The organism is Campylobacter concisus (assembly GCF_902460875.1).
In the GTDB taxonomy this organism is placed as follows: domain Bacteria; phylum Campylobacterota; class Campylobacteria; order Campylobacterales; family Campylobacteraceae; genus Campylobacter_A; species Campylobacter_A concisus_AA.
Genome location: NZ_CABPVR010000006.1, coordinates 8,364 through 58,103 on the forward strand (window position 1 = coordinate 8,364; position 49,740 = coordinate 58,103).

A 49,740-nucleotide genomic window follows, 5' to 3' on the forward strand; every position below is an offset into this window, starting at 1 on the left:
TATTATTTTTCATGGATACTCTTTTTGCTATATTTTTTGACGATATTTTCTATCTCAATTAGTCTTTTGGTAAAAAGAGACATCTCTTTCATTTTTCCATTTTGATTGTTATCTAAAAAAGCGTTAAGCTCATTTGCAAGGTTATTAAGCTTTAAATTTAATGCAGCTTCTCTTATCTCATCTACGTATTTTTTGAGCATTATCTCGTCTTTTGCGATTATGGCTGATTGGATCTGGATAAGAATTTCTCTTGCGTTGTGCAAAAATATATTTAAATAGGATGCAAAATCTTTTTTATTTAAATTTAGTATTTTAAGCGATGTTTCAAACCAGGAATCATCGATAAGTGATTGTGTCTGTGTGTCAAAAAGATACCATGCGTTTAGTTTAAAAACAGGCAGTCTTAATGTAGGTTTTACTTTTACTGCTGCTATTAGATTTTGGTTGTTTATTATGTCTTGCTTCTCTAAAAGAACGATAAAAAATTTTTCACCATTTTTTAAAATAGCATTTTGCAGTCTCGCTTCTAGTAAGATCGCACCACCATCTTTTCTTTTTAAATTTACTCTAGCACTATTATCTTTCGTATTTTGTAAAAATTCTAAGAAGCTGTAGTTTGTACTTTCTTGGCTTGTTATGACTAGCTCGCTTATATCTTTGTATTGCAACAAAAAATCATCTAAACTATCAAAACCCAATAGCTCAAGTGAATCTTGCGTTATCGCAGATATTTTTAAATTTTCATCATATATTATCACTTCAAATTTCCTTCTTTGAGTACTGCAAGCTTTTCTGCTACGCTTTTATTTGTTATTTTTGCCACTTCGTCTAAATTTGCTTTGCTGATTTTATCAAAACTTCCGTAAAAGCTTATTAATTTCGCGATACTGCCCTCAGATACACCAGCTTGCTTTAGAATTGATCTTTGCATATCGTTTTTCTGCCTTGTTTTTCTGTGAAAACTGATGACAAATCTATGGCTCTCATCACGCATTTTTTGGAAAAACTGCAGCTTTTTATCGCTCGTGCTTAGGCTAAAACTGCCATTTTTTGTATAAATTTTATCCTTTGCCTCGCCCTTTGCACGGTGAGCTTTGGCATCTATTTTTTCTTTTGAGATAGCGATGATATCGACGTTTGCGCCACTGCTTGCTAAAATTTCACAGGCTAAATTTAAAAGCACCTCGCCGCCGTCAATGACCCAAAGATCAGGTGGGCTAAGCTTGTCAAACCTAAGCGCTCTAGCTGTTAGGCTCTCTTTCATCTGATCGTAGTCGTTTTTAGAGTTTAGATGCATGTGGCGGTAGTTTTGCTTCGCCCACTCGCCGTGTTCATAGCGCACCATCGCTCCGACACTTGCCTCGCCAAAAAGGTGTGAGTTGTCATATGCTTCGACCACATAAGGCGTGTGAGCTAGATTAAAGTACTCTTTTATCTCATTTAGTAGCTCATTATCGTGCATTTTTAGATATTTTTCGATGCTAACTTCGGCGTTTTTGGTGGCGATCTCACAAATTTTACGTTTGTCGCCTATTTTTGGGCAAGTGATGCTAAATTTACGCCCAAACCTCTCGTTTAAAATCTCCTCCACCAGCTTGCTATCTTCAAAGTCCTCGTGGACGTAAATTTTGGTCGTGATTATCGGCTGACCGGCTATGAAGCTTTTTAAAATAGCCTGTTTATAAGCCTCGTTTTTCTCGTCATTTTGGGCGTTTTTAGCCTGCGTGATATCGGTTTTTACGCCTGTTATCTTGCCACTTTGCACGCTAAATCTCACCGCACAGATCATATCGTGCACGCAAGCGACCGAGTATGCCTCAAAGTCCTCAAGCTTGGCAAGATCGACCTCGACCTTTGTTTGCATATTTTTAAGCGTTTGCATCTTATCTCTAGTGGCTGCTGCTTGCTCGTAGTCTTCGGCCTTGGCGTAGTTTAGCATGAGCTCTTCAAGGCGAGCGATGAGCAAATTTGGATTTTGTAAGGCCGCGATAGCTTCGTTTACGATCTTAGCGTAGTTTTCTTTTGAAATTTTGCCTTCACACGGGGCATAGCAGCGTTTTAGCTGATAAAAAAGGCAGGCTTTTTTGCCTTTGATGCAGGATTTTTTCTGAACGAGGTTGAAATTTAGATAAAGTGCCTCAAGTAGCTCGCCGGCTCCACTAAAATATGGCCCAAAATAGCGGATATTCGAGCCTTTTACCACCTTTCTAGTGATCTCAAATCTTGGAAAATCATCATTTAAATTTATAAAAATATAAGGGTAGGTCTTGTCGTCACGAAGCAAGATGTTGTATTTTGGCTTAAGCTGCTTGATGAAAGAATTTTCAAGTATTAGAGCGTCTGCTTCGCTTGGTGTGACGATGTATTCAAGATGCACCGCCTCGCTTATCATCTTTGAAATTCTAGGGCTTAGTTTTTCAGCCGGAGCTAGGCTTGGGGTAAATTTAAAGTAGCTTTTGACCCTATTTTTTAAAATTTTGGCCTTGCCAACGTATAAGAGTCTATTTTGCGCGTCAAAATACTGGTATACGCCAGGCTCGTTTGGAAGCGTTCTTATCTCGTCTATTAGCATCTTGCCTGCTTATTTTTCTTGAGCAAAATTTCTCTTAGCTCTTCAAATTTTTGGTGTATTTGCTCGTCTTTTGCTAAATTTTTAAACTCGCCTTTACTAGCTGGCGCATAAAAGATGGCACTTTGCTCTTTTTGATTAAAAAATTTTAAAAATTTACTCACGACAAATCTTATATTTTCTTCTTTTTTGTTCTTTGTATAGTTGATTTCGTTAATAGGTTTTGGAGTAAGAATGCTGTTAAAAACGCTATTTTTATTAAAATTGCAAAAGGTTTTTAATAACCTTTTTATATCATTTATACTACTATCACGCCTAAGCTCTAAAAGCCCAGTGGGATGAGTAAGAACAAAGGTCAAAACACCTTCTCTAACGTAGCAAAAAGCTATATAAAATCGTTTTGCTTTCCCCATAAGCTCTAAAAGCTGTTGGCACTCATTTGCCATGCTTAATTTTTCTTTATACAAAGGATTTTCGTGAATAGTATCTATCAAAAATTTAGCGTTTTTCATGGGCTTATCTTATCATCTTTTATTTTAATTTTTACTCTTTTTGCATTTAGCGGTTGTGGCTATAAAGATGATCCATTTTATGGAAATGCTCCCGTAAAAGAAAAGAAAACCGACAAGATAAACAAAATCTAGTAAAATTTTCGTATTTAAATAAAAATGTAATGTAAGCTTAATAATTTTAACTAACCTAATTTTTAGGCTCATTTAAGTAATATACCAAGATTTTTTATTCTACAAGGAGAGTATAATGAGGTTTTTTGGACTTCTAGGCTTGTTTTTCGCGATGGCTTTTGGTGCTGATGGAGAAACCGCAGCTATTGACTTAACTACTACATGGGCAGGAATTTTATCGCTTATAATTTTTGTTGTTGGATATTTTTTCATAGCAGCAGAAGAAAATTTCCATATCGACAAAGCAAAACCTGCTATTTTTATCGGTACGTTTATGTTCCTACTTATCGGTGTTTACATGCTTATAAATGGCATGGATGTGCATTCGCTTGAACATGAGGTAAATCACCTGATTTTAGAGATCGCTCAGATTGTATTTTTCTTGATGGTGGCGATGACTTTTATCGAAGCACTTATCGAAAGAGATGTATTTAATGCACTTAAATATAATCTCGTATCAAAAGGCTATACTTATAGAAAACTATTTTGGCTAACTGGTGTTTTGGCATTTTTCATAAGCCCAGTGGCTGATAACCTAACTACAGCACTTATCCTATCGACTGTGCTTTTAACGATAGATAGAAATAATACAAATTTCCTAGTGGCTGGCGCGATAAATATCGTCGTTGCAGCAAATGCCGGTGGAGCATGGAGTCCATTTGGCGATATCACTACGCTTATGGCTTGGGCTGCTGGAAAAGCGCCGTTTGTCGATTTTTTCGCACTTTTCCCAGCATCTATCGTAGGTTGGTTTGTAACAGCATTTTTACTTTCTCGCGTGGTGCCAAGTACTGCACCGCATTTTGACGTAGCAAACGAGCCAAAAGTGGTTATGAAAAAAGGTGGCAAAGCGGTTATCTTTATAGGCGCATTTACTATCTTTTGTGCTGTTATGATGCACCAGCTTTTTCACTTACCAGCGATGTGGGGAATGATGTTTGGCTTCTCACTACTTAGTCTTTATACTTACTATTTCAAAAAAGCTCACAAAAATGAAGAGCCAATGCATGTATTTCACTATATGTCAAAGATCGAAAACAACACACTTTTTTTCTTCTTTGGAATTTTAGCTGCAGTTGGCGCTCTTCATTTTGCTGGATTTTTAAATTACGCTGTATCACTTTATGATAAATTTGGCTCAACTGCTGTAAATATTGGCGTTGGCTTCCTTTCAGCGATCGTTGATAACGTTCCAGTTATGTCAGCTGTTTTAAAAGCAAATCCAGCAATGGGAGCTGATGCAGGCGAGGCAATGAGTCAGTGGCTATTAGTGACACTAACTGCTGGTATTGGTGGTTCGATGATCAGCTTTGGTTCAGCAGCTGGTGTTGGAGTAATGGGTAAATTAAAAGGAATTTATACCTTTGGTGCACATATGAAATACGCTTGGATGGTGGTTCTAGGATATATCGTATCGATCATTGTTTGGTATGTGCAGTTTGAAATTTTTCATATCTATTTTTAAAAGGTTATAAATGAACAATACGATTATAGTTTTGGATTTTGGTTCTCAATACACTCAGCTAATAGCTAGAAGGCTAAGAGAAGAGGGCGTCTACACTGAAATTTTGCCATTTAATGCAAAGCTTAGTGAGATAAAGGCAAAAGAGCCAAAAGGTATCATTTTAAGTGGCGGTCCAGCTAGTGTTTATGCTAAAGATGCTTATTTTTGCGATAACGGCGTCTTTGAGTTAAATATCCCTATACTTGGTGTTTGCTACGGCATGCAGCTACTTGCTCACACACATGGGGCTGAGGTTTTAGCGGCTGATCAAAAAGAGTATGGCAAGGCCGAGCTTAACGTTATTAAAGAGCATGAGCTATTTAAAGATACACCTTCAAAACAAATCGTATGGATGAGTCATAGCGACTACGTAAAGGACTTGCCAGAGGGCTTTGAAGTGATCGCTATTAGTGAAAATTCGCCTTATTGTGCTTTTGGCGATGATAAACGTAAATTTTATGCGATCCAGTTTCACGCAGAGGTACAACACAGCGAATATGGCACGCAAATTTTAAAGAATTTTGCTAAATATATTTGTGGTTGCGAGAGCACTTGGAATATGGGAAGCTTCGCTAAAAATAAGATAGAAGAGATAAGAAAAACAGTGGGCACTCACAAGGTGCTTTGTGCAGTTAGTGGCGGCGTGGATAGCTCTGTGACTGCGGCACTTTTAGCGGCTGCTGTGCCAGAAAATTTGATCCTTGTCTTTGTCGATAACGGACTTCTTAGAACGAATGAAAGAGAGCAAGTTGAAGCTACATTTAGAACAAAGCTTGGCGTTGAGCTAGTTAGCATAGACGCGAGTGAGACCTTCCTTGGGCGCTTGGCTGGTGTGGTAGACCCTGAGAAAAAACGCAAGATAATAGGTGAAACATTTATAGAAATTTTTGAGCAAGAGGCTAAGAAGCATGGCGATGTAAAATTTCTAGCTCAAGGCACTCTTTATACTGATATCATCGAAAGCTCAGTCGTTGGCTCAAGCAAGACGATAAAAAGCCACCACAACGTTGGAGGCTTGCCTGATTGGATGACTTTTGAGCTGATAGAACCGCTAAGAGAAATTTTTAAAGACGAGGTTAGAAAGCTAGGCCTTGAGCTTGGACTAAGCCGCGATCTAGTTTTTCGTCACCCATTCCCAGGACCGGGCCTTGCGATCCGCATAATGGGCGAAGTAAATAAACCAAGTCTAGAGCTACTTCGCAAAGCTGACGTGATCTTGCGCGATGAACTAAAGAGCACTGGCTGGTATAACAAAACTTGGCAGGCGTTCTGCGTGCTTTTAAATGTAAATTCTGTCGGAGTAATGGGTGATAATCGCACCTACGAAAATGCTGTTTGCGTGCGCGTGGTTGACGCGAGTGATGGCATGACTGCAAGTTTTTCAAGGCTTCCTTATGATCTACTTGAAAACGTAAGCCGCCGCATCATAAACGAGGTAAACGGCATAAACCGCGTAGTTTACGATATCTCAAGTAAGCCACCTTCAACTATTGAGTGGGAATAGAGTAAAAAATATTTTTGCTGTAAAATCGTTGAAGATACAATATTGCAACGGTTTACGGAAGCAAAAAGCTCTTTTGATACTAAAAATGAGAAAAAGTAGGCTTAAAAGAGAGTTTTAAATTTAGATAAATTGTTTAGAGAGCCTCCCATTATTTTGCTGGGAGGCTTTTGTGGAAAAAGCGGTTAATAAATTTGAATAGGTTATAGTAATAAAAATTATTTGTATCTGAGCCCACTTTAACATACTAATAATGCAGGATATTCATTTATACCTTACCTAAACAAAAATTTAAATGCTATTAATAAATGCTTAAATGGTGATACATTGTATGGGATTTGTTTTGGTTTGAATTTTTTGAAAGAAGCGTCAACATGAGACACAAAGATACAAGAATAGAATGTGAAGAGTTATGGGCAAAAAATAAATATTTTGTACTAAGCAAATCGCATAAAGCATATTTGGAGATAAGGGCGTATTTGAGGGAAAAAGAACTGGATGTTGTATGGCTAAATGAAAAAATACAGGAAACAAGAGATATGAAGGAGAGCAAAAAAGATTTTAGTAATGCCATTCTTCATATATGGGGATATTTTAAAAAAGACGCAAGTACGATTGAAAAACAGGTATTATTTGATATATTAAATGGATATATGGAAGTGGAAAATAGTCAGAAGGTTGTAATTGAATACATTAACACTTTACTAAAGAAATACCCTAATGAATATTTAGAAAAATCAACCTTGTTAACAGGAGAAAAATATGAGACTATGGCATGAAAAACTTATCCACTTATTGCCCAAAAGTCAGCTTCTTGGGCAACATAGGGAATGTTGTGCTCTGAGGGGCAATGGATGGAAAAAGAAACATAAAACTGTGGACTATGTGTTTTCATATTCTCCGTATCATCTTTTTATTTACCATGTATTGGTTATGGAGGAGATGGAAAAAAGAGGATATAAAGTTTCTGCGGAATGGAAAGATAAAAATTATAGAGGAAGCACAGCAGTAAAGTATGATAATCTTAAAGAGGAAATTATAGGCAGTCCAATTTACAAAGAGCACAATATTGAATATCTGGCTGATTGTATAGAAAATTTAAGAAATAAAGGCATACATTTAAAAGCATAGAAGTTGTGGAAGAGTAAATCGATACAAAAATAAAAGAAGTTGAAGATAAACTGGAAAAGGAAGGTGCATCAAAAAATATTATATGACCTTTCAGAATGGTTTGGAATACTAGAAAGCATAGAAGAGTATATTGTGATTCACAGGAAAAGCCTTTTCTCGCTTGTCTCATAAATGATGAGCCGGTTGGTTTTGTTGTATTAATACAACCGGCAAGGATTGCGCAGATATTTTTGTAATTGGCATAGAAAAGAAATTCCATTAAATGGGTGTTGGATCAGTACTTAACGAAGCTTACAAAACTATGGCAAGGAAGTCGGGTTACGCATATTAAAAACAGAAACTAAAAAGATACCGTTATAGAATAAAAGAAACAAATATGATATGGTAATTATTGAGTGGGAGTAGACACAAAAATCCCTTTATGAAATTTTCTGTAAATGGAACTTCTTTATACGCATTGGTTTTAATTAGGATATATTTTATCTTTTTATTAACATTGGTCAATGAAATTTAGTTCTTAACCTTTTATAATTTTGCAAAAAAGGATATAAAATGAGTCAAATTTATAGTCTCACCAAAGATACAAATATAGTTGAAAAAAGCGTCGTTAGTAAAAGGCTCTTTCAAAACAAAAATGCAAGCGTCGATATATACGCATTTGACGAAGGTGAGGAGCTAGACCACGAGATGCTTTTTATAGATAGCCTTGCCTGGGTGATAGACGGCGAAGCGCAGCTCGAGTATGGCAAAAAGCAGATGAAGCTTGGGTACGATGAAGCCTGCCTTATCGAGGCAAAAACCTGGCGAAAACTCAAATTTACAAAGAAAACAAAATATTTACTAATAGATTTTAAGGAGAATGTTATGATAGATCATTTACCTAAGGCAGCTATTTTTAGCTTAGTTGATGCAGTGGAATACGAAAAAGGCAAAATCGTGAGCAAAACGCTCGTAAAGAACGAAAACGGATCAATGTCATTACTTAGTTTTGACACAGACCAAGAGCTCTCAACTCACGCAGCTCCAGGCGATGCACTACTTATCGCACTTGATGGCGAGATGAAGCTAACTATTGGTGATGAACATTTTGATATCAAAAAAGGTGATACCATCGTGCTTCCGGGCAAAATACCACATGGATTAAAGATAAAAGATAAATTTAAAATGCTCTTAATCGTCACTAAAGACAAAATGTAATACTAAGCCCTATTTCTAGGGCTTATTCTTTATAATAACAATAGTAAATTTATACTTAATAAAGCAAAAAGTAAAGTCATAATATAATCTCTCCAAAAAAAGAAAAACTATGAAAAAAGAAAATTCCAAACTATTTTTATTGCTATTTTTAGGTGCTCTCTCTGCCTTTGGACCATTTGTTACAGATCTTTATTTGCCAGCACTTCCGGCTATTACCGAGTGGTTTAAAACAAGCGTCACAGCTACGCAATTAACGATCACGACATCAATGGCAGGCTTAGCCATAGGTCAGCTAATAGTTGGACCAATAAGTGATAAATTTGGACGAAAAACGCCACTTACCATTTCGCTCATCGTCTATACGATAAGCACTATTTTTATATTTTTTGCGCAAAATATCCAGTTTTTTATCTTTATGCGCATCATCCAAGGGCTAGCAAGTGCTGGCAGCTTAGTCATCTCAAGGGCTGTTGTGAGTGATCTTTATAAGGGCCATGAAATGACTAAATTTTTTAGTCTTATGATGGTTGTAAATGGTCTCGCTCCGATACTTTCACCAATAGGCGGCAGTTTGCTGCTTAAATTTACTGACTGGCGCGGCATCTTTATGGCGCTAACCATCATTGGCATTTTGCTTTTTATCGCAAATTTTTATTTCAAAGAGAGCTTAAGTCAGTCAAATCGCTTAAAAATGCCTTTGCTAGTGACTTATAGTGTTTTTGGCAAAATTTTAAGAAAGAAAAAATTTATGCTTTTCGTAAGCATTCAGACATTTGCGATGGGCGCGATGTTTGCCTATATAGCGTCATCTTCGTTTATTTTTCAAGAATTTTATTCTCTAAGTCCAGTAAGTTATAGCTTTTGTTTTGCTTCAAATGGTTTAGGGCTTGTTATAGGAGCAAGGCTTGCTAGTCTTTTAAATGAGAGAAAAGCGCTCAAAACTGGACTTTTTGGCACCTTGTTTGCTAGTGTTTTTATTGCTTTCATGCTTTGCTTTAAATTTGAAGTGATCGGCGTCATTATCGCATTTTTCTTATTACTTCTTTTTACAGGATTTGTCTTGCCAACTGCTTCATCGCTAGCTATGAACGAAGGCAGAGAATACGCAGGCTCAGCCTCAGCGATACTTGGATTTTGCCCATTTTTCTTAGGCGGCATCGTCTCTCCGCTAGTTGGGCTTGGTGATATATTTTATTCGACTTCTATTGTTATTTTAGCTTGCACATTACTTGCTTTGATATCTTTTTTAAGGTTAAAAAGAGTTGCGTAAAATTTATCTTATTTCAAATACAAAAACGACTGATGAGAGCGTTGTAAATTTAAGCGTTAGCAAGATCGAGTTTTTAAAATTTGAAATAAATTTAAGTGACTATGATGTGCTGGTAGCCACTTCTAAAAATGCTTTTAATGCATTAAAATTTAATGGCATTTCGCCTATAAATTTGCCAGTCTTTGCCATTGCAAATAGTTGTGCGTCGGCTGCAAGAGAGTTTGGATTTGGCGAAATTTATACCGGAAAGAATGCTCACGGAGATGACTTCGCAAGGGAAATTTTGCCACTTTTAAAAGGTAAAAAGGTTATTTATCTAAAAGGTAAAGATAGTGCTTCAAATTTCTTAGAAATTTTACAAGATGGCGGCGTAAATATAAAAGCGGTCATCGCCTATGAAAATGTCTTAAATCCTTGCAAAATGGAGCTAAAACCGCCAAAAAATAGTATCTTGATCTTCGCTTCTCCACTAAATGTCAAAAATTTTCTTAGTAATTTTGGCTGGGATGAGAGCTATCAAGTGATAAGCATTGGAAAGGTCACTGCAAAAGAGCTAAAATTTACCGAGTCAATAGTGAGCCAAAGTCAAGATATAAACGCCTGTATCGCACTTGCCAAAACATTACTTTAAGCAAAGAATTTATATAATTTTATTGCCTGAGTGAAGCGAGTCAGCATTTTACGGGGTCCAACACTTTTTTGTTAGCGAAAAGGTATGGGTGCCTTGTGATGTGGCTTCGTTTGAGTCTGAAAAGGCGAGAAGTTGCAACCGTTTGGTATCCATCTATTTGCAAGATTGGCTTTGTTTATGGGCCACTCTTCTATGCGACGCCCACTCGGGTTTTTTAAATTTACGGAGATGAAATGAATATTCTCATAATAGGAAGTGGCGGCCGCGAATACGCCATTGCTCTAAAACTAAAAAACGAAAAAAATATAAATTTATACTTTGCGCCAGGAAATGGTGCGACCTCACGCCTTGGTGAGAATTTAAATATAAAAGACTTTTATGAGCTTGCAAAATTTGCTAAACAAAATGATATTGCTCTAACTATCGTAGGCCCTGAAGCGCCGCTTAGTGAAGGCGTAGTGGATATCTTTAAAAAAGAGGGCTTGCTTATATTTGGACCAAGCAAAGCAGCTGCTAGACTTGAAGCTAGCAAGGCCTATATGAAGGACTTTTTAGCTAGAAATAACATAAAAACCGCAAGATATTTAAATACAGATGATAAAGAAAAGGCATTTAAATTTATTGATACCTTAAGCGCGCCGATGGTCGTAAAGGCCGATGGACTTTGCGCTGGCAAGGGCGTAATAATCGCAAATTCTAAAGAGGATGCCAAAGAGGCAGTTAGCGACATGCTAAGCGGAGCCAGCTTTGGTGATGCTGGTAAATTTGTTGTCGTTGAAGAGTTTTTAGACGGCTTTGAGCTGAGCTTTTTTGCCATTTGCGACGGTGAAAATTTCGTCAGTTTGCCAGTGGCTCAAGATCATAAACGTCTGCTTGATAATGACGAAGGTCCAAATACTGGCGGTATGGGCGCTTATGCTCCAAGTCCGCTTGCTTCAAAAGAGCTGATAAAAAGGGTTGAAGAAGAGGTTGTAAAGCCAACTTTAAAAGGGATGAAAAACGAGGGCAGTCCATTTTGTGGAGTGCTTTTTGTGGGACTGATGATTGTGAAAAATGAGCCTTATGTGCTTGAGTTTAACGTGAGATTTGGCGATCCTGAGTGCGAGGTCTTGATGCCATTAATTGACGGAAATCTAAGTGAAATTTTACTAAATGCTGCAAAGGGCGAGCTAAAGCCTATTAGCTTAAAAGATGAATTTGCAGTTGGCGTCGTAATGGCTAGTAAGGACTATCCGTATAAAAGCAGTCCAAAAGCTAAAATTTCAGTTTTAAATGATGTAAAAGATGCTCACATAGCTTATGCTGGTGTTAGTGAGCAAGATGGAGAAATTTATGCAGATGGTGGCAGAGTATTAGTCTGCGTGGCCACTGCCAAGAGCATAAAAGAGGCACGTGATAGAGCTTATGAGCTTTGCGAAAATGTAAAATTTGACGGAGCACATTATAGAAAAGATATTGCCTGGCAGGCATTAAAATGAGTATGCAGATAGTTGAAAAACTTGAAAAAGAAGAAATTTCGCTAGCGCCATTTTCAAAAAGAGTGCTAGCTTACTCAATTGATGAGTGTATTGTTTCTTTTTTGTTTTTGATCATTTACTGGGATGCCTTTTTGTCGGTTATGAGCTATGATGAAGCCAGAAATTTGACTTTAAATTTCTTTTGGCAAATAGTCGCATTAAAGATTATATATCATGTATTTTTTGTTTGGTATTATGGTGCGAGCCTTGGACAAATGCTAACAAAGACGATGTGCATTAATGTAGAAATTTTAGATAGACCAAATTTTATTTCAAGCCTAGTAAGGGCGATTTTTAGATTGGTTAGTGAAGCTTGCTTTTATCTTGGTTTTGCATGGGCATTTGCAAATCCAGCTAGGCAGACTTGGCAAGACAAAATAGCAAAAACAGTGGTGATAAATGCGTAAAATTTTATTTTTAGTTCCGGTTTGTATTTTAAATCTAAGTGCAGCTGTGCAAGATGTGCAGCTTTTGGCTGATGATGTAAAGCAAGATAAAGGCATCGTCACGGCCAATAAAAATGTTGTTGTATATTCACAAGATTACCTTGTGACAGCTGATTGTGCAGTTTATGATCAAAATAATTCGGTTATCGAGCTATTTGGCAACGTCAATATGATGAAGGGCAAGAGTGAAGTCTCTCGCTCAAACTATGCAAAGCTAAATTTAAAAAATAATGACACTGCTTTTGAATCGCTTTTTATGATGAATAAAGACATGGAAGTATGGATGAGAAGCGATGAGAGCAGCTCTGACAGTGAGTACTATAGAGTAAAAAAAGCGATGGTTTCAAGCTGTAATGTCCAAGATCCTGACTGGAGTATCACTTCAAGCTCAGCTATGCTAAATAAACAAAGCAAATTTTTGCACCTTTTTAACCCAGTCTTTCGTATAGCTAATGTGCCAGTTTTTTATTTGCCATATTTTGGTTTTTCAACAGATACCACAAGAAGGACAGGTCTTTTACCACCTGAGCTTGGATACGGAAAATCTGAAGGCTTTTATTACAAACAGCCGATTTATTTTGCACCTTATAATGAGTGGGACTTTGAGCTTGATCCGCAGATAAGAACAAACAGAGGTGCTGGAATTTATGGTGCGTTTAGATTTACTGAGTCACCTGATTCAAGGGGCGAAATCAGCTTTGGGTCATTTACTGATAAAAACAGCTACCAAGCTAAGCAAAAAGGAGAGACTTCAAATAAAGCTGAACTAAAAAATAAAACACATAAAGGCATTGGACTAAAATACGAAAGAGATAAGCTTATAAGATACCTTAGCGAAGCGGATTTGCAAGAGGGAATTTGGATAGATGCAACGAAGCTAAATGATATAGATTATTTAAATTTAAAGGGTAGGGATGATGATTATGATTCGCTTGTAACTTCTAAATTTAACTACTTTATCGCAAATGACGATCATTATTTTGGTGCTTATGCAAAATACTACATAGACACTGAAAAAATTGGCTCAAAAAATGAGAACAAAGATACGCTTCAAGAGTTCCCATCGCTTCAGTATCATAAATTTACAGATGATATTGCTTTGCCAAATATCTTATATTCACTCGATCTTCAGTCACATAGATATGATAGAAAAATAGGAGTTAGAGCGACTCAGTATGAATTTACGCTTCCAGCTTCAGTGCATGTGCCACTGCTTGATGATAGCTTAACGTTTTCATTTTACGAGTATCTATACGCTTCAAGAATAAATTACGAGAATAAGATAAATTCATTTGATGATAAAAGAGAAGATAAGCATACAAATTTTGTAAATAATTACCATAAATTTACTCTTCACACTGACCTTGCAAAAGCATATGAGAGCTTTTATCACACTTTAAATTTTGGAACTGAATACCTACTGCCAGGCTATAGAAAAGGAAATTTAGATGATGAGTTTATCTATGATAAAAATCTAAATGAGTATGAAAATTTCTTGACTCAAGAGCAGAGTAAGGAAGAAATTTCTGGTTATCTGACTCAGTATTTCTTTAACTCTAATGGTAGAAAGATTATAAAACATAGTATTTCTCAAGGATATTACACAAAAGAAGATGAATATTCGAATTTAAAAAATGCTATCTATCTATATCCATTTGAAAATTTAAGCCTTTATAATAAGCTTGAGTATTCACACAAGAGCAAAGAGCTTAAAAAGATACAAAGCGGACTTTCATACACAGATGATCTATTTTGGCTAAATATGCTTCATACCATGAAGAAAAATGATAGCAAAATAAAAAATAGTGCAACAAAAGATAGCTATTTTACAAGTGGTCTTGGAGTAAAATTACCTCATCAGTATAGTCTTATTGGTGGCTGGCAATATGATATCGAGCGAAGCTACACAAAAAGCTGGAGAGTTGGCGTGCTTCATCAAAGAAAATGCTGGAATTACGGGATAATTTATCAACAAGATGTTGAGCCAACAACAACAATAAACGGCTCAGCATCAACTAGAAAAAATGGTATTTATTTCACGATAAATTTCTATCCAATGGGCGGTTTGCACTATGACTTTTCGCAAAGTAGCACAAAATCGAGTGCCAACTAAATGATAACGGCTAAATTTAAGGATCAATTAGAAGCAGCTAGCAAGCTAATTGAAATTTTGCCAAAAAAAGAGCTCGTAGATAAAAAGACGATAGTTGTTTGTATGTCGCTTGAATCAGTTATACTCACAGATGCGGTTTGTAGAAGTTTAAATTTAAGCTACGAGATGCTCTTTAGCGAGCCAATACCTGCACCAAATAATAGCGAATGTGATGTTGCAATAGTTAGCGAGACAGAAGATATAGTATTAAATGATAAACTTATAAAAGCTTTTGGTATAAGCTATGACTACATTTACGGCGAAGCACATAGAAAATATGAAGAGAAAATTTTAAAAAACGTTTATAAATACCGAAAAGGAAATTTGATAGGAGAGCTAAAAGATAAAAATATTTTACTAATCGATGAGGGGTGCGAGACTGGTATGACGGCACTCATTTGCATAAAGACGTTGCTTGATGTGAAGGTAAAATCCATCTCATACGCAACGCCAGTGATTGCTACTGATGTCTTTACAAATTTAAATGATATGGTTGATGAAATTTACACGATAAACAAGATCGTTGATTTTATCGATGTGGATTCGTATTACGAGAAAAAGATCGAAGCTACGAGTGAGCGTATCATGTCAATATTAGAAGAGAGCCCTTATTATTTGCCGTTACAAAAACAACAAGGAGATAAAAATAATGCAATATAGTATAGAAGTCAATAATCAGGTTGAAATTTTTGACCTTAATAAAGTAGCAAAACAAGCTAGCGGAGCGGTACTTTTAAGGGTGAAAAATACCGTAGTTTTAGCAACTGTTGCAAGAGAGGACACACAAGTTGAGGAGGATTTTTTACCTCTAACGGTGCAGTACATCGAAAAAGCTTACGCCGCTGGTAAAATTCCAGGTGGTTACGTTAAGCGCGAGACAAAGCCAGGCGACTTTGAAACGCTAACAGCTCGCATCATCGATAGATCTCTTAGACCGCTCTTTCCAAAAGGTTACGCATATCCAACTCAAATAGTTGTAATGGTACTTTCAGCCGATCCTGAGGTTGATTTACAAGTTGTAAGTCTAAATGCAGCCTCAGTTGCACTATATCTTAGCGACATCCCTGTAAATCGCCCAGTTTGTGGTGTTAGAGTTGGTTATATAGATGAAAAATTTGTGATCAACCCAAGCAACTCTGAACTAAAACAGAGTGCGATCGATCTTTATGTAGCTGGAACAAAAGATGAGCTTTTGATGATCGAGATGAGAAGCTTGCCTCAGCAAACTACGCAGCTTATCCCAATGGTTGCGATTGAGCCAATGATAGATCCTAGCTTAAGTGATAGCATGGCTCAAAAACAGCTAATGAATGAATTTAGCGAAGATATGATGGTTGAAGCGATTGATTTTGCTGGTAAGGCGATACTAAGAGCTAGCAGCGCTTACGAAGAAGCTTTCAAAGAGCATAAAAAAGAGGACGCTGCGCTTGAGCTAAAACCTGAGATAGAAAATGAAAATATTGCTATTTATATCGATAAATTTTATAAAGCTGAAGTCAAAAATGCTATCAATCAAATGGCAAAAAGCGAGCGTGCAAGCGAACTTAGCAAGATCGCGAAACAAATTTCAAGCGACGAGGTAGCACAAAAAGAGGGCTGGGATGAGGCTGTCATCACAAATGTCCTTGGCAAATATAAAAAGAAAATCGTTAGAGAGCAGATCATAAACGAGGGTGTTAGAGCTGATGGGCGTGGTCTTGAAGAAGTTAGACCTATTAGTATTGAGACAAATGTGCTTCCAAATGCTCATGGCTCATGCCTCTTTACAAGAGGACAGACGCAAGCCCTAGTTGTCACTACTCTTGGCACTGACAGTGACGCTCAAATGTATGACATCCTCACTGAAAAAGTACCTTTTGTAGAGAAATTTATGTTTAACTACAACTTCCCAGGCTTTAGTGTAGGTGAGGCAAGCCCACTAAAAGCTCCTGGTAGACGTGAGCTTGGACATGGAAATTTAGCCAAACGTGCCCTTACACCAAGTATCGATCTAGCTTCACCATACACAATAAGAGTCGTTTCAGAAATTTTAGAGAGCAACGGCTCAAGCTCGATGGCTAGCGTTTGCGGTGGCTCGCTCGCACTTAGAGCAGCTGGCGTAAATACTTTAAAACTTGTCGCAGGTGTCGCTATGGGATTAATATTTGAAGGCGATAAACACGCAGTGCTAACAGATATCATGGGACTTGAAGATCATGACGGCGATATGGACTTTAAAGTAGCAGGTACAAGCGATGGTATCACAGCGCTTCAGATGGATATTAAACTTGGTGGCATTAGTTTAGAAGTGCTAAAAGAGGCACTTTATCAAGCAAAACGTGGTAGAGAGCATATCTTATCTTTGATGACAGAAGCAGATAAAAATATAGAAATAAATGAAGATGTGCTTCCAAAACTTGAATTATTTAGTGTCGATCCAAGCAAGATCGTAGACATCATCGGGCAAGCTGGCAAGACTATAAAAGAGATCATTGAGAAATTTGAAGTCTCAATCGATCTTGATAGAGAAAAAGGCGAGGTGAAAATCGCAGGTGGAGCAAAGAAAAATGTTGATGCCGCAAAAGACTACATCATCTCTATTACTTCAAAAGACAATGGACGTTCATTTGGCAAAAAGCCGTTTAAACACGACAAAGAGCGTTCAAAACCAAATTTTAATATCGGTGATGAGTTTTTGGGAACTGTAAAGAGTGTGGTTGATTTTGGTGTATTTATCGAGCTAAAAGATGGCATTGATGGCTTGCTTCATATCTCAAAGATAAAAACTCCATTAAATGTAGGTGATCAGGTCAAAGTATGTGTGAGCGAGCAAAAAGGAAATAAAATTTCGCTCTCTTTGGTTGAATAAATTTTAAAGGACAGATGATGAAATACAAAAAGTTGCTTTTTCCAATAGGAGCTGGAGACGATATCGAGCCAAGAATTTATGGTGCCCTAAAGGTTGCTCAGTGGTTTAACACACATATGGAAATTATGACTTGTCAGCTTGACCCAAGCGTAGTTTATAATATGAAAATGACGCTTCGTGGAGGAGTGCTTTTTGAAGAATTTCTAAAATCAGCTAAATCTGAACTAGCTGTCGAGCATGAAGAGAATGAGAAAATTTTCAATAAAATTTGTGCTGAGCTTGGCATAAAAGTAACTAGTGAAATCATTGAAGATGTTTGCACTGCAAATTTTACGATTCACAGTGGCAAAAGAAGCGCGATAGTGGAGCAAGAGAGTAAATTTTGCGACCTAGTTGTGGCTGCTGTGCCACTTGATGGAAAGATCACTGGAACATTTGAGTCAGCTGTTTTAAAAAGCGGTAAAAATGCGATTGTAATCCCTAGAAAAATGCGTGAGTTTAAAGCTGATAATATCCTTGTTAGCTGGACTGGTACGACGCAAAGCTCAAGGGCATTAACAGGCTCGATTGATCTTTTAAAAAAGGCAAAAAAGGTTCAGTGCATTACCTCAAAAGCAAGCCTTGGAGATAATGCTGAACTAAATCTTAAAAAGCTTGAAGAGTACTTCAAAATTCATGGCATATCAGCCACTTTTGAAGTGATCGCTACTACGATGATACCTGGTGAAGCGCTTTTAAAAGCAGCTATTGATAGAAATGCTGATCTAATCGTTGCTAGCAGATATGGTGAAAATGGTCTTATGGAAATGGTGCTTGGTGGCACTTCAAGATTTTTCTTAGAACACACAAATATTCCAGTTTATCTATAATGGATTGCGGCTTAGTCCGCGATCTAATTCTTTTTCACTTTATAGATTTTAAAATTCCATTCACTCTAAAGAAATGACTACTAAATTTTGGCTTCACTGACCGCTTAACTCAACTTTTAGAGCCGAAATTACTCGTTTACGAAATTTTAAAATTCGAGGGAGGCTTTTTTGAATAGAACGCATGCAGTGCGCCAGCACCATTGCATGCACCTTGAACGTGCGAGGGGTTTGGGGGATTTAAAAAGGGGGATAAGGGGACGGCCTCGTAATTAGAGTCCCCTTGTCTCCCTTTTGAATAAAAGAATTTATAAATTTAAAATCTGGATTTCAAAAATAGAATTTTACTATTTTTGCAAATTTTAAAATTCCATTCACTCATAAGAATTGACTACTAAATTTTGTCTTCATTGATCGCTTAGCTCAAATTTTAGAGCCGAAATTACTCGTTCATGAAATTTTAAAATTTACAAGACCTTAATAGCATAGTGCATCAGATGACAGCGCGCTTCGTTCTTAGCCACAGACTGAAAAATATCTAAATTTTAAAGCTCCCATTAAGATTTCATCAAGCACCTTATTAGCCAAAATTTTGTAAAATCCACTCATTAAAAAAGGATAAAAAATGAGTGAAAATTCTAGCTTTACGCACCTACATTTACACACCGAATACTCCCTACTTGACGGAGCGAACAAGATAAAAGAGCTAGCTCACGTGCTTCATGATAGAGGCGACACAGCAGCGGCGATTACTGATCACGGCAATATGTTTGGAGCGATAGATTTTTACAAGGCGATGAAAAAAGAGGGAATAAAACCGCTAATTGGCATCGAAGCTTACGTTCATAATGGCGAGCAGCTTGATGACAAGAGTACTAAGCAGCGCTTTCACCTTATACTAATCGCCAAAAATGAGACTGGCTATAAAAATTTGATGTATCTTAGCTCCATGAGCTACATCGAGGGCTTTTACTACTATCCTCGTATAAATAAAAAAATCTTAAAAGAGCACAGCGAGGGCTTGGTTTGTAGCTCAGCTTGCTTGCAGGGCGAGGTGAGTTGGCATCTAAATTTAAGCGATCGTAACGTCAAATTTGGCGCAAAGGGCTACGAGAGGGCAAAAGAGGTCGCACTTGAGTATAAAGAAATTTTTGGAGATGACTTTTATCTTGAGATCATGCGTCACGGCATCGGTGATCAAAAACGCATTGATGATGATATTTTGCGCATCGCCAAAGAGACTGGCATAAAGGTTATCGCTACAAACGATACTCACTACACTTTTAAAGAGCGAGCTGACGCGCATGAGGTTTTTATGTGTATCGCGATGAACAAAACATTAGATGATCCAAACCGACTTCGCCACAGCGTCCATGAGTTTTTTGTTAAGAGCAAAGAGCAGATGAGCGAGCTATTTTTAGATATCCCTGAAGTGATAGAAAATACCCAAGAGATCGTGGATAAGTGCAACCTTGAGATCAAGCTTGGCAACCCAACTCCGCCAAATTTTAAATTTACTCTTGAATATGCCAAAGAGAGAAATTTAACACTTCCAGAGCCTGAAAATAGATATAGCTTTAAAAATGATGCTGTTTTTTTTGAGTATGAATGTAGAAAAGGTCTTGAAGAGAGGCTAAAATTTGTCCCTGAAAATTTACATGACGAATACAAAAAGCGTCTTGAGATAGAGATTGGCATAATTAATAAAATGAATTTCCCAGGCTATATGATGATCGTTTGGGACTTCATAAATGAGGCTAAAAGTAGAGGCGTACCAGTTGGTCCAGGGCGTGGTTCTGCGGCTGGTAGCTTGGTCGCTTATTCACTAAAGATCACCGACCTTGATCCGATCCCATACAACCTACTTTTTGAGAGGTTTCTAAACCCAGAGCGTGTTAGCATGCCAGATATCGACGTGGACTTTTGTCAAAGTAGGCGTGGCGAGATAATTGACTATGTTACGCAAAAATATGGAAAATTTAATGTTGCTGGCGTTATTACATTTGGTAAATTGCTCGCAAAAGGTGTCATTAGAGACGTTGCTAGAGTTTGTGATATGCCTTATGCTGAAGCCGATGCGATGGCAAAGCTAATACCTGATGAACTAGGCATTACACTAAAAGATGCTTATGAAAAAGAGCCAAAGATAGCTGAGCTTATCAGCCAAAATCCAAAGGCAGCTAAAATTTGGAAATTTGCACTTGATCTTGAGGGGCTAAATAGAAACGCCGGTCAGCACGCAGCAGGTGTCGTTATCTCAAATGAGGAGCTGTGGAATAAAACTCCGCTATTTCGTCAGCCAAATAGCCCAGAAGATCGCTATGTTACACAGTATAGCCTTAAGTATCTTGAGGATGTGGATTTAATTAAATTCGACTTTCTTGGACTAAAAACACTAACGGTTATCGATAATGCCATAAAGCTGGTAAAACAACGAACTGGCAAGGATATCATTTGGGAGCAGATCGATAAAAATGATTCTAATGTTTATAAAATGATACAAAGTGGCCAAGCGATAGGAATTTTCCAAATCGAGGGTGAGGGCATGAGAAAGCTAGGAACTAGCTTGCGTCCAGACTGCTTCGAGGATATCGTCGCGATGCTAGCGCTCTACCGTCCAGGACCGATGGAAAGTGGCATGCTTGATGACTTCGTCAAAAGAAAACATGGCGAGGCGGAGATAACATACTCATTTAAAGAACTCGAGCCAATCCTTGCGCCAACATACGGCGTCATCGTCTATCAAGAACAAGTTATGCAAATCGTTCAAGCCATAGGCGGCTTTAGCCTTGGCGGGGCGGATCTTGTGCGCCGTGCGATGGGTAAAAAGATCAAAGAAGAGATGGACAGGCTAAAGGGAGAGTTTGTAAAAGGTGCTGAGGCAAAAGGGCTAAATGGACAAAAAGCAGACGATCTTTTCGAGCTAATTGTAAAATTTGCAGGATATGGCTTTAATAAATCTCACTCCGCAGCTTACGCCTACGTCACATTTCAGACGGCTTATCTTAAGGCCTATTACCCGGCTGAATTTATGGCTGCACTTCTTACAAGCGAAGAGAGCAACGTCGATAAGATCGTTCGCTATATCGATGAGATAAAACGCATAAATATAGATACTTTGCCACCATCTATCAACAAATCAACTAAAGAATTTAGCGTCGTTAAAAATGGTGATCATGACGGTATTATCTTTGGGCTTGGTGCGATTAAAGGTGTTGGTGGAGCGGCTATTGAAAATATTATAACTGAGCGTGAAGCAAATGGCGAATTTAAGAGTATGGATGACTTTGTCTCAAGGATCGATCCATTTAAAGTAAATAAAAAGGTCTTTGAAAGCCTCATAAAAGCTGGTTGCTTTGATGAGTTTAGCTTTAGTCGCAAGATGCTTATGCAAAATGTAGAAAATATCATAGAAGCTTGCAAAAGTGCAGCTCAGATCCGTAAAAATGCTGTTGAGAGCTTGTTTGGCGAAGATGAGAGTATGAACGATGTGAAGATAAATTTTGTCACGATAAATGACGAATTTGACATCAAACAAATTTTAAAATTTGAGCAAGAGAGTGTTGGTATCTACCTCTCAGGCCACCCGCTTGATGATTATAAAGACGAGATCAACAAGATAAAATACACTCTAAGCTCAGAATTTGAGAGCTTGCCGCAAAGCGCTGAAATTTTAGTCGTTGGCAAGATCGAAGACTTTAGCACAAGGATAACCAAAAGTGGCAAGAAAATGGGCACTATAAATGTGCTTGATTTTCATGGAAATATCGAGATCGCAGTCTTTGAAAGAGAGCTTGGCAACATCGAAGATATAGTAAAAGATGAAGCAAAACGCGACCTGCCTTATGCTTTTAGGATAAATATCACAAAAGATGATCAATTTGTAAGGACAAATTTAAACGAGGTTTATAGCCTAGAAGATGCGCAGAATTTAGACTTTAAGACAAGAAAACTAAAACAAAACTCTAAATTTTCTAAAAATGAAGAGACGAGCGCCCCTCAAAAAGTAAGAGAGTATGCTGAGCTAGAGGTACTTTTATGCCTTAGTGAGCTTAGCAAAGATAAGATCACTAATCTTTATAATCTTGGCTATAACGAACATATAAAAAGTGGCATACACAACGATAAACGCCTTGTTATTAAGATAAAAAATGAAAATACGGCTCAAATTTTTGTCTATAAGACAAAATTTGTTGTAAATGACAGCTTTAAAGAAAAAGTACTTCAAGCAATAGCTTGCTAAGACCTTGGTGAAGCGATGTTTTTAGATAAGCTTGGCGTAGATAAAAGTAACTGGAGCGAGCTTTTTAGCGCATGTGTTGGCAAAGCGACATTACTTCAAAAACGTGCATTTAAGCTACTTGTTGAAGGTAGCAACTGGCAGATTGATTTTGATAGTGGTAAAATTTACTTTGATGAGCGTGAGTTTGACATACAGTTTATCGGCTCTGAGAGCTTCTCGTCAAATACGTGGCTTTGGGGTTATGAAAATATAAATGGCTTTGATGAGAGGTTACTTGAGCTTGCAAATAAAGCACGTGAGTTTGGCGAGAAATTTGGACTTAGCGCATTTAGCACGCCACAATTTGAGCTAGATGAAAATTTTAATGGTCACACGATTAGTATGATTCTTTGCACCGCTTTTGATGAGCAAAATTATTATAGGATAGAGTACGAGGGCGGAGCTGCGTATGTGGCTTTTAGATCAGATGTGGTCTTTGAAGAGCCAGTGCTAGCAAATGAGCTTTTGAGCGTAGTAAATGAGTGTTTAAGCACTTACGAACTAGATCACAAAATCTTTATAAAAGGACTTTTGCTAAGCTGTGATATGAAATTTAGCGAAAGCCCTAATGAGATCGTATCGGATAAATACGAGCTTAGCTTTAAATTTGACGAGCTAAATAGGCTCATAAATATTTCAAGCAAGCTTTAAAAATTAATACTCTTTACCACATCAGCGCCAAGTGCTAGCTTCATATGAAGAGAAAACATCTCGTGGTAAAAATCGCCATTGTGTCCTGGTATGTCATATGTTTGCGTAAGATCAAACGGCACGATAACTCTTGATTTTTTATTATATTCATTGGCTCGTAGTTTAAGATAACTAACGCACTGATAAACGCACATATCAGTGCAATCTCCGGTGACTATAAAGGTGTCTAGCTCTGGATGCTCTTCTAAAAATTTCTCAAATTCTTTATTAAATGCAATGCTTAAAGAGTTTTTATAAAATGTCTTAAACTCTTTAAAAAAGCTTAGATTTTCTATCTCTTTTACGGTTTTTATCTCATTTGTATCAAGTATGGCATGTGGCAGAAAATTCTCAAATTCTTTTGAATCACTGGTGTGCCTATCTTCTATAAGGATAAAATTTCTAAAACCAAAATCTTTCCACGCTCTATCAAAAAGTGTCGCGATCCCTTTTGATAAGGCGGCTACTCTTTGACTAGCGAGCGCACCACTACCAGCAAAAGCCTCTATCATATCGATACAGATAAATGCAACGTTTTTTGCTCCATCGTTTGAAATTTCTCTTAAATCAAGCGTTTGAAGAGATTTTTTAAAAGCCTCAAGTTCGTTTTGTATGTTCATTCTTACTCCTTTATTGGTAAATTTATGCAAAATGTTTTTGGATTTAGTGTGATCTCGATGCTGCCTTTGTGAGCCTGCACTATCTGTAAGCAAAGGTGCAAACCAAGGCCATTGCCTTTTAGCTTGCTACTTTTAAATGGCTCAAAAACTATAGCCTGATCTTTGATGGGCTCACCACTATCGTAAACGATAAATTTATGCTCACTCGGTGTTTTTTCATAGCTTAAAATGATCTCTCCCTCATCATCATCGCTCTCTTCGATGGCATCAATAGCGTTAAATAAAATATTTTGAAAAACGATGGCAAGTAGATCAAGGTCGCCCATATATTTGCCATCTGGAAATTCTAGGCTAAATTTAATATCCTTTGAATAGTCGTAAAAATTTATAGCCTCTTCGCACTCTTTTTTAAGCTGTGAAAAGTCAAAAATTTGTGCATTTATGTTAAGACCTTTTGTAAAAAGTAGAGTGGCTTTGATTATGCGTTCGACTCGCCATGTAGCTTTTTGTATTTGATTTACGATAGGCTTTGTGCGTTCATCAGCTCTTTTAAGTAGAGTTGAAGCTAAAAGCGAGATGGAGCCTACTGGATTTCTGATCTCGTGGGCTAGGTGAGCTGCTACTTGACCCATAGAAGCAAGGCGCTCGGTGCGTTTTTCTACTGTTATGTTTGTTGCAGAGATTATTAGTTTATTGTCTTTAGAGCTTGTTTTAAAAAGATAAATTTGCCCATCTACATTTATCTCGCCCTCTTTTTTTGGTATCTCTTTAAAAATTTTACCAAGTCTTACTGCTTCTGAGTTTTGTAAAAAGATCTCATCATTTTCATCTAACACCCAGATAGCATTTGGCAAAATTTCTACAATATCTTTAATGAAATTTTGCAAGTTTGCGTAAGATGATGTTAAATTTTTATATTCGTTTTCTATCAGATAAGTCTGCTCTATCAGGCTTTTTAAGCCAGCTTGGATATCGTGTTCGTTCATTTTAAAAGTTCCTCAAAATCGCTAATTTCATAAAGCCTTAGCCTTTCATTCTTTAGGTTTAAAAGCTCGCTACTAAATCCACTCTTTGAAAAAAGAGCAATAATATCTGGTGTTATGTTTAGTTTTTCACATTTTTTTAACAGTAAATTTAGCACGTTTTTACAAACCTTTCTCTCTTTGTATTTTGCCTCGCCGACTATGATCTTGCCGCCTATATTTAATAGCATATCAAGCTCTATATTTTTGCTCCAAAAGCTACTTAAAAATATGCCATTAATCAGAAATTTTTTTGCCATGAGTTCACCGCATAAAATTTCAAATCCAAGGCTTGCATATTCGTCAAATTCCCTTTTTATAATGGCTAAAATTTCATCATTTTTACCAGCTTTTAGCAAGCTTAAATTTGGCTCTATAAATCTAAACCAAAACCTTGAAAAATGGCTATTAAAATGTATTTTATCCTCAACTTTATAGCCCCTTTCTTCTTTTTTTAGCATTTGGTTTTTTGATCTTTTTGGTAAAACTTCTCTACTTTTTTCAACTAGTAAAAAATTCTTTTCAAAAAGTTTTGCATAGACTTTGCTAGCTAGGCTTTGAGGTAAAATTTTATGTACACTAAATTTTTTTCTATCGTTTCGTGCGAGTTTTATGAGGGCAGATTTTATAGCATCGTTTGTATCGGATTCGAAGTAAAATTTTGGCATCAAGGCTAAGAAGTTGTTTAAAATTTCAGCCTCGATCGCTTCAAAAACATCATAATATGAGTGCTTTAAATCAAACTCATCAAAGACGAGATGAAATTTAATAAGTTCATTTATATCAAGGTGTTTCATTCCCTCAAATGTTGATTTTAAAGCTTTTATATTGGCTCCTTTATTTGGGCATTGTAGTATATTTTAGCTAAAGTAATCTATAATGCTACGCAAAAAATGAGGGTCGTGATTTGGTAAATTTAGAGCATATTAGAGAAAATATAATTTTAAAAAATGGCATTTATTATTTTGATTTTACAGCTTCAGGGCTGGCTTATAAACCTATCGAAGATGAGATGGCAAAAATACTCCAAACATACGCAAATACACACTCTATCAGCTCATCAAACGCCTATAAAACCGCTCAAGCTTATGAAGATTCAAGACGTGAATTAAAAAGCTTGCTAGGACTTGATGAGAGCTTTTATCTTTTTGCTTGTGGCAATGGAGCTACCGGCGCGATAAAGAAATTTCAAGAAATTTTAGGAATTTATGCACCGCCAGCATTAAAAAAAAGATATGCATTAAAACCAGATGAAAATTCTCCGCTCGTGGTGCTTGGCCCTTATGAGCATCATTCAAATGAGATAAGCTTTAGGCAAGCACTTTGCGAGGTTGAGCGTATCAGGCTTGATAAAAATGGGGGGATCGACTTTAATCATTTGGAACAAATTTTAAGGATAAATGCCGGTCGTGAGATCATCGCAACTTTTAGTGTGGCTTCAAATGTGACTGGGGTTTTGAGCGATTATAGAAAAATTTATACGCTTATAAAATCTTATGGTGGCATTGTGGCATTTGATGCTGCAAGCTTTAGCGCTTATGGAAATATTGATTGTGACTATTTCGATGCTCTTTTTTTATCGCCACATAAATTGCTTGGTGGAGTAGGAAGTTGTGGGCTTCTTGCTATAAAAAAGATACTTGCAAACTCAGATGAGCCGACATTTGCTGGTGGTGGAACGGTAAGTTATGTCAGCAAAAACTATGCTATATTTGTAAAAGATAGCGAACAGCTAGAAGAGGCTGGCACACCGCCTATTTTAGGACTTATAAGGGCAAATTTGGCTTATAGGCTAAGAAATGAGATAGGATTTGGGACAATATATGAAAACGAGAGCGAGCTTGGAGAGTATTTTGAGAAAAGACTAGCAGAAATTCCTGAGCTTACGTGCTATCATCCAAATAACATAAAGCGTTTGCCGATATTTGCTTTTAACGTGGCCGGCGTTTCTCCTTATGAGTTAGCCAAAGTTTTAAGTAAAGAGTATGGCATTCAAACGCGTGCAGGATGCTCTTGTGCTGGACCGTATGGGCATGATTTGCTTCATTTAAAAGAAGACGCACTCTTTACTCACAAGCCTGGCTGGGTAAGGGCTGGACTCCACTATACGCATACGTTAGAAGATGTGAATTATCTGGTGGATGCATTAAAAAATAGCATTAAGAAGTATTCAAGTAGTTGGAAGGTCGATGATCCTTTTAGCGTTGATAAAATTTCAGGTTGTGTGGGAGATAGATGAAAAATATATTAATAATTGCTGGAAGTGATAGCATTGGTGGCGCTGGTGTGCAGGCTGATATTAAGACATGTGAGGCTTTTTCTTGCTACGCAGCGACAGCTATCACAGCTCTTACGGCACAAAATACAAATGGCGTTAGCAATATCTTTGCTACAAATGTTACAAATCTAAATGAGCAAATCAAAATGGTAGACGAGGAGCTAAATATAGACGCTATCAAGGTTGGTATGCTTTTTAACAAAGAGCTTATATCTTGCGTTGGTTCTTGGCTTGAAAAATTTCATAAGCAAGGCATTAAAATAGTAATAGACCCAGTTTGCGTAGCAAAATCAGGCTCAAAGCTTCTTGAGGATGATGCGATAGCAAGCTTAAAAGAGCTTTTTAAATTCGCAGACATTATTACGCCAAATATCGATGAAGCCAAAGTTTTGGAGCTTGATAGTAAAAATTTACCTTGCGATATGATCTTAAAGCGAAGCATGGTTGCAGAAATTTGCGAAGATACTCTTTTTAAAAAAAATGGTGACGTGCTTAAATTTAAAGAGCCACTAATAAAACCAGAGATCATGCACGGGGCTGGATGTAGCTTTGCAAGTGCGCTGGCCTGCTTACTGGCAAATGGATACGCCAAAGAAGAGGCTATAAAACTAGCAAAAAAATATATTTTAAATGCTATTAAAAATGCAATTACAACAAAATTTGGCAAACGTCTACTAAATCATAAAGTTGGCATAAGTGATTGAAATTTACGCGATTAGCGACGATGTATTGATGCCTGAAAATTTAGCCTTGCAATACACTAAAGAAATTTTAGAGTGTGGGGTGAAATTTTTTCAATTTCGCTCTAAAAAAATACCAAAAGATGAGAGGCTAGCTAGCGAAATTTTCAACCTATGCGAAAAATTTGGAGCCAGATTTATCGTAAATGATGATATTTTATTTGCTGCTCATATAGGGACAAAGTCCGTGCATTTGGGAAAAGATGATGCGAGCATAAAAGAAGCGTTTGAAATTTTAGGGGATGACGCTTACGTGGGGGTTAGCTGCTATGATAGCTTGGAGCTTGCCCTTAGGGCAAAACAAAATGGTGCTAGCTATGTGGCTTTTGGAGCGATGTTTAAAAGCCCAACAAAACCAAATGCGCCACTTTGCAAGGCTCAAACTATATCACAAGCAAAAGAAATGGGAATGAATATATGTGTCATAGGAGGCATAAATGCTAGCAACATTGCAAGTGTCGCTAAAGTAAAGCCAGACATGATCGCCATAATATCTGCTATCTATAAAGATGGCATGATAAAGAAAAACATAGAAAATTTACAAAGAAATTTATTGCTGTAAAAGACGCTCGCTTTTGCAAGCTTTTTTATGAAAATTTCATTATAATTCCTGCTTTAAAAAAAGGAAAACATTGCTAAATATTGATGAAGTAAGAAAAAATATCATTTTAAAAGAAGGCCTTTACTATTTTGACTACACGGCTTCAGGTCTTGCTTACAAGCCCATTGAAGATGAAATTTTAAAATTTTTAAAAACCTACGCAAACACTCACTCTGATAGTAGTTCAAGCGCAGCGTTAACGCAAAAATGCTATGAAAATGCAAGAGCTGAGCTAAAAAGCTTATTGGGCCTTAATGATAGCTTTTATCTTATTGCGACTGGTCAAGGAGCAACGGCTGCGATAAAGAAATTTCAGGAGATAATGGGAATTTATATCTCACCAGCTACAAGAGCTTTGATCGGCGAAGCAAATTTAAGAAATTTAAACTTGCCACTAGCGATCATTGGCCCTTATGAGCATCACTCTGTTGAAGTTAGCTTAAGAGAAGGGCTTTGTGATATAAAACGTATAGAGCTTGATGAAAATAATGAGATAGATTATGCGATGCTTGAGAACACATTAAAGCAAAATGCAAAAAGAAAGATAATAGCTAGCTTTAGTGCCGCCTCAAACGTCACTGGTGTTAAAACTGATTATAAAAAAATTTACTCGCTGATTAAAAAATATAATGGCATTTTAGCACTTGACGTGGCCACTCTTAGCGCTTATGAAAATGTTGATTGCAGATATTTTGACGCACTGTTTCTCTCGCCTCACAAACTACTTGGAGGAGTTGGGAGTTGTGGGCTTTTGGCTATCAAAAAAGAGCTTTGTAAAAATTTGCCTACATTTGCAGCAGGAGGCACAGTCAAGTACGTAAGCAGGACATCACATGTTTTTACTAATAAAGTTGAAAATTTAGAAGAGGGCGGCACGCCACCGATAATACAGCTAATACGTGCAAATTTAGCCTATAAGCTAAGAAATGAAATCGGACTTAATAAGATAAAAGAGGCTGAATGTGAGCTGGGCGAGATGTTTTGTAAAGAACTAGAAAAGATAGATGAGGTGATAAATTATTGTCCTGAAAATTTAGACAGATTGCCTATTTTTGCATTTAATGTAAAAGGCATTTCGCCTTATGATTTTGCTGCTAGTTTAAGTAGCGAATTTGGCATCCAAACACGTGCGGGCTGTGATTGCGCTGGGCCATATGGACATGATCTGCTTAATCTAAAAGATAATGCCATTTTTGAAGCAAAACCTGGCTGGGTACGTGTTAGCATTCACTATATGCATACAAAAGAGGATATAAAATATCTTATAAATGCCATAAAATCTTGCATCAAAAAACACAAAAAAAGATAGAGTAAAAACTATATGCTTGATATTTGTGGAGAAAATTTTAGAAGTGAATTTTTATAAAGCTATAAGTTCTATCAAATCTAAAAGTTAGCAAATTTTGCAAAATTCCAAAAAGCACCATAAATGTAACAAAGCTACTTCCGCCATAACTAAAAAATGGCAGTGGCACACCTACAACTGGTGCAAAACCGATCGTCATCGAGACATTTACACCCACATAAACGAAAATAAGTGTAGCAATCCCCGTGGTGGTAACTTGCGTAAAATAGTCATTTTTTAGGCCGTAATTTAAGCTTAAAAGATGTGTTATAAGTGCTCCATAAAGCCCAAGCAGAAACAATCCCCCATAAAAGCCAAAACGCTCAATATTGTAGGCAAATATGAAGTCACTAGTGGCGATTGGCAAAAATTTAAAGTGCGTTTGAGTCGCCTCGTCCTTTGGCTTGCCTTTGAGTCCACCGCTACCTATGGCGATGATGCTTTGTTTGACGTGATAGCTTGGCTCTTCAGCGATAAAATCGTGAATCCTCTTTTTCTGATAGTCATGTAAATTTTCATACAAAACCGGCGCCAAAAAGCCTATCGCAAGGATGATAGTGATCCAAATTTTCTTATTTACGCCGATGACAAAAAGGATGGTGTAGCCAACTATCAAAAGTATGAGTGCGGTGCCAAGATCAGGCTCTTTCATAATGAGCGCAAATGGCAAAAGTATGTAAAAGCTAAGTTTTAAAAAATCTTTTAATCCGTATCCGTTAGCCTCTGGAGGACGCTGCTTGATGAGATAGGCTAGCATTAGTAAAAAGGCCGGCTTCATTAGTTCTGATGGCTGAAGTGTGAAGTGAACGAAAGGAATTTCTAGCCAGCGTTTGGCTCCTAGCTTGCTAACGCCAAAGAGATCGACGCTTAAAAGCAGCACGATGCAGACCCAGTAAAACATCGGAATAATCCAGTCTATACGCCTAATGGGCAACAAAAATGCGACACAAAATGAAACAAATCCGATACCAAAATATACAAGCTGTTTGTTTGCCAAGACGTCGTTTGCTTCGGAAACTAGGATGTATGAGATGGCTATGATTGGGATGATTAAAAACGGCTGAATAAAATCAAAATGTGTTAAAATACGCCGATCTAGTTTTATCAAGAAGCAAACCTTAATTTTTGGGCTAGATTATATCACAAACAAGGCTTTGATTTTGGTTAAATTTAATGTTTTAAATAGCTCAAGACTAGACGTCGCAGTGGCGCAGGAGCTTCAAATTTCACGTAATCAAGCTTTAAATTTGATAAAAGATTCTCTCGTAAGCGTAAATTTAAAACCAGTCTCAAAACCAAGCTTTGCTCTAAGCGAAAATGATGAAGTTTGCGTAAATTTTGCCCCAAAAAAAGAGGTGCAAAACGAGTACGAAGTAAATTTTGATATCCCAATCGTATACGAAGATGACGATCTAATAGTGCTAAACAAGCCCCCGCAAATCGTCGTCCATCAAGCTCCAAGTGTAAAAGAGGCGACGCTTGTTGAGTGGCTAAATAAAAAAGGATTTATGCTCTCAAATTTAAATGGCGACGTAAGAGCTGGTATCGTCCACCGCCTAGACAAAGGCACGAGCGGTGCTATCGTAGTTGCTAAAAACAACTTTGCCCACGCAAAACTTAGTGAGCAGCTAAGCGATAAGAGCATGGGGCGAATTTATCTAGCACTCACTGATCTCCCCTTAAAAGAGGACGTCATCATCGACAAGCCAATCGGCAGAAATCCAAACAACCGCCTAAAAAAAGCGATCGTCGTGGACGCTAAATTTGCAAAAAGTGCCTTTGTAAATTTACTAAGCGAAAATGGCATAAATTTAATAGCAGCAAAACTTTTTACAGGCAGGACTCATCAGATAAGAGTGCACCTATCTAGCATAAACCGCCATATTTTAGGCGATGATTTATACGGATTTAAGAGCCAAGGCGATAAAATAAGCAGAGTTATGCTTCACGCTTATATGCTTTATTTTATCCATCCACGAACTGGCAAAAGGGTGGAATTTATCGCAAAAACGTATGATGACTTTAACCAAATAATTTACAAAAAAATTCCCAAGGAGATTTTTGATGAAAAAATTTGCCCTACGCATATTGACACCATTTTTAGCAGCTTTCTTAGCGGGATGCGGCTCTAGCGTACCGACTCAGCAAAGTATGTCACTACCTACGATTACAAGTTTAAAAACTATTTCAGACATGACTGAAGTTGGTTTTGAATGGAATCCAGTAACCGATGAAAGTGTTGTTGGATACTATCTCTACCGCTCAAATCCAAATGATGCAAACTCAAAAATGCAGCTAGTTGCAGACATCAAAGACCGCTTTGCAACGCACTACGTAGACCGCAACCTAGCACCTGAGACCACATACTCATACCAAATGAGAACCTACTCAAGCAATGCCATCTCTCAACCGGGCACGATCGCAACAGCAACTACAAAGCCACTGCTTGACTCAGTACCATTTTCGCAAGCTATTACAGGGCTTCCAGGACGTGTGAAAGTGATCTGGAGACCGCATCCTGATAGCACAGTGGCAAGCTATATCATTCAAAGAAGTGATGCAGGAGCTAATAAATTTAGCCAAATTGCAGAGGTAAATGGCAGACTAAATGCTGAATATATCGACACTGAGGTAAAACCTGGCAAGTCTTATGAGTATAGAATTTTAGTTAAAACTTCTTCAGGTGTTGTCTCAAAACCAAGCCAAAATATCAGTGCAACGACAAAGGAGTTACCCTAAATCGGTAACAAATCTTCAAGCAACAAAAAATGCGCCAAAGAAGATAATTTTAACTTGGGATTACGCGCCGGCTGAGGATTTTGCTTATTTTAAAGTTTATAGGACAGTGAGTAAAATTTTGCCTTACACATATCTGGCAAAAACGACTAGCAATACCTATGAAGATCTCATAAACACAAATGCAGCGACGAGGTATTATAGAGTCACAGCAGTCGATAAAGACGGTCTTGAGAGCTTAAAACAAGAAGAGCCAATCGTGGGGATAACGCTTGGTGCGCCAAAGACTCCAAATATTAGTGCTAGCTACGATAGTAGCGGAGTAAATGTAAATTGGAGTGTAGTTGATAGAGCCAGTTCGTACACGGTTTATAGAAGTGGTGCAAGTGAGAAAATTTTTAGTGGCATAGATGGTACTGGACTTAGAGATGATAGCGTGCAAAAAGGAGCTAGCTATTCTTATAGCGTCGTAGCTATCGATGAGTACGGCATTGCCTCTGATAAGTCATCAAAAGCAGAAGTTAGCATAAAATAATGCCAAATTTCATCGCTTCGTCTTTAAAAGAGCTCTCATTTCCATTTAGTAATGACAAAGTCAAATTTCTTTGGCAGGCAAATGGACGAAACGAGAGGCTCATCTACACAAAAAATGAAGAAGAGAGTTTTTTTCTAGTTGTAAAACCCGGTAAAAATGGCATCGTCGTAAAAGGTGAAAAGCTTACAAAGCCAGCTAAAGTTGGTCTTTTACAAGAGGCACTGGAGCTTTTTAAAGAGCAAAATTGCAATGATGTAATTAGTCAAGCATTCGCTGTAAAAAAGACAAATTTGACTAAAAAAGTGAGTGAAATTTTAAGCCTTGAAGAATTTGCGCCGGCATTTTGCGAGCTAAAAGATAAATTTAAAGAGATTTTCATCGAGATCGGCTTTGGTTCTGGCAGACACTTGCTTTATCAAGCCAAAAACAATCCAAATGCCCTAGTTATCGGCATAGAAGTCTATAAGCCAAGCATCGAGCAAGTAGCAAAGCTAGCTAGGGCAAATGCCATAGAAAACGTGCGTCTAATAAACACCGACGCCAGACTTCTACTCTCACTTATTGGCTCAAATTTAGTTGATAGAGTCTTTTTACACTTTCCAGTGCCGTGGGACAAGGCCGAGCATAGGCGCGTTGTCTCATCGGTGTTTGCACTTGAATGCGAGAGGATATTAAAGCTTGGCGGTAAATTTGAGTTAAGGACTGATAGCAAGGAGTATTGCGACTTTAGTTTGAGTAAATTTTTAGAGCCTACAAACTCAAAAATAGAAGCTTTCAAAAATAGAAATTTAGAAGTAACTAGCAAGTATGAAGACCGCTGGAGACGCCAAGATAAGGACATTTACGATGTTATTTATACTTGTGAGGTTGAAAGTAGCGAGAGTGTTTTAGCTGGAGATTTTAGCTTTAAAGAAAAGACAAGCGTAAAAAATATCATTAAAAATTTTAAAAATTTTATCATCAAAAAAGAAGATTATTTTTTACATTTCGAAGAAATTTACATCATAAATGAAGATGAAATTTTGCTAAAAGTTGCTTTTGGAGCATTCAATAAACCCGAGCAATGTTTTATCAAAATAAGCGATGAAAAAAGCGAATATTTTATAAAAAAACCGATCTTGATTCGTGAGAATTTAGCAGCGCACGAGCTTTTGAAGGAGTATTTGGCTGATGCAAGAGATAATTAGTGCAAGGAATTTGAGCCTAGCTTATGAACGCGATGAAATCGTAATTAATAGCGCCAATTTAGATATTTATGCAAATGATTTTGTCTTTATCACAGGCAAGAGTGGAAGTGGAAAAAGCACACTTTTAAAATCATTTTATGGAGAAATTTCACCTCTTGCTGGAGAGCTAAATGTCTGCATGACACAAATGGACGACATCGATGATAAAAGGCTTTGTGAGCTTAGGCAGCGAGTTGGCATTATATTTCAAAATTATCGTTTGATAAATGAATGGAATGTGGAAAGAAACGTTATGTTGCCCCTCATCATCAAAGGCATCAATCAAAATGTGAGTAAAAAGCAAGTAGCAAAGCTTTTAAAGCATGTAAATATGCTTCATAAAGCTGACAAATATCCAATGGAGCTAAGCGGTGGTGAGCAGCAAAGAGTAGCGATGGCAAGGGCTCTAGCGCACAATCCAAATTTGCTCTTATGTGACGAGCCAACTGGAAATTTAGACGAATACTCAAGCGACGTCATCTGGTCACTTTTAAAATCAGCTAGGGAATTTTTAGGCACGAGCGTAGTAGTTGTCACGCACCATATCCCATCGACACTTCGTATCCCATACCGTCACTTCGTCATAGAAAATGGAGGTGTGCATGAGATCGCTTAAAAATCATCTTGGATTTATCTTGCCGCTGATCGCGCTTTTGTTTTCCGTGCAGTTTAGCCTAACTGCTGATAAGGTTGTGAGAGATTATGAAAGACTCATGGGAAATGACTACAACATCGTCATAGTTTCAAGTAAAGAGCTTAGTGATGCTATTTTAAAGCCGGTGGTTAGCAATCTATCTAGCCTCGAGCCACTAAGTCCGCAAAAGATCATTGATCGCCTCTCAAATGATATCTCGGCTAAAAATTTATCCATCCTTCAAAATGCACTGCCAAAATTTTACTCGCTAAAACTTAGTGAATTTCCGACACCGCAGTACATGGATGAGCTAAAGCAAAAACTTTTAAAATTTGATGGCATCACAAAGGTCGAGACATTTTCAAAGACCCATGACAAGGTCTTTAAAATGCTAAATTTAGCAAAAAGCATATCGTATGCTTTTATGGCGATACTTTGTGTTGTTGGGCTTATGCTTATGCTAAAGCAGGCTAAAATTTGGCTATTTGAGCATAGGGAGCGCATCGAGATCATGACGCTTTTTGGAGCACCTTTTTGGCTAAAATCAGCTATGCTTTATAAATCAGCTATGGTCGATAGCCTAGTTGCGACCACTGCAGTTGGTGCATTTTTCTTTTTCTTGCCTAGCATTGAAATTTTTAGAGAAAATGCCGCAAGTATTGATGTAGTATTGCCTAGTCTTGATCCCTCAAGAGATATTTTTATTTTATTTGGCGTGGCTATGTTTTTAAGCATTTTTGCTGTTAGTTTGGTGATGAGTAAGGCTAGAAAAAGCACGATATGAGAAAAGGAATTTTTACATTTTTGCTAGCTTTTAGCTTAGCTTTTGCGTCAAATACCAAAGAGAAGATCAAAGACTCCAAAAACTCGCTAAGATCGAGTCAGGCGATGAGTGAGCAGCTTAGTAAAAAGCTAGATGATTTGGCTGGTGATATCGTAAATGGCGAGAAAAAACTTCGCGGTATAAGTGGTGATATCACAAATTTAAAGGGTCAAATTTCAGTCCTTGAGACAAATGCTTCAAAGGCACTTCTTGAGCTTGATGATTTAACGAAACAAAACAAAGAGCTAGAACGCACACAAAAAGAGCTAGAGCAAAATATGATAAGGATCATCGCAGAAGATTTGTCGTTTGATCTTTTGATGTCTGCAACTGAGGGCAAGCAAAGCGAGGAGAGCATCATCTCATCTCAAATTTTAACCAAGCTAAATGCCATCACAAAAGAGGATTTTAAAAGACTTAGCCAGAACTATGAAGATACGATTGAGAAGATAAAAAATAAATCAAACAAAATAAGCGAGATAAACTCAAGTATCAAAAACTATAGACGCAAGCAAAGTGACTTGCAAAATTTAGAAAGTACGCAAAAAAATACTATAAACGGACTAAAACGAGATAAAGAAATTTATAGCAAAAAGCTAGCCAAGCTTCAAGCCCAGCAAGATGAGCTAAGAAAGACGCTAGAGCAGCTTGCTATCATGCAAAAACAAGAGGATGAAGCCGCACGTGCTGCTAGAGAAAAACAAGAAAAAGTAGCCAGTAAGGGTGGCAAAAAAGGCGAAAAAAGCCAGCCAATGGGTGGAGGCTATCAAACAAGTTCGGTCAAAAAATATTCAGGTGCAAAGACAATCGCTCCTCTTGATAGCTACACCGTAAAGCAAAAATTTGGAAACTACGTAGATCCAATATATAACATCAAAATTTTTAACGAGTCAGTCACGCTTCGCTCAACAACGCCAGATGCCAAAGTCAAAAGCGTGCTAAATGGTAAAGTGGTCTTTGCAAAAGCAACTCCGATGCTTGAAAATGTAGTCATTATAGAAAACGAAAATGGCATCCACACGATCTACGCTCACCTAAGCCAAATCGCACCGACGGTCAAGGTAGGCTCAGTCGTGCAAAAAGGCTACGTTATAGGTCGAGTTAGAAACGATCTAACTTTTGAAGTGACGCAAAGAAACTACCACATCGATCCACTTGAGATGATCTCAAAATAGCCGCTTTGCAAGTACTATTAACTAAATTTAAAGCCTTTTTGGCTAGAATGGATGAATTTTAAGGAGCAAGACAATGAGTAAAAGAAAACGCGTATTGGTTAAATTTTCGGGCGAAGCTTTAGCGGGAGAAAATGGTTTTGGCATAGATACGGCGGTGCTTAAATTTATAGCAAATGAGATAAAAGAGCTTGTCGAAAATGGTATCGAGGTTGGCATCGTAATAGGTGGTGGCAACATTATACGTGGTGTGAGCGCTGCAAAAGATGGCATTATTAAACGAACGAGCGGCGATCACATGGGCATGCTAGCAACTGTTATCAACTCAATCGCGATGCGTGAAGCTTTAGAGCGAAGTGGGCTAGAGGTGAGAGTGCAAAGTGCAATCAAAATGGAAGCGATCTGTGAGACTTTCATTGTTGGACGTGCGCAGCGCCATTTGGAAAAAGGCAGAGTCGTTATATTTGCTGCAGGTACTGGCAATCCATTCTTTACAACTGATACAGCAGCAACTTTAAGAGCTATTGAAATTGGCTCAGATATGATCATAAAAGCTACAAAGGTTGATGGCGTTTATGATAAAGACCCTAAAAAATTCAAAGATGCAAAACTTTTAAAATCACTAAACTACGAAAAGGCAATGAGCGATGATATCAAGGTTATGGACGATACTGCTATAGCTTTAGCAAAAGATAACTCACTGCCTATTTTGGTTTGTAATATGTTTAAGGCTGGAAATTTATTAAAAATAATAAATGAAGAAGAAGCAGCCCTATATTCAGTAGTAAAATAAATTTTAAAAAGGATAAATATGAGAACAGAACAAATAACAGCAAGAGCGTTAAAGCAAGTTGGTGATGATAGATATAAACTTTCACTTATCGTAGCAAAGCGTGCAGAAGCACTAGCAAATGGAGCAGTAGTGCTTGTAGAAGCCGATACTTCAAAGATGAAATTTGCTGACATTGCGCTACTTGAAGTAGCTGAGGGCAAAATAGGCTTAGAGGCAATAGTTGAAGGAAAATAGTCTTTTTTTAGAGCAGCTAATAGAACAAATTTTACCTTGTAAAAATGTTTCAGAAGCTATAACACTGCTCTTTTCTCTTTGCGAACGAAGCGAGAAATTAGATAAAGCTATAGATAGCTGTGTCACATCTCATGCTGGTCAATACCGCAAAAGTGGCGAGCCATACGCAATCCATCCTATCTTAGTAGCATCAATAGTAGCAAATATGGGTGGAGATGAGAGCATGGTCATAGCCGCACTACTTCACGATGTGGTTGAAGATACTGAAGTTACACTTAGCGAAGTCCAGGCTGAATTCGGTGATGAAGTGGCAAAGCTGGTTGAAGGGCTTACGAAGATAGTTGCTATAAGAGAAAACAAGCTTGCAAGCTCAAGTAGTAACGAAAAACTAGCAAGCTCGGCACTAACCTTTAGAAAAATGCTTTTAATCTCCATTGAGGATGTTAGAGTTCTTGTGGTTAAGCTTTGTGACAGACTTCATAATATGCTAACCCTTGATGCATTAAAAGTAGAAAAACAAAAACGAATTGCTGAAGAGACGCTTATGGTCTATGCTCCGATCGCTCATAGGCTTGGAATTTCATCGATTAAAAATATACTTGAAGATCTAAGTTTTAAATATGCTATGCCAGAAGAATACGCCAAGATTGATAGTTTTTTAAATAAAAATAAGCAGCAGCTTAGCCTTAAGCTAAATGCTTTTTACGAGAAAGTAAATCAAATTTTGCTTGAAAATGGCTTTATTGAGGGCACTTTTGAGATACAAAAGCGTATAAAGCATTACTATTCGATTTATTTAAAAATGCAAAGAAAAGGGATTTCGATTGAAGAGGTGCTTGATTTGCTTGCTATTAGAATTCTTGTGCAAAAGCCGCTTGATTGCTACCTTGCGCTTGGGAATTTGCATATAAATTTTAATCCTCTTATTTCAAGATTTAAGGATTATATTGCACTTCCAAAGCAAAATGGTTATCAAACGATACATACAACTATTTTTGATAATAAGAGTATTTTTGAGGCACAAGTTCGTACTTACGATATGCACAAAACAGCTGAATACGGTGTCGCAGCTCACTGGAAATACAAAAATGGTGAGGGCAGTTTACTAAATCCAAAACTTGACTGGCTAAACGACATTGGTATGCAAAACAATGAAGCTGAAAGTAATGTCGAAGAGCTTTATGAATATGCAAAAGATAGTCTTTATATAGAAGATATTGCGGTCTATTCGCCAAAAGGTGAGGTTTTTACGCTTCCACGTGGGGCTACTGCACTTGATTATGCTTATGAGATTCACACAGAGATCGGACTTTACGCAAAAGAAGCTTATATAAATCGCGTCAGAATGCCACTTTTAACAGAGCTAAAAAACGGCGATATTGTAAGGATTGTAACTGGCGAGGAGGCAAAATTTCGCTGTTCGTGGATAAATAGCGTTCGAACTGGTAAAGCAAGAGCTACGATAAGGACATACTGCAAGCAAAAGATAAAAGATATAAATTATAAAATCGCAGTTGATATTTTAAAGTCAGTTTTTGGCGTTTCTAAAGATAGAATTTTAGACTGGATAGAGCATGAAAATTTAGGCAAAAAAGTTTTTCGTGCTGCAACTGAAAGCGATTTTTTGCAAGAGGTCGTAAATATGCTTAAAAAGTATATAAAAAAAGAGCGTCCTTTTATGATCTCTTTGGGCGATAAATATCAGGTTAAAAAGCAAAAATTTGAAAATATCGTAATCTATTCAAATCATAAAATTTCAAATGTCGAGTTTGACTATTGTTGTAACCCAAAAAGAGGCGATAGCATAGTTGGCTTTAAAAATGGACACAATGTGACGGTGCATCACAAGCTTTGTGAGCGTGCTGGAAAGCTTATGGATAAGGGCAATGAGATCATCTTTGTCAAATGGACTAGAAATGCCCCACATAGATATAAAATTTTATTAAATCTTGAGAACCGAAAAGGCGCGTTGGCTGAATTTTTAACATATCTTGCTAGACTAGATGTAAATTTGGCTACAATCTCGCTAAACGAAGCAAATGACCTTAGCGGTGATACATTTGAAATAAGTGTTGAGATAGCCGAAAATATCGATGCAAACGAGCTAAAAGAGAAGATCAAAGATAGATATAAGATTATAGATTTCGTTTCGCAAACCGATCCATACCATAACTAGGAGAAAGATAATGCAAGATATAGCTGAAATTTTACAAGAGATAAAACGCGGTGTTGCCGAGATTATTGACTTTGAAAGAGTTGAGAATTTAATAAAAAACTATTATGAAAAAGGTGAAAATTTCTATGTAAAGGCTGGCTTTGATCCAACTGCTCCAGACCTTCACTTAGGACACACAGTCGTTTTAAACAAGATGGCACTTCTTCAAAAACATGGTGCAATCGTGCAGTTTTTAATAGGCGACTTCACTGCTCAAATAGGCGATCCAACCGGCAAATCAGCCACCAGAAAGAAGCTAGATCAAGAGACAGTTTTAAAAAACGCTAAAACCTACGAAGAGCAAGTTTTTAAAATTTTAGATCCAAAAAAAACTGTGATCATGTTTAACTCAAAATGGTCAAATGAGCTTGGAGCCGCTGGAATGATAGAGCTAACTAGCACATTTTCAGTCGCTAGAATGCTAGAGCGCGATGATTTTGAAAAAAGGATAAAATCTGGTAGTCCAATTTCAATTTGTGAATTTATGTATCCGCTTCTTCAAGGTTATGATAGCGTTGCGATGAAGTGCGATATCGAGATGGGCGGTACGGATCAAAAATTTAACCTTCTAATGGGCAGAACCTTACAACGAACATATAATGTTGGCAAAGAGCAAGCTGTCATCATGATGCCTCTTCTTGAAGGGCTTGATGGTGTAAATAAGATGAGCAAAAGCCTTGGAAACTACATCGGCGTAACCGAAAATGCAAATGATATGTTTGCAAAAACGCTTAGTATAAGCGATGAGCTAATGTGGCGTTGGTACGAGCTTTTAAGCACAAAAAGCCTTGGCGAGATAGAAAATTTAATGAACGACGTAAAAAATGGTAAATATCATCCAAAAAAAGCAAAAGAGGACCTTGCGTACGAAATAACAGCAAGGTATCACGGCGAGGAGGCTGCAAAGGCTGCGATGGCTGAGTTTAATAGCGTACACTCTCAAAATCAGCTCCCAACTGATATAAAAGAATTTAGCCTAAAAGCACCAGTTTGGATCGTGGAAGCTTTATCGCAGTGTGAGCTAAGCGAGTCAAATTCTCAAGCAAGACGCGACATAAAGGCAAATGCGGTTAGCATTAATCAAGAAAAGATCAGTGATGAGCAGTTAAAATTAGAGGCAGGTGAATATATCTTGCAAGTTGGTAAGCGTAAATTTGCAAAAGTAAAGGTTGAATAGATGGAGTTAAAGCCATTAAAAATAGGAAAATATGAGATAAAGTATCCGATATTTCAAGGCGGTATGGGACTTGGTATCAGCTGGGACAAACTAGCTGGCAATGTCAGCCTTGAAGGCGGTCTTGGAATAATCAGCTCAGTTGGCACAGGATATTATGAAAATCGTAAATTTATAAACAAAGAGCTAAATGCAAAGCCATTTGGAAGTGAGAATTTCTACTCAACAAGAGGTCTTAGAGCAATTATTGAGAATGCACGAAAAATTTGTGGAGACCTGCCACTTGGCGTAAATATAATGTACGCTGCAAATGATTACGCAAGAGTGGTAAAAGATGCTTGTGAAGCCGGTATAAATATCATCGTATCAGGTGCTGGACTACCTACTAATTTGCCAGAATTTACACTAAATTTTAAAGAAGTCGCGCTAGTTCCTATTATCTCAAGTGCAAAAGCACTAAAGATCATATGCAAACGTTGGCTACAAAGATATGATCGCTTGCCAGACGCGGTTGTGCTTGAAGGACCACTAAGCGGTGGGCATCAGGGTTTTACTTACGAGCAGTGCCTTGATCCTGAGTTTTCGTTATTCAATCTAATCCCACAAGTAAAGGCTGAGATAAAAGAGTGGGGCGACTTTCCGCTCATCGCAGCCGGTGGAATTTGGGATAAAAATGATATAGAAAAAGCAATATCGCTTGGAGCAGACGGCGTTCAAATGGGCACACGCTTCATCGGCACTCATGAGTGTGACGCAGATATTGGCTTTAAAGAAGTGATACTAGCAGCCGAGGAAAAGGACATAGAGCTTATAAAAAGTCCAGTTGGCTATCCGGCTCGTGGGATTAGAACAAATTTGATAAATTTGGTAGAAAAAAGGATGGGGCCAAAGATTCAGTGTATAAGCAACTGCGTGAGCCCTTGTCAAAGGGGCAAAGGTGCTAAAGAGGTTGGATATTGCATCGCTGATAGGCTGTTTGACTCATTTAGTGGCAAAAAAGAGACAGGGTTATTTTTCACGGGAGCAAACGGATATAAACTAAAAGAGCTAATAAGCGTAAAAGAGCTAATGCACAAGCTGGTACATGGTGAATGAAACGAGCGATAATCCTCTTTTTTATTGTTTGTAATTTTCTTTTTGCTGCGACAAATTCTGAGATATTTGCAAAATTTGATAAAAATTTTGCCAGCTCAAGCAGAAGTGTAAAGATCAAATTTCACAACGATATAAAAGATATCTATGTCGACGCGATCATAAAAAACGATAAAAATACAAAAAAACAAGCGCTCACAAGACTTATAACCAGCTCGAAATCGCTTGGTTTTGATTCAAGTGGGTATATAAAAGATCTAAATGCACTAAATGGCGTAAAGAGCGCTAGTACGCCTAGCACCGCTACTTTGACTCTGCTTAGTGCAACCAAGGTAAATGACACTTTAGTGCTTAAGTTTAATACAAAAATCGATACTGCAAAACTAAAAACATCCTTTTTAAAGCAACAAAATACATATAAAAACATTATGGATATCGATGGTAGATTAAACGGTAATCCGCTAACTTATAAAAATTTTATATCTGATTATATTCACATCTCGCAGTATGATAAAAATACTGTTAGAGTTATTTTTTCTGATAAGATCCAAAAGACTATAAAAGCAAATGCAACAGGTGATCTGCTTGTAATCAGCGCTCAAAATTTTATCTCAAACGAAAATGTAAAAACACCACTTCATAAAACTAAAAACAAAAATGAAGAAGTGCCACACAAAGAGCCTGAGCCAAATTTAAATCCTCAGCCTGCACAAAGTGAGCCAGTAGCAGCACCTTTGCCACCAGTTGCGACTGGTAAATTTTCACGCAACAAAACGATCGTCATCGATCCGGGTCATGGTGGCACTGATCCAGGTGCAGTAAATGGCAAACTTCAGGAAAAAACTGCGGTTTTAGGTGTAGCCAAAAAGCTTGGCGACATACTAAAAGCACGTGGCTACAAGGTCTATTTTACTAGATCAACCGATGTCTTTATAAATTTAAGAACAAGAACAAAATTTGCAAATGATAAGATGGCTGATCTATTTGTTTCTATTCACGCAAATGCCGCTCCAAATGCCACAAAGGCAAAAAGCATGCACGGCATTGAAACATTTTTCTTATCGCCTGCAAGAAGTGAACGTAGTAAAAACGCGGCCGCGCTTGAGAACAAATCAGATATCGAAGAGATGAACTACTTTTCACAGCAGACGTTTCTAAATGTACTAAATCGCGAGAAGATTATCGCCTCAAATAAGCTTGGCATTGATATCCAAAAAGAAATTTTAGCAAGTGCCAGAAAGGTCTATGCTGCAAGTGATGGCAGTGTGAGAGAGGCGCCATTTTGGGTGCTTGTAGGCGCTCTTATGCCGGCAGTTCTTGTTGAGATCGGCTATATCACGCATCCAGTCGAGGGCGAAAAGCTCTTTAATGATGCATATCAAAATGCCCTTGCAAACGGCATCGCAAACGGCATCGATGGATATTTTGCAAAAAATAGATGAAAAATGCAAATTTAAGCTTTAAAGGGCAAATTCCATTTAACGAGGAGTTTGGCGATATCTATTTTAATACCGACAAACCTTGGCTTGAGAGCGAATTTGTCTTTGCAAGCGCACTTGATGAAATTTGGCAGAGTAAAGATAGCTTCGTCATCGCTGAGACAGGATTTGGTGCCGGGCTAAATTTTTTCACGCTTTGTAAGAAATTTAAAGATAGTAATAAAAAACTTCACTTCGTTAGTATCGAAAAAAGTCCTATTAAAAAAGATGATCTTTTAAAAATTTATGAAAATTTAGGCATTTTTAAAGCTTATGCCAAAAAGCTAGTTTCGCTCTATCCGCCTCTTATTGAGGGCATACACCGTATAAATTTTGCTCCAAATATCACACTTGATCTTTGCTACGGCGAGGCTAAAGAAATTTTACCTGAGCTTGATTTTAGCGCTGATATTTGGTTTCTAGACGGCTTTGCTCCAAGTAAAAATGGCTCGATCTGGAGCGAAGAAATTTTTAGGCAGATCGCAAGACTAAGCAAGGTTGGCACGATTGCTAGAACCTACTCTTGTGCAAAAATAGTAAAAGACGGACTAAAGGGCGCTGGCTTTTTGCTAAGCCTAAAAGAGGGTTACTCTAGAAAACGCCAGATGAGTAGCGCCGTGCTAGAGAAAAAGGATGAAAATTTAAAGGATGCTTGGTTTGCGAGATGCGAGCCAGTTGCTAAACCAAAAGATAAAACAGCACTTATCATAGGAGCTGGCGTGGCTGGACTTGCAACAGCTGGCGAGCTAGCCAAAAATGGCTTTAAAGTGGTGATCGCCGAGGCAAAGGGTGAAGTGGCTACAAATGGCTCAGGCAATCACTGTGGTGCTTTGATGCCACTAGTTACAAAGCCTGGGGTAAATTTAGGTCGCATGCACTTAAACGCATTTTTGCAAGCAGTGAGATTTTACAAGGCAACTTTGCCAAAAAGCCTTATCAAATTTAATGGCTGCATCGACTACGCATTTGACGATGAGCTTATTAAAAGATATGGCTCGTGGCAGGATCAAAGCGTAGAGGATATTTTTAAATTTGATGAGAGCTTAAAGCCATATCCTGGGATATTTATAAAAGATGGTGCATACGCTAGACCAAGAGAAATTTGTAAATTTTTATCAAGCAACTTTGAAATTTTATTTAACCATGAGTACGAGAGCAGAGAGTACCTTCAAAATGGCAAGATCAGCGTTAAATTTAAAAATGGTAAAATTTTAGAGACTGATATTTTGGTCTTTTGCACTAGCAGTAAGAGCAGTGAAATTTTTAAGGGCTACGACATGCAAATAAGCAGTGTCCGAGGCCAAGTCACGCACCTAAAACCAGTGCTAAAAAATGCCATGCCGCTAAGCGCAAAAGGCTACATCTGCCCAGCTGTCAAAGGTGCGCAAGTTATCGGCGCTACTTATGCCAGAAATGAAATTTGCGATATGCCTAAAGTTGAGGATAATGCTAAAAATTTAAGCGATGTAGGCGAGTTTTTCGACATCAAAAAAGCCACCATTATCGGCTCACGTGTGGGATATAGAAGCTATAGCGGAGATAGGTTTCCGATAATTGGCGCCTTGCATGATGAAGAATTTTACAAGCAAAACTACAAAGGGCTATTTTGGAGCAAAAATAAAGATAACAATCCAAAGGCAAGCTACGAAAAAAATGTCTTTGTAAATTTTGCTCATGGCTCACGAGGTCTTGGCACAGCGATACTTGGAGCAAATTTGATAGCTGATCTTGTGCTTGATCGCCCACTTTGTATAGAAAGATCGCTATTTCATGAGCTTCATCCAGCTAGATTTTTGATAAGAAAACTAAAAAAGGGATTAAAACTTTAAGAGGCAATTAGCAGAAATTCCTAGCACAAGATACTAGGAATTTCTTGTAAGTTTAGGCTTAAAGCCTTGTTTTCATCTTTTCAAATTCATCTTTTATAATTTGCTCGTGAGGTTCGCTCGTCATTTTATTTATCGCATCTCCCCAGATACTTACGCTAATGATCGCTATGCAAGAAGCTATGATGCCAGGCAAAATTTCATAAACATAAGCGTTTAGTCCTGAAGTGATCCAAAATATTACGGTCGCACCTCCAGCTATCATACCAGCTAATGCTCCAAGTGCACTCATGCGCTTCCAGTAGAGGCTAAAAAGTAGCACTGGCCCAAAGCTCGCACCAAATCCAGCCCAAGCGTTGCCAACGACGTTTAGAACATTATCTGTTGAGATAAAAGCAAGTACAGTAGCAACTATGGCTACTACTACGACAGCATAGCGACTGATCGCTGTTTGTGTATTTTGACTAATCTCTTTTTTATAGAATGCAAAGATAAAGTCCTTTGTTACCGAGCTAGATGTAACTAAAAGCTGACTTGAGATAGTACTCATTATCGCTGAAAGCACAGCTGAGATGATAATGCCTATAAAAAATGGTGGGAAAAGTAGCTCACCAAGCTTTAAAAACACCGTCTCAGGATCACTAAGCCCGCCTCTTTGACTAAAGTAGACAAAGCCGATAAGTCCACTCATAATCGCACCAAGCAACCCAATGCTCATCCAACCAATGCCGATCCTTCTTGCTTTGGCAAGCTCTTTTGAATCACGTATAGCCATAAATCTAACAATGATGTGTGGCTGACCAAAATAGCCAAATCCCCAAGCCATAAGTCCTAAAATTCCCCAAAAAGTTTGATCTCTAAATGGGTTTAGGTGATTTGCATCAAGCTTGCTTATCTCTTTTATCAAATTTGTATCGCTTGGCAAGTCTAAATTTAGATATGCCACGACTGGGATCGAGACTAGGACACAAAACATCAAAAGCCCCTGAAATGCGTCAGTTATACTAACTGCTTTAAATCCACCAAAAAATGTGTAAAAGACCACGATAACAAGTGTAAAGACCGCTCCGTAGGCAAATTTTAAACCAAAAAAGCTCTCAAACGTCTTGCCACCAGCGATGATGCCGCTACTTACATAAAGTGTGAAAAAGATCAAAATGATAAGACCAGATACGATTCTTAAAATTTTAGTCCTATCTTTAAAGCGATTTTCTAAAAAATCCGGTATCGTGATGCTATCACTCGCAACCTCAGTATAAATTCTAAGCCTCTTTGCTAAAAATAGATAGTTGCAGTAAGCTCCAATGATAAGACCGATTATCATCCACACATTTGCTATGCCAGTTGCGTATAATGCTCCGGGCACGCCAAGTAGCATCCAACCACTCATATCAGAAGCACCAGCACTAAGTGCAGTAACCACTGGACCCATTCGACGATTATCTAGCAGATACTCGTTCATACTTGCATTTTTATCGTAGAAATATCGTCCGATAAAGAGCAAAAAGCCAAAATAGATGGCGATGGCTAAATAAGACCCAAAGCTCATAAATTTCCTTTCAAATTAAGATAAATGGCTTATGTTAATATAAATTTTTTTAAATTACAACATTCAGTGCCGATCCTTAAACACTTTTAAGCAAAATGATATAAATTTTTTCGTATTATTTAAAGCCATATTTTAAAGAGAAGGACAAAGTTGAAGGCTCAAAATTTAGCTAAATTTCTATTTTTTATAATAATCGTCTCACTTGGAGCATATTTTTTCTATCCAAGAGATCTTAGTGAGGCTCAAGAGATTGCTTATATCAAAAGTTACGGAGTGACTTTAGGGCTTACTATAGGCGGTATTGTCATAGGCATAACACTTGGATTTACCTTGGCGTTTATTAAATTTTTAAATATCAAAGTCTTAAATTTTATAATTGATGAATATATCGATATCTTACGTGGAACACCTGTAATACTTCAACTTTTAATATTTTCAGTTGTCATTTTTGCAACATGGAGTGATAATTTTTATGTAGCTCTCATCGCACTTGGACTAAATAGCTCTGCTTATGTGGCCGAGATCGTACGAAGTGGTATAAATAGCGTCGATAAAGGACAAATGGAAGCGGCTCGTGCGATGGGCCTAAACTACTATGTTTCGATGCGCGAGATAGTCTTTCCACAAGCTACGAAAAATATCTTGCCAGCTCTTGCAAATGAGTTTATCTCACTTTTTAAAGAGACATCAGTCGTGGGCTATATAAGCGTCGTTGATATCACGATGCAAAGTAAGAGCTTGCAAGCGGTCTTTTATAGTCCAGAGCCAGTCATTTTTACAGGTATTGTCTATTATGTGAGTGTTAAATTTTTTACACTTTTGGCAAAACTACTCGAGAGGAGATTAAACCGCCATGATTGAGATTAAAAATTTAAACAAAAGTTATGGCGATTTGCGAGTTTTAAATGATATTAGTGTAGATATAAAAAAAGGTGAAGTTATAGCTATAATTGGTCCAAGTGGTGGTGGCAAAAGTACATTTTTACGCTGCATAAACCGCCTTGAAGAGCCAGATAGCGGACACATCAAGATAAATGGTGAAGATATTTTAGATAAAAAATCAGACATAAATAAAATTCGCCAAAAAGTGAGCATGGTTTTTCAGCACTTTAATCTTTTTGCAAATAAAAACGTCTTGCAAAATTTAACTCTAGCTCCGATAAAAGCGGGAATTTTAGATAAAGTAAGTGCAGAAAAAAGAGCTGATGAGTTGCTAAAAAGTGTTGGGCTAAGTGATAAGAAATTTGCCTATCCGCACAAGCTTTCAGGCGGACAGAAACAACGTATTGCGATCGCTAGAAGCCTAGCGATGGAGCCAGAAGTGATACTTTTTGACGAGCCGACAAGTGCGCTTGATCCTGAGATGATCGGAGAGGTGCTTGATATTATGAAAGATGTTGCTGCAAGGGGCATAACAATGCTTGTGGTGACCCATGAGATGGGCTTTGCGAGAAATGTGGCAAATAGAATTTTCTTTATGGATAAAGGTAAAATCGCAGTTGACGACACACCAAAAAATATCTTTACGAATCCGCAGCACGAGCGTTTAAAAGAGTTTTTAGGCAAAATTTTAAATCATTAAAGGAGTAGAAAATGAGTAAAATTTTAAAATTTTTGATGGCGAGCTTAGTTTTGTTTTTACTAGGTTGTGGTAACGATGCTAACAAAAAAAATATAGCAAATAATGCCGAAGAAGCTAGTAAAAATGTAGTTTATAAAGTTGGCTCGAGCGCTGATTATCCACCTTTTGAATATCTTGATGAAAATAATAAAATTGTTGGCTTTGAGATAGATTTATTAAATGAGATCACCAAAAAAACTGGGATAAAATTTGATGTTGCAAATATGAGCTTTGATGGACTGATATCAGCATTAAAAACCGGTAAAATCGATATTGCCATAAGCGGAATGAGTGCAACTGATGAGAGAAGAAAATCGGTTGATTTCACCAAGCCATATTATTTTTCAGAAAATTTATTTATCCGCAAAAAAGGCTCAGATGTAAATAAAGACAACCTTAAGGATAAGAAAATTTCAGCTCAAGTTGGCACGCTTCAAGAAGAAGCAGCCAAAAGCATAACTACTAAGTCGATACCTGCTGAAAATGTAGCAGCCGCTATCATGTCACTAAACGCTGGCAAAATCGATGTTGTGCTAACTGATAGTCCGATAGGAGTTGAATATTTAAAACAAAATCCAGATTTGGAAGAATTTTTAAGAGTTCCTGATGGCACGGAAGGATTTGCGATGGCGTTTGATAAAGGCAAACACACTGAGCTTATCAAGAAGATAGACGCAGCGATCGATGAGCTACAAAAATCTGGCGAATTTGACAAAATGCTAGATAAATATGGATTAAA

44 protein-coding genes are annotated in these 49,740 nt (G+C 37.6%); 36 read left to right on the forward strand and 8 right to left on the reverse strand.

The genetic code is table 11. From position 1 onward, the window contains the following. Positions 1-2 precede the first annotated feature (2 nt). The 3 genes from F3H01_RS03525 to F3H01_RS03535 are packed head-to-tail and all read right to left on the reverse strand — an operon-like array spanning position 3 to position 3,081. A complete protein-coding gene (locus F3H01_RS03525) occupies positions 3-758 on the reverse strand; it encodes a hypothetical protein (protein ID WP_087583991.1) in 756 nt (251 codons plus the stop codon). After that, positions 755-2,572: an excinuclease ABC subunit UvrC gene (uvrC, locus tag F3H01_RS03530; RefSeq protein WP_149724861.1), complete on the reverse strand. Its 1,818-nt coding sequence runs from the start codon at positions 2,570-2,572 to the stop codon at positions 755-757. Before uvrC ends, F3H01_RS03525 begins: the two co-directional genes overlap by 4 nt. After that, positions 2,566-3,081: a hypothetical protein gene (locus F3H01_RS03535; protein WP_223155352.1), complete on the reverse strand. Its 516-nt coding sequence runs from the start codon at positions 3,079-3,081 to the stop codon at positions 2,566-2,568. Before F3H01_RS03535 ends, uvrC begins: the two co-directional genes overlap by 7 nt. A 247-nt stretch (positions 3,082-3,328) precedes the next feature. Between F3H01_RS03535 and nhaD the strand changes: the two genes are divergently transcribed. From nhaD to F3H01_RS03620, 15 genes are all read left to right on the forward strand, one after another. Next, positions 3,329-4,717 carry a sodium:proton antiporter NhaD gene (nhaD, locus tag F3H01_RS03540; protein WP_103649133.1) on the forward strand — a complete coding sequence of 463 codons (1,389 nt, stop codon included), beginning with the start codon at positions 3,329-3,331 and terminating at the stop codon, positions 4,715-4,717. 10 nt (positions 4,718-4,727) lie between these two features. Next, positions 4,728-6,260 carry a glutamine-hydrolyzing GMP synthase gene (gene guaA / locus F3H01_RS03545; RefSeq protein ID WP_149724862.1) on the forward strand — a complete coding sequence of 511 codons (1,533 nt, stop codon included), beginning with the start codon at positions 4,728-4,730 and terminating at the stop codon, positions 6,258-6,260. A 371-nt stretch (positions 6,261-6,631) separates the two neighbouring features. Continuing rightward, on the forward strand, positions 6,632-7,036 hold the full coding sequence (locus F3H01_RS03550) for a YbgA family protein (protein WP_149724863.1): 405 nt from the start codon (positions 6,632-6,634) through the stop codon (positions 7,034-7,036). After that, positions 7,020-7,388 (forward strand): TIGR02328 family protein, encoded by a 369-nt coding sequence (locus F3H01_RS03555; RefSeq protein WP_149724864.1) that lies wholly within the window; start codon positions 7,020-7,022, stop codon positions 7,386-7,388. Before F3H01_RS03550 ends, F3H01_RS03555 begins: the two co-directional genes overlap by 17 nt. A gap of 552 nt (positions 7,389-7,940) precedes the next feature. Beyond that, positions 7,941-8,585 (forward strand): cupin domain-containing protein, encoded by a 645-nt coding sequence (locus tag F3H01_RS03565; protein WP_087577591.1) that lies wholly within the window; start codon positions 7,941-7,943, stop codon positions 8,583-8,585. Between the two features lie 109 nt (positions 8,586-8,694). Continuing rightward, positions 8,695-9,855, forward strand: a complete 1,161-nt coding sequence (locus tag F3H01_RS03570) for a multidrug effflux MFS transporter (protein ID WP_149724865.1) — start codon at positions 8,695-8,697, stop codon at positions 9,853-9,855. Beyond that, complete coding sequence (locus tag F3H01_RS03575; protein ID WP_149724866.1) at positions 9,848-10,486, forward strand: uroporphyrinogen-III synthase; 639 nt, start codon at positions 9,848-9,850, stop codon at positions 10,484-10,486. Before F3H01_RS03570 ends, F3H01_RS03575 begins: the two co-directional genes overlap by 8 nt. A 233-nt stretch (positions 10,487-10,719) precedes the next feature. Further along, the gene (gene purD / locus F3H01_RS03580) at positions 10,720-11,964 is read left to right on the forward strand and encodes a phosphoribosylamine--glycine ligase (RefSeq protein WP_149724867.1); all 1,245 of its coding nucleotides are present in this window, start codon (positions 10,720-10,722) and stop codon (positions 11,962-11,964) included. Next, the gene (locus F3H01_RS03585; RefSeq protein WP_149724868.1) at positions 11,961-12,410 is read left to right on the forward strand and encodes an RDD family protein; all 450 of its coding nucleotides are present in this window, start codon (positions 11,961-11,963) and stop codon (positions 12,408-12,410) included. The genes purD and F3H01_RS03585 overlap by 4 nt, the downstream gene beginning before the upstream one ends. Next, a complete protein-coding gene (locus F3H01_RS03590; RefSeq protein WP_149724869.1) occupies positions 12,403-14,562 on the forward strand; it encodes an LPS-assembly protein LptD in 2,160 nt (719 codons plus the stop codon). The genes F3H01_RS03585 and F3H01_RS03590 overlap by 8 nt, the downstream gene beginning before the upstream one ends. Then, the gene (locus tag F3H01_RS03595) at positions 14,563-15,261 is read left to right on the forward strand and encodes a sodium:proton antiporter (protein WP_103588369.1); all 699 of its coding nucleotides are present in this window, start codon (positions 14,563-14,565) and stop codon (positions 15,259-15,261) included. Next, positions 15,251-17,449 (forward strand): polyribonucleotide nucleotidyltransferase, encoded by a 2,199-nt coding sequence (locus F3H01_RS03600; RefSeq protein WP_149724870.1) that lies wholly within the window; start codon positions 15,251-15,253, stop codon positions 17,447-17,449. The genes F3H01_RS03595 and F3H01_RS03600 overlap by 11 nt, the downstream gene beginning before the upstream one ends. A gap of 17 nt (positions 17,450-17,466) precedes the next feature. Next, positions 17,467-18,318, forward strand: coding sequence for a universal stress protein (locus F3H01_RS03605; protein WP_021091781.1), 852 nt, complete (start codon positions 17,467-17,469; stop codon positions 18,316-18,318). Positions 18,319-18,940: 622 nt separating this feature from the next. Further along, complete coding sequence (gene dnaE / locus F3H01_RS03615) at positions 18,941-22,558, forward strand: DNA polymerase III subunit alpha (protein ID WP_149724871.1); 3,618 nt, start codon at positions 18,941-18,943, stop codon at positions 22,556-22,558. 15 nt (positions 22,559-22,573) lie between these two features. Beyond that, the gene (locus F3H01_RS03620; protein ID WP_149724872.1) at positions 22,574-23,248 is read left to right on the forward strand and encodes a DUF6882 domain-containing protein; all 675 of its coding nucleotides are present in this window, start codon (positions 22,574-22,576) and stop codon (positions 23,246-23,248) included. Here F3H01_RS03620 and F3H01_RS03625 read toward each other — a convergent pair. From F3H01_RS03625 to F3H01_RS03635, 3 genes are read right to left on the reverse strand one after another with little or no spacing between them, the layout of a single operon-like run. Continuing rightward, complete coding sequence (locus F3H01_RS03625; protein WP_149724873.1) at positions 23,245-23,907, reverse strand: cysteine hydrolase family protein; 663 nt, start codon at positions 23,905-23,907, stop codon at positions 23,245-23,247. The two genes, F3H01_RS03620 and F3H01_RS03625, sit on opposite strands and share 4 nt — an antisense overlap. A 2-nt stretch (positions 23,908-23,909) precedes the next feature. Further along, on the reverse strand, positions 23,910-24,893 hold the full coding sequence (locus F3H01_RS03630) for a sensor histidine kinase (protein ID WP_149724874.1): 984 nt from the start codon (positions 24,891-24,893) through the stop codon (positions 23,910-23,912). Then, on the reverse strand, positions 24,890-25,726 hold the full coding sequence (locus tag F3H01_RS03635) for a DUF234 domain-containing protein (RefSeq protein WP_149724875.1): 837 nt from the start codon (positions 25,724-25,726) through the stop codon (positions 24,890-24,892). The genes F3H01_RS03630 and F3H01_RS03635 overlap by 4 nt, the downstream gene beginning before the upstream one ends. A 110-nt stretch (positions 25,727-25,836) precedes the next feature. Here F3H01_RS03635 and F3H01_RS03640 point away from each other — a divergent pair, with 110 nt between their 5' ends. The 4 genes from F3H01_RS03640 to F3H01_RS03655 all read left to right on the forward strand — a co-directional run bounded on the left by F3H01_RS03640 (position 25,837) and on the right by F3H01_RS03655 (position 29,857). Beyond that, entirely contained in the window at positions 25,837-27,168 is a 1,332-nt protein-coding gene (locus F3H01_RS03640; protein WP_149724876.1) for an aminotransferase class V-fold PLP-dependent enzyme, read from the forward strand. Continuing rightward, the gene (locus F3H01_RS03645; RefSeq protein ID WP_149724877.1) at positions 27,165-27,911 is read left to right on the forward strand and encodes a hydroxymethylpyrimidine/phosphomethylpyrimidine kinase; all 747 of its coding nucleotides are present in this window, start codon (positions 27,165-27,167) and stop codon (positions 27,909-27,911) included. The genes F3H01_RS03640 and F3H01_RS03645 overlap by 4 nt, the downstream gene beginning before the upstream one ends. Further along, entirely contained in the window at positions 27,904-28,509 is a 606-nt protein-coding gene (thiE, locus tag F3H01_RS03650) for a thiamine phosphate synthase (protein ID WP_149724878.1), read from the forward strand. Before F3H01_RS03645 ends, thiE begins: the two co-directional genes overlap by 8 nt. Before the next feature lie 70 nt (positions 28,510-28,579). Beyond that, complete coding sequence (locus F3H01_RS03655) at positions 28,580-29,857, forward strand: aminotransferase class V-fold PLP-dependent enzyme (protein ID WP_149724879.1); 1,278 nt, start codon at positions 28,580-28,582, stop codon at positions 29,855-29,857. A 37-nt stretch (positions 29,858-29,894) separates the two neighbouring features. On the opposite strand, the gene F3H01_RS03660 is transcribed toward F3H01_RS03655, so the two are convergent. Beyond that, positions 29,895-31,001 (reverse strand): FtsW/RodA/SpoVE family cell cycle protein, encoded by a 1,107-nt coding sequence (locus F3H01_RS03660; RefSeq protein WP_149724880.1) that lies wholly within the window; start codon positions 30,999-31,001, stop codon positions 29,895-29,897. 52 nt (positions 31,002-31,053) lie between these two features. Between F3H01_RS03660 and F3H01_RS03665 the strand changes: the two genes are divergently transcribed. The 14 genes from F3H01_RS03665 (at position 31,054) to mnmC (ending at position 45,834) form a co-directional block, all read left to right on the forward strand. After that, a complete protein-coding gene (locus F3H01_RS03665; protein ID WP_149724881.1) occupies positions 31,054-32,025 on the forward strand; it encodes an RluA family pseudouridine synthase in 972 nt (323 codons plus the stop codon). Then, the gene (locus tag F3H01_RS03670; protein ID WP_167496279.1) at positions 31,958-32,632 is read left to right on the forward strand and encodes a fibronectin type III domain-containing protein; all 675 of its coding nucleotides are present in this window, start codon (positions 31,958-31,960) and stop codon (positions 32,630-32,632) included. Before F3H01_RS03665 ends, F3H01_RS03670 begins: the two co-directional genes overlap by 68 nt. 106 nt (positions 32,633-32,738) lie before the next feature. Then, on the forward strand, positions 32,739-33,164 hold the full coding sequence (locus F3H01_RS03675; protein ID WP_223155354.1) for a fibronectin type III domain-containing protein: 426 nt from the start codon (positions 32,739-32,741) through the stop codon (positions 33,162-33,164). Further along, on the forward strand, positions 33,164-34,351 hold the full coding sequence (gene trmB, locus F3H01_RS03680) for a tRNA (guanosine(46)-N7)-methyltransferase TrmB (protein WP_149724882.1): 1,188 nt from the start codon (positions 33,164-33,166) through the stop codon (positions 34,349-34,351). Before F3H01_RS03675 ends, trmB begins: the two co-directional genes overlap by 1 nt. Then, positions 34,335-35,006 (forward strand): cell division ATP-binding protein FtsE, encoded by a 672-nt coding sequence (locus F3H01_RS03685; RefSeq protein ID WP_149724883.1) that lies wholly within the window; start codon positions 34,335-34,337, stop codon positions 35,004-35,006. The genes trmB and F3H01_RS03685 overlap by 17 nt, the downstream gene beginning before the upstream one ends. Continuing rightward, complete coding sequence (locus tag F3H01_RS03690) at positions 34,993-35,808, forward strand: FtsX-like permease family protein (protein WP_149724884.1); 816 nt, start codon at positions 34,993-34,995, stop codon at positions 35,806-35,808. Before F3H01_RS03685 ends, F3H01_RS03690 begins: the two co-directional genes overlap by 14 nt. Next, positions 35,805-37,022: a murein hydrolase activator EnvC family protein gene (locus F3H01_RS03695; protein WP_103641482.1), complete on the forward strand. Its 1,218-nt coding sequence runs from the start codon at positions 35,805-35,807 to the stop codon at positions 37,020-37,022. The genes F3H01_RS03690 and F3H01_RS03695 overlap by 4 nt, the downstream gene beginning before the upstream one ends. Positions 37,023-37,095: 73 nt before the next feature. Then, positions 37,096-37,812 carry a UMP kinase gene (gene pyrH / locus F3H01_RS03700; RefSeq protein ID WP_054196984.1) on the forward strand — a complete coding sequence of 239 codons (717 nt, stop codon included), beginning with the start codon at positions 37,096-37,098 and terminating at the stop codon, positions 37,810-37,812. Positions 37,813-37,830: 18 nt separating this feature from the next. Continuing rightward, positions 37,831-38,046: a DNA-directed RNA polymerase subunit omega gene (locus tag F3H01_RS03705; RefSeq protein WP_021091717.1), complete on the forward strand. Its 216-nt coding sequence runs from the start codon at positions 37,831-37,833 to the stop codon at positions 38,044-38,046. Further along, the gene (locus tag F3H01_RS03710) at positions 38,033-40,222 is read left to right on the forward strand and encodes a RelA/SpoT family protein (RefSeq protein WP_149724885.1); all 2,190 of its coding nucleotides are present in this window, start codon (positions 38,033-38,035) and stop codon (positions 40,220-40,222) included. The genes F3H01_RS03705 and F3H01_RS03710 overlap by 14 nt, the downstream gene beginning before the upstream one ends. A 10-nt stretch (positions 40,223-40,232) precedes the next feature. Continuing rightward, entirely contained in the window at positions 40,233-41,438 is a 1,206-nt protein-coding gene (gene tyrS / locus F3H01_RS03715; protein ID WP_087586260.1) for a tyrosine--tRNA ligase, read from the forward strand. Further along, positions 41,439-42,530, forward strand: coding sequence for a nitronate monooxygenase (locus F3H01_RS03720; protein ID WP_149724886.1), 1,092 nt, complete (start codon positions 41,439-41,441; stop codon positions 42,528-42,530). It abuts the gene before it with no gap. Next, positions 42,527-43,969 carry an N-acetylmuramoyl-L-alanine amidase family protein gene (locus F3H01_RS03725; RefSeq protein WP_149724887.1) on the forward strand — a complete coding sequence of 481 codons (1,443 nt, stop codon included), beginning with the start codon at positions 42,527-42,529 and terminating at the stop codon, positions 43,967-43,969. Before F3H01_RS03720 ends, F3H01_RS03725 begins: the two co-directional genes overlap by 4 nt. Next, a complete protein-coding gene (gene mnmC, locus F3H01_RS03730) occupies positions 43,966-45,834 on the forward strand; it encodes a bifunctional tRNA (5-methylaminomethyl-2-thiouridine)(34)-methyltransferase MnmC2/FAD-dependent 5-carboxymethylaminomethyl-2-thiouridine(34) oxidoreductase MnmC1 (RefSeq protein ID WP_149724888.1) in 1,869 nt (622 codons plus the stop codon). The genes F3H01_RS03725 and mnmC overlap by 4 nt, the downstream gene beginning before the upstream one ends. Before the next feature lie 58 nt (positions 45,835-45,892). Here the strand turns inward: mnmC and putP are convergent, their stop codons facing one another. Next, positions 45,893-47,380: a sodium/proline symporter PutP gene (gene putP, locus F3H01_RS03735; protein ID WP_149724889.1), complete on the reverse strand. Its 1,488-nt coding sequence runs from the start codon at positions 47,378-47,380 to the stop codon at positions 45,893-45,895. A 150-nt stretch (positions 47,381-47,530) separates the two neighbouring features. On the opposite strand from putP, the gene F3H01_RS03740 reads away from it, so the two are divergent. From F3H01_RS03740 to F3H01_RS03750, 3 genes are all read left to right on the forward strand, one after another. After that, positions 47,531-48,241 carry an amino acid ABC transporter permease gene (locus tag F3H01_RS03740; RefSeq protein WP_149724890.1) on the forward strand — a complete coding sequence of 237 codons (711 nt, stop codon included), beginning with the start codon at positions 47,531-47,533 and terminating at the stop codon, positions 48,239-48,241. Next, on the forward strand, positions 48,234-48,962 hold the full coding sequence (locus F3H01_RS03745) for an amino acid ABC transporter ATP-binding protein (RefSeq protein ID WP_149724891.1): 729 nt from the start codon (positions 48,234-48,236) through the stop codon (positions 48,960-48,962). The genes F3H01_RS03740 and F3H01_RS03745 overlap by 8 nt, the downstream gene beginning before the upstream one ends. An 11-nt stretch (positions 48,963-48,973) precedes the next feature. Beyond that, on the forward strand, positions 48,974-49,740 hold a 767-nt coding region (locus F3H01_RS03750; protein WP_149724908.1), incomplete at its 3' end, for a basic amino acid ABC transporter substrate-binding protein.

Bases quoted from the DNA above. Each gene is read 5' to 3' on its own strand.
- F3H01_RS03745 (WP_149724891.1), top strand. From the start codon at position 48,234: ATGATTGAGATTAAAAATTTAAACAAAAGTTATGGCGATTTGCGAGTT.
- uvrC (WP_149724861.1), bottom strand. From the start codon at position 2,572: ATGCTAATAGACGAGATAAGAACGCTTCCAAACGAGCCTGGCGTATAC.
- F3H01_RS03705 (WP_021091717.1), top strand. From the start codon at position 37,831: ATGAGAACAGAACAAATAACAGCAAGAGCGTTAAAGCAAGTTGGTGAT.
- F3H01_RS03550 (WP_149724863.1), top strand. From the start codon at position 6,632: ATGAGACACAAAGATACAAGAATAGAATGTGAAGAGTTATGGGCAAAA.
- F3H01_RS03725 (WP_149724887.1), top strand. From the start codon at position 42,527: ATGAAACGAGCGATAATCCTCTTTTTTATTGTTTGTAATTTTCTTTTT.
- mnmC (WP_149724888.1), top strand. From the start codon at position 43,966: ATGAAAAATGCAAATTTAAGCTTTAAAGGGCAAATTCCATTTAACGAG.
- tyrS (WP_087586260.1), top strand. From the start codon at position 40,233: ATGCAAGATATAGCTGAAATTTTACAAGAGATAAAACGCGGTGTTGCC.
- F3H01_RS03620 (WP_149724872.1), top strand. From the start codon at position 22,574: ATGTTTTTAGATAAGCTTGGCGTAGATAAAAGTAACTGGAGCGAGCTT.
- F3H01_RS03590 (WP_149724869.1), top strand. From the start codon at position 12,403: ATGCGTAAAATTTTATTTTTAGTTCCGGTTTGTATTTTAAATCTAAGT.
- F3H01_RS03565 (WP_087577591.1), top strand. From the start codon at position 7,941: ATGAGTCAAATTTATAGTCTCACCAAAGATACAAATATAGTTGAAAAA.
- F3H01_RS03670 (WP_167496279.1), top strand. From the start codon at position 31,958: ATGAAAAAATTTGCCCTACGCATATTGACACCATTTTTAGCAGCTTTC.
- purD (WP_149724867.1), top strand. From the start codon at position 10,720: ATGAATATTCTCATAATAGGAAGTGGCGGCCGCGAATACGCCATTGCT.
- dnaE (WP_149724871.1), top strand. From the start codon at position 18,941: ATGAGTGAAAATTCTAGCTTTACGCACCTACATTTACACACCGAATAC.
- F3H01_RS03695 (WP_103641482.1), top strand. From the start codon at position 35,805: ATGAGAAAAGGAATTTTTACATTTTTGCTAGCTTTTAGCTTAGCTTTT.
- F3H01_RS03630 (WP_149724874.1), bottom strand. From the start codon at position 24,893: ATGAACGAACACGATATCCAAGCTGGCTTAAAAAGCCTGATAGAGCAG.
- F3H01_RS03605 (WP_021091781.1), top strand. From the start codon at position 17,467: ATGAAATACAAAAAGTTGCTTTTTCCAATAGGAGCTGGAGACGATATC.
- F3H01_RS03555 (WP_149724864.1), top strand. From the start codon at position 7,020: ATGAGACTATGGCATGAAAAACTTATCCACTTATTGCCCAAAAGTCAG.
- trmB (WP_149724882.1), top strand. From the start codon at position 33,164: ATGCCAAATTTCATCGCTTCGTCTTTAAAAGAGCTCTCATTTCCATTT.
- F3H01_RS03690 (WP_149724884.1), top strand. From the start codon at position 34,993: ATGAGATCGCTTAAAAATCATCTTGGATTTATCTTGCCGCTGATCGCG.
- guaA (WP_149724862.1), top strand. From the start codon at position 4,728: ATGAACAATACGATTATAGTTTTGGATTTTGGTTCTCAATACACTCAG.
- F3H01_RS03585 (WP_149724868.1), top strand. From the start codon at position 11,961: ATGAGTATGCAGATAGTTGAAAAACTTGAAAAAGAAGAAATTTCGCTA.
- F3H01_RS03645 (WP_149724877.1), top strand. From the start codon at position 27,165: ATGAAAAATATATTAATAATTGCTGGAAGTGATAGCATTGGTGGCGCT.
- F3H01_RS03720 (WP_149724886.1), top strand. From the start codon at position 41,439: ATGGAGTTAAAGCCATTAAAAATAGGAAAATATGAGATAAAGTATCCG.
- pyrH (WP_054196984.1), top strand. From the start codon at position 37,096: ATGAGTAAAAGAAAACGCGTATTGGTTAAATTTTCGGGCGAAGCTTTA.
- F3H01_RS03535 (WP_223155352.1), bottom strand. From the start codon at position 3,081: ATGAAAAACGCTAAATTTTTGATAGATACTATTCACGAAAATCCTTTG.
- F3H01_RS03685 (WP_149724883.1), top strand. From the start codon at position 34,335: ATGCAAGAGATAATTAGTGCAAGGAATTTGAGCCTAGCTTATGAACGC.
- putP (WP_149724889.1), bottom strand. From the start codon at position 47,380: ATGAGCTTTGGGTCTTATTTAGCCATCGCCATCTATTTTGGCTTTTTG.
- F3H01_RS03600 (WP_149724870.1), top strand. From the start codon at position 15,251: ATGCAATATAGTATAGAAGTCAATAATCAGGTTGAAATTTTTGACCTT.
- F3H01_RS03570 (WP_149724865.1), top strand. From the start codon at position 8,695: ATGAAAAAAGAAAATTCCAAACTATTTTTATTGCTATTTTTAGGTGCT.
- nhaD (WP_103649133.1), top strand. From the start codon at position 3,329: ATGAGGTTTTTTGGACTTCTAGGCTTGTTTTTCGCGATGGCTTTTGGT.
- F3H01_RS03595 (WP_103588369.1), top strand. From the start codon at position 14,563: ATGATAACGGCTAAATTTAAGGATCAATTAGAAGCAGCTAGCAAGCTA.
- F3H01_RS03635 (WP_149724875.1), bottom strand. From the start codon at position 25,726: ATGAAACACCTTGATATAAATGAACTTATTAAATTTCATCTCGTCTTT.
- F3H01_RS03625 (WP_149724873.1), bottom strand. From the start codon at position 23,907: ATGAACATACAAAACGAACTTGAGGCTTTTAAAAAATCTCTTCAAACG.